Genomic DNA, 57,671 nt, shown 5'->3' with positions numbered 1-57,671 from the left:
ATTTGATTGTTTTTGAGGTACAGATTAGTCAGTTTAGTCAAAGATTGCAAGGGTTGAATGTCGCTGATTTTATTGTTGTTGAGATTGAGCCAAGTCAGTCTAGTCAAAGATTGCAAGGGTTGGATATCGCTGACTTTATTGTTTTCGAGTTTGAGTACCGAAAGTCTAGTCAAAAATTGCAACGGTTTGATGTCACTGATTTGATTATCGCTAAGGGAGAGATTATACAGATTAGGCCAAAATTGCAAGGGTTGAATATCACTGATTTGATTGTTGCTGAGGGAGAGATCAATCAGTTTAGTCAAAGATTGCAAGGGTTGAATGTCACTGATTAGATTGTTGCTGAGGGAAAGATTATCCTCCAGGTTAGTCAAAGATTGCAAGGGTTTGATGTCGCTGATTTGATTGTTGCTGAGGGAGAGATTAGTCAGTTTAGTCAAAGATTGCAAGGGTTTGATGTCGCTGATTTGATTGTTGCTGAGGGAGAGGTTAGTCAGTTTAGTCAAAGATTCCAAGGGTTGAATATCACTGATTTGATTACCGCTGAGTAAGAGAGTATTCAGTTCAGGCAAAGATTGTAAGGGCTTGATGTCGTTGATTTGATTACCGCTGAGCGTGAGTTGAGTCAATTTAGTCAAAGATTGCAAGGGCTTGATATCGCTGATTTGACTATTTCGGAGTTCGAGAGTAGACAGGTTAGTCAAGAATTGCAAGGGTTCGATATCCCTGATTTCATTTAGGCTGAGGTCGAGTTCCGTGATACTCGAAAGTTTCCGAGCGGCTGCATCACAATCAGTAGTCTCAGCTTCCTTTAAGAGCACCTCAACAGTATGTCTAGCTTCTGGACTCAAAGAAGATTTTTTGCGACACCAATCACCAAATGTTTTGTTTGCGGGTTGCGTTTCGGTCGCGATCGCAGACAGTCCATTTCCCGATAATGCTAGGAGCGTAAAACAAGTAATGGCGATCGACTGGGGTAAATTCATGTATTTCTGTCTAACCATAAACGTCATAATTTTGCACATTTAATTCTCTGAACAGTAAAATCTTAGACAAAAAGCTTTCAGAGAGGACAGTCGTCCTCTCTACAAATTGCACTCAACTCAAATATCTAACAATTCACCAAATGCCGAATCAATATCAATCTCAGCAACAGCCACAGACTGAGAAACTGGTGAATGATTAGGAGACTCCGGCGACTTCACCGAATGCACTTTGGCTACTGGTGATTCGGCCACAGGTTCCACAACAACAGACTTAGATTTTTTGACATTAATTACAGGTGATTGTGCTCCATTTTCTCCATTTTTACTGGTTTCATTCCGCAGCAACATTGCCATCAAACCGTCCAACAAACCCCCACTACCGCCGTTACCATTCACTGTCACATCGGGAACAACGCGAACGCTACCATCCGAAACCGCTTGCATCAGTTGCAACAGCGTGTAACTCTGCGTACCCAAAGCGTTGACACCAACTTGATAAGCATCCGCTTTTGCTTGTCCCATCAGCCGAATCCCTTCTGCTTCACCACTTGCGTGTTCGATCGCAGCAGTTGCACTCAGTTGGGCAATTTTCACCCCTTGTTCTGCCGCCACCACCTGATTTTGAATGTTTGCGATCGCAGTTGCACGCACCAATTCTTGACGTTGCGACTCTGAAATGCGCTGCACTTCGTAAGTTTTTTCTTGTTCCTGAGCAATTTTGCGATCGGTCAATGTTTGCATTAACTCTCCTGGCGGCGAAATCAAACCGATCAGCGTGTCAACAGCCTGCACATCATAGGCCCGCAGGGCTTGACGAACGTGTTCTGCCGCCTCTGCTTGGCGTTCGCTGCGCGCGATTAGAAAATCGAGTATTGTATATTCTTGAGAAGAATTGCGAAAATAATTGCCCACAATTGGACGCAGCACTTGGTCGATTAGATTTTGCATCGAACCTTGGCGCGAAATGACTCTCGGTGCATCCAAAGTACCGACATGAATAATTTGAAAAACTTCTAACTCAAAGGTGAATCCGTCAAAAGAAAGCAATTTCAAAGCACTTAACTTGGAGTCGTAGCCGTGTTCTCCGCTGAACCGCGATGTGAAGTTTAAAACAACATCGGTAGTGGGAACAAGTTCTACTTTCATCACTTTTGTATTGATGGGATGTTTGCCGGGGTAAAGCGGTTCGACCCACACACCTTTATCGCCTTTATTGACAAGATTGCCGTGGGTAAAAGCGGCGCCACTTACATCTTGGTGCGATTTTCCCACATAGGAAATTACTACCCCTACATAGCCGATCGGCACTTCCGTCATTTTTACCTGTTCTACTTGCACAAACCAGGGATTGAGGTTCCAAGAACCGGATAAAATCACCTGTTCTTGCAAGCCCCTGCGCCCGCCACCTTTGATGAAAGATTGCGCTTTTTGGAAATTGTCGTGACCGGGAATTATCGGTCCGGCAATTTCACCTTCATCAATCGGAATCCCGTCTAGCACGTTCGCAATTCCCACGCGATCTGGAGCAAGTTTGTATAGTTGAAATTCCGACGGCTGCATACCCTTTGCAGTGGCATTAGCTGAAGTAATGACTTCAAATACAGCCGTATTAATCCGATAAGTGCCAGTTGTGATTATGGCTAGTTGCCGTCCTTTTTCTCCACCGTCGGTGAGGAATTTGCGGGCATTTTGGAAATTGTCGCAATCGACGACTTTGCCTAAAATGCGATCGGGAGGAATGGTGGCTCCGTCATTGGCAATAATTAAACCGATTTCATCTTGAGGAACGACAACAACTGGTTCTTTGCGAATGCTATATTGCCAGGGGAAATAACCAAAATGCCAGCCGGGAGGAAGGGTATCTGCTTGCAAACCTCCTTCGCCATCGAGAGCAATCAATCTACTGGATGGCAAATTTTTGCGGGAAAATTTCTTGACAACAATTCCCACTTCTCGTTCGCCGATCGCAATTAATCCCAAAGTCCAGCCAATCTTCGGTATAAAGATGAAAATTAGGAAAATTGCTCCTACGGGATAGATCCAAATCGGAATGCTAAATCCTTCTGCTTGGGCTGGTTGAACTTCTTGGGCTTGCGGCGGCGGATTGCTTTGAGCGGAAGTTGGTGGGGCAAAAGCGCCTGCTGCTGCGATCGCGGTTGCGAAAGATACTGTTAATGGTAAAAGTTTGCGAAGCCAACGTGATTTAGTCATAGTTTTTAACCTGTTTTAAGCTCAAATGTACTGAAAAGTTGTTAACTACAATCAGTATTCAATAAATTTTTGTTGAAGTCAATTCATTAAAGTCATTAATTATATTCATAAAAGTCATATTTGGAATATGATTGTGCATGAAATGCGATCGGTTGTACCCAAAAATGAGGCAATAAAAGTTTTACCAAATGTTAAAAAGAGGACACCGCAATGCCGTTTCCCTACTCTAAAATAATCATGAGCACTTCATGAAAAATGTAACCACCGCCCGATTATTTGTAGGGAAACGGCACTGCCGTGTCCTGAATTTGGGTAAGATCAATATATCAACGGGTGCTCAGAAACCGGGTTTTTTGCGACAATACTTCTTTACAGCCCACAGATTCGGTAAAAACCCGGTTTCTTTGGTTGTGATGCCTAACTCCCGTTGATATTAACCGCCACCACCGCCACCACCGCCGCCACCGCCACCGCCGCCACCGCCGCCACCGCCACCGCCACCGCCACCGCCACCACCGCCACTGTTATGGCTAATGACTGGAATTACTTCTTCGTACTCGCGATGGTAAGAGCAGCTTCCGCAGTGATGGGTAACTTGCTGCTTTCCTGAACGGCTAGTAGTTGCAGGAATCAAAACTTTATAAGTTCGTTTGAGATTGAACTTTGTACACTCAGGGCAGCGTCGATTTGCAATGGATGTGATAATTGCTAAAGCTGGAAAAAGTCCGAACAACATTAGAAAAAAAAGGGTCCAGGGGTCTATAAAAAAGCCTTCTTCTCCAGCAGAAGTTTGAGGGTTTCCAGTTTGTTGCCAACCAGGTTGAGGTATATTCAGAATTTGCTGGGGAAATGCAATTTGCACTTCTAATTCTTGTTGGGGTTGAATAGGCTGAGTTGCCACAAACTCAAATGTTTTAGGATCTACTTGACGCGGAACTGCGGCTGTACCAAAATTCGTAAACGATAGAACTTTCCCTGACAAAGCTTCTGGTAATTGCACCGTAACTTTTCCCGTCTTAATCGGAGCTTTGCGACCCGCTGCAATGGCTTTCCAATAAACTAGAGTATTCTCACCATCTACCTGCAATCCGCCTACCACACGATATTTGATGACAAAAGTATGTGATTCTGGCGCTTTTAATTGATGTTGCCAACGAATCCAAAGTTCATTGTTTTCAATCCCCGTGCTACTCGGAATTATTTGATTATTTTCTTGAACGGTGACATCTTTAATTTCATCTACCTTGCCTAAAGGAATATAGCGATATCGTTCAGTGTTGTAGTCGGCTGTGAACACATATTTTTGATTTTCCGTAACTAACATATCTCCGTTGGTCTGAACGTCGATTGTGACGTTGATGTTATCCCAGTAAAACGGTAGTTGTTGGGCCCGTGCCTGAGTGACTGTGACCAGAAAGACGGTCAAGGAGGTCATTAAGAAACAAAGTATTTTTTTGAACTGACCTTTTTTCATAATATAATTCCTACTAGAAATCTCTTGATTACAATCATTCAATAGATTTCTTGTAAGGTCAATTCATAAAAGTCATTACTTTAGTTCATAAAAGTCATTATTTTAGTTCATAAAAGTCATTATTTTAGTGCGGCAGGGGTTGAAACCCGTACCCCTAAATAGTAACGGAGGACGCGGCAGTGCCATTTCCCTACCCCAAAATAATCGATCGCTCCCCTCGGGTATAACCATCACCCGATTAATTGTCGGAGGACACGGCAGTGCCGTTTCCCTACCTCAAAATCATCGCTCATCCCCGCGAAAGATGTAACCATCGCCCGATTAATGGTAGCGACACGGCACTGCCGTGTCCTAACTGTGGGTTATATCAATATTCCTAATAAATTTAGCGTTGAAATACGACACTTAACAAACTTAAAACCGTGCAACCAAACACGGCTTCAAATGCATATCTTCGCGAAGGTTTGTAAGGGTAAGAATTCCACACGCGCAGTTCTCCATTAAAGCCCCGTGACGCTAAACTCAGCGAAACTTGACGGTAGTTTTCCAAAGTTCGCTGAAGCAATTGCCCGATTAAAATGCTTAAACTGTGCATTCCCCGCTTCCAAGTGCGATAGCCACAGCGCGAGTTTTGGGCGATCCAAAGTTCATCGGCGATCGCCAATAAGCTAAAAATAAACCGATACATTAGTAATAGCAGTTCTGTGACTAACTCTGGACAGCGTAATTGTCTGAGAATCTGCAAGACTTCGGTAAATGGCACCGTCAAGAGAATGAAATACATACAGCTTGTCGATGCGAAGGCGCGGGCAAATAGCAAGCTCACTTGGTATATGCCGGTGCGGCTCACATACAGATAAAAAGTGCCGATGCTAATGCCCCAACCTTGCCAAATATCCCACTGAATCGCGGGGATACGATCGCCCGCAACCGCACCCATCGCCAAAGCAGGCACACTTGTCAGCAAAAACATCAACGGTAGCGACAGCAACCGCAAATACAGTTTCCCCGGAATACCCGCATAAAAGACGATCCAGACAGCCAACCAAAGGGCGATCGACAATTGGACGATCGCCCCAGAAACGAGAGACAGAATTAAAAGGGCGATCGCAAAGGATAACTTGTGAGATGGCGGCAACCCCCGCAAGCGATTTGTATAAGCCAGACTATCAATCTGATGGTTCATTCCGACGATTTATTATCAGACTGCTGCCGAGATTGCGATCGGCCTTTATACAACCCAATGACGTACCCAACTACGCCAGCCCCCATCGCCGCTTGAGACGCAAACAATAGACTTGAAATTTCTCCGCTAGCCGGCTCAAACAAGTGATTGAACCAAGGTTTATAACCCGGTTGAATTTCGGTAATTGCTTTCTTAGCTTGGTCATCGGAACCTCCATATTCACCCCGCACAAAAACGAGAGGCAACGCTGCCAGAACAATCACAGCACCAGCCAAAAGCCAATTTTGCCGCGAAGTAGATTGGTAATTTTTTGTAGGTTTTTGATTCACGGCTTATGACTCCTGTCTCAATAATTTCAAAGTTTCAAGCTCCGGCTTCCCGTAAGAATGCAGCCAATTCCAGACCAATAGAGTCAGCAATCCCTCACTTATAGCCAGGGGTACTTGAGTGATAGCAAAGATGCCCGCAAACTTGAGAAACGAAGCTATAAAACCGCCACTTGCTGCGGGGAAAGCTAACGCTAATTGAATCGAAGTCGCCACATAAGTCAGTAAATCTGCCAAAGCCGCAGCACAAAAAATTGCCGCCCGCTGGCTACCTGTTCGCAACAGCAATCGATAGATAAAATACGCAGCGAAAGGGCCGACAATCGCCATCGAAAACATATTCGCTCCCAGCGTTGTCAACCCACCATGCGCTAACAGTAACGTTTGAAACAACAGGACTAAAGCCCCCAGTACAGCCATCACCGAAGGGCCGAACAAAATTGCGCCCAAACCCGTACCCGTCGGGTGAGAACAACTGCCCGTTACCGAGGGAATTTTTAAAGCAGAAAGCACAAAAGTAAACGCACCCGCCAAAGCAAGCAATAGTTTAAGTTCCGGGTGTTCTTTTGTAATGCGAGTAATCGATCGCAACCCAAAGGCAAAAAAAGGCAACGCCACAATCCACCAAAATGCAGCCCATTGCACCGGCAAAAAACCTTCCGAAATGTGCATAGCTGCGGCGGGCGTTGCCGAACCCAGGACAATATAACAACTCAAGCCAGCCATCAATCCCAAGCTGACCAATTTCCGATTTCTGGTCTTCACGCTGAACCTCGCAGATGAGACTATGTAAACTAACACATCGGCGGGCATCCTGACTCAGAAAGCGACATGACTCTCATTACAGTTGCGGGACAGCACCGGACTTGCACCGAACTTTCCCCGTTTCCTCTAACGGCTGCTCCCCATTAGAACCGACTGGTTAGACATAGTTTAGTCGATCGTGTAAGTCTCAGCAAATCTTTTACAAAAATTACTTCCGATTAACTAAGTCAAAATTACCTATCATCTTCTCTTCTCTTCCTTCGCTTCTTCGCGGTTCGTTCAATAAATACTATCGCTCAACAAATCAACGGTATAATATTAGTGAGTTTTGAGGAAAGCCGCAATGTTACAGTACAACTTGCCGAGGAACTTGCCCTCCGCCGATGAACTACCAGACTCGGATGAAACGCCTGTGGATAACGAACTCCAAGAGCTAATACCAGGGTTGTTAAAAGCAATATTCCTCATACTTTGGTCAGAACGCATGGACTGGTTTTTTGGCATAGATATGGGTATTTATCATCACCCTGACGAACCGCCCATTGTCCCAGATGCTTTCTTAAGTTTAGGAGTAGAACGATATTACGACGAAGAATTGCGTCCGAGTTACGTGCTGTGGGATGAAAATGTTCTGCCGAGTTTTGTGCTGGAAGTAGTTTCCCCAACTTATCGCAAGGAATACAGCACAAAGTTGGAGGAATATCAAGCTTTAGGTGTACTTTATTACGTCATTTATTCTTCCCGCCGCCGTCGTAAACCTCGTTTAGAAGTACACAAGTTAGTCAATGGAAAGTATGAATTACAGCCAGGAAATCCAGTTTGGATGCCAGAAATTGGTTTGGGGATTGGTTGTGAAAGGGGAAGTTATTCGGGGGTGACAAGGGAGTGGTTGTATTGGTATGATGCCGATGGAAAACGTTATCTGACTCCTGAAGAACAGGTGAAAGAATCCACGCAGCGCGCTCAAGAGGAATCGCAGCGCGCCCAACAGGAATCGCAGCGCGCCCAACAGGAATCGCAGCGCGCCCAACAGGAAGCCCAGCGCGCCGATCGACTGGCTGAACGTTCCGATCGACTAGCTCAGCGATTGCGGGAGTTGGGGATAGATCCTGATAATCTGACCTGATGGCAATCAAGAGTACAACACAGAGATACTCTTGAGGCTCAGAAACCGGGTTTTGCAACCGAGATCGATCGTCAACGAAAGATTTTCAGGAAAAACCCGGTTGCTGCCTCCAGAAATGTGTGAATATTTATCGCAAAAATCAGGAAATATCGAGCTAGATTTGGGAAAAACAGAGAGTTTGACGGCAAACATTGAGATGCAGCTCGAAAAAATGAAAATCAACAGAGGTTATTAAATAATGGTCATGGATCTGCGTTCTTACGATATCATCTGTTTTGGTGATGAAGTTCCAGGAGTTCTAGCTGTTATCTCTGCCTCCAGAGAATATCTTCGCCGAACAAAGCGTTATCCGCGAATTCTACTGATGTCGAAAGCAAGCTTGCAAGAAGGAATTGGCGGGCATTTGGTAAGAGGCGGTCTTGCTTATTTAGATAGAAGTCAGATTAGTGAAGAACTTCAACAATCTTTAAAGTTAGATACCTTTGGTTCACCGGCGACAATCTATAAAGAATTTTTACAAAAATCCGGCGTTAAGGCAATTGCACTTGACCCCCGCAAAGCCAGTGCAGCGCTGAAAGAAATGCTAGTACAAGCTGGGGCAGATCTCCTCAGCAAAGTAGAAATTAAATCAGTTCGTAAAGAAGGTCAAAAAATTGCCAGTATAACCACCTCTCAAGGCGTAGTTTATGCCGGCAAGCAATTTATTGATGCCACTGTCAATGGCGAATTAGCTCAAGCTGCAGGTGTGAGAAAGCTGAATGGATTTGAAACATTGGGTCTGCCTAACTCAGAACTTCCAGTCACCCTCGTTTTTGAAACCCAAGGACTCAGTGCAAGAACCCTAAAAGAATTCGATTATATTTATCTAAAACGCTTCACCAACCTGGCCGATTCAGAGAGTCAAAAATTTGTGCTGTACGCTGCCGACAAAGATGCCCTACTAGCAGAAGAACTCCGGCGGGAAATGAAGGACACTAAAGGCAATCTCAAAACTCTGTGGGCGGGTAACGATTACATCGATGTTCGCTCGCCGGCTCTGTCTGTAGCTTACCACTCTTTTAGAGGAAGAAAACTATCTTTTTCTGAAACTGGCGTAATTTTAGATGAGGGAAATATAGCCATACTTCCAAATGACAGACTTTCGTGGAATGCGCTTTTATTCGCAGTCACCGCCAGCGAAGCGGAAGCCTTAGCCAGAAGCGGGAGCAAACCCACGGCTAATATGCAAAGAGAGATCTTATTTATTACCACTTGGCTGAAGAGTTTGGGGGCTACTTCTGTTACTTCTGCGTCAGAACTTTATATCAGACACGCTGGCAATGTGACGGGAGTTGTAGAACCTTTAACTGGCGCACAAATGCTGTTAGGTGGCGTACCTGCTAATGAAGCCCTGGCAACATTTAGCTATCATTTTGATGTACGGGGAGGTATCCAGGGTATTCGCGATAAAGCAACTCGTCTAGGATGGTTTAAAAGTCTGAGTTTTAAACACCCTATCTTTAATATTGGCATCCGCCACGCATTAATTAAAAACGTTCCTAACCTGGCAGTGGTAAGTCCCTGTTCTGGATTTGAAGGGTTTGCCTGTTCTGTCGGCAGAATTGTTGAATTCAACGCCGCAGTTGGTCAAGGTGTGGGTATCGCTGCGGTTAATGCTATTCTAAATAACAAAAATCTAGCCGATGTATCTAACCGAGAAGTGAGACAAGTTCTCGCTGAAACAGGTCAGTTACCTAAAATTTTTGGAACTCCAAATAATGGTGAGGCAATGCTATTGGCGCAATTCGAGACTCTTGCCAATTCGGATGCTATTGCGTAATATAAATTCCGGTTGCAGTCCTCCGGAATTGTTGACTGTTGACTGTTGACTGTTGACTAAAATTATGCTTTCGCGACAACGGACTGTTTGAACCTTTGAAAAATACCGATACAACCGGAAACGATATAATAGCAATTTCAATAAACAATGCAGTAGTAAATTGGGCAGGTGGAACGAAAATCAAGCCAAAAAAATTTAGCAAAAAATGAGTGAAATTGCTATTAGTATTATGCTACCTCGAACGACAACAATCACGTTGGTTTGTAGTGAGGAATTTAATCCTCATAAAATTCTGAGCACTTCCGTCGTCACTACAAACCTATAACGGTGATTTTACCGGAAATTATATAATACCTCCCTCGCCTGCACCGAATTATTGTGCTGCGTGGCACTAACCGGGGAAACAATTTTTCAACTTGAGACTTCGCTTGATTTTTCCAGCTTGGTTTCCCGCACAAACAAGAAAAGCGGGAAAGCACATGAAAACGAAACAAGCACACCCAGAAGTATGTACAGCCCTACAAAACTTATATCCAATCGTTTCGACTCAGCGTACATCCAAGTGCTTCCTGCTACAGTTGCGATAAACAAATCTAAACTTACCGATTTCGCAGCAAGATTAGCCGAACTCTCGTTTACAAAGTCGAGCAAGCCAGCATTGCTAAAAAACTGCAAGTTATAGTACCAAGGCAGCACAAGCCCCAGAATGGCTAGGATGAGATAAATGATTCGCTTAACGCTCATAATTACCCTACCTGTTCGCCATCAACTGTATTAGCCTACTCGGTAACAACCAATCCTTACTTCTTCTGCGGGCACTTCGGATGAATCCCCCCCTGCAAACAAATGTAAGCAATTTGACTTTTATCTAAATTCTTAGCCTCCGCAAAATCAACTCCTAGGAATCGACCGGATTTATTACCAGTCGGATTTTGAATAAATTGATCCGAAGCGGTTTTCCCCAGAAACACAGCGCCTTTAAAATTCGCTCCCGCTAAATTCGCCCCCCTAAAATCAACCGAACTCACCTCCGCATTCCGAAAATTCGCATCTTGCAACCGAGCATCTTTTAAATTCACGTTGGCGAGTTTAGTCGAAGTCAAATCTGCCTTTTGTAGGTTTGCGCCGCCCAAATCAGCACCGGACAAATCAGCACCTTGCCATTCCGATTTAGACAAATTTGTCAAGGACAACTGAGCGCCTTGAGCCTTCACTTTGGCCAAACGCGAGCCAGACAAATCTGCTCCCGACAAATTCGCGCTTCCTATATCTGCCCCGGTAAAACTGGCATTTTTTAACTGCGCTTCCTGTAAATTTGCTCCTATTAAAATAGCACTGCTGAAATTAGCTGAATTCAAATTGCCGTTTGACAAATTAGCTTTGTTCATGACAGCGCGCACAAAAGTAGTCCGGTTCATGACAGCACTGTTCAAAGACGCCCCGGTCAAATTTACTCCTTCCAAATTAGCGCCGCTCAAGTCAGAAATCCAATCGTCAAATGTACCCGGACGCCTGTCTTCGCCGGTGCCGTAAAAGCGAGCTCCCTGCAAGCTGGCATTGGTTAAATTGGCATTTTTCAGCTTAATTCCTGACAAGTCAACTTTGTTTAAAACTAAAGTAAACTGAGATGGGCCGGCAGGACTTTGAGCTAAATCCGTGCGGCTCAGATCCGTGCCGTTGAGTTGGCTGCTATACACTGTGAGAATTTTGCCGATCGCCCTTTGTACTGTTCGCTGGCGGGCGGCCGCTAACTCGCGTTCCGGGGCCTTGCCGCCAAAGCGCAGGGAATCGAGGTCGTTGCTGAGGGCTTGATTCAACCGCTGCAACTCAGGCAAAGCTTTCGGCCCGCTACTGACTAAAGCTTGCTGGATGGCGTCCAACATGGCGCGGTTGTCTTCTTGAGCTAGCAAATCCGCTAGCAGGGGTACGGCGCGGGAGTCTTCCACCGCCCCCAAAGCCAAAATTGCCGATCGCCTGCCCGATGCCCCGCTAGCCGATGTGGGAGACAATTTGCTAACTAAAGCTACAAATAATTCGTCGTTCCGCTGCCGGGAATCCCGCATATTTGCTTGACTTTGAGTGTAGATGAGAGTGCCGACAAACAAAGTTAAAATCAATCCCGCGCAGCCGACGGTAACTATCACTAAAGTTGTGCCTGGGTGTTGGCGCATCCAATTCCACAAACTGGCATTTGTTTTCAGGCTGCTTTGTGGAGTCACTACCAAAGCCGCAATTTGCGCGTCTTCCTCAGTCCAATCTTGAGTCGGGACAGGATCGGCAGACAGTTGATTCGATCGAGCATTGACAACCAAAGTATTCGCGAGGCGATCGTGTCCGGATTGGCGTTTGTAGCGCAATGCAAAAGCGCCGTCTGCGAGCACTGCCAAGCCGCTGAGTCCCCCTAAAATCAGCAAATCAGGAAACGCACCGCTCAAGCGCCAAATGCCGTAAGCGACGCCCAGAGGCACTCCCCAGCGCCCCAAACTTTCGCGAATTAGCACTGGCCCAAAACCCGGAGGAGTACCCGACGCTGTGACAACTTTGACGCCGAACCAGCGTTTGGGGATAGTTTGACCGGTTCTGGCGAGCAAAAACAGTTGCCACCCCGCTAAAACTGCCGGTGCCAGCAGCGCCGCTGACCATAATAGATTAGTTAGGGGTGCGACTCTGGGGCTGCGATCGCGCACGGGTATGCCCAAGGTACGGGCGACGGTTTCGGATGCTGCTGCTACTGAGGAATTGAGCGGCACGGTTTGAGATTCCTGGTTGACCAATGCCCCGATACTGAAGGGAACGAGGGCGCTGGCCGCAATTAACGAAATTTCCACTGCCCAAGCGCCGCACCTGCGAACCAGCAGTGGCATTTGCTTGGATTGTGTTTGCCAAGACGGATCGGGTTGATTGATGCCGCTGGGCGCGGTGGGGTTAGCCATATTTAGAAATTCCTATTATTTGTCGTTAGTATTTGAGGACTGGGGGGAAATTGCCAATTTATACGCTATGTAGATTAGCACTCCGAGAACGGCAAGAGTCATCAGCGCTGAAATTAGCTGTACGATGCTATTGAAGACTGTCAGGACAATTATCGCTCCGACGGCAAAGGCTGCCACCTGCCCGGGTTTGGGGAGTCTTTGAAACTTGTCCAATAATTGATTGTAGAAGGTTCCGACAGCTTGATAGCTGTCTGAATTTTGTGTGATCAGTGGCGATCGTTCTACTTTAGCTTTTAGTTCTCCGAACGCTTGCTGCCAATTGAAGTTATTTTGAGGATTCATAAAAAAATTCCGAAGTTATTTTAGATTAATGTGTTTGGAACAGCCGTTATCCCCTACCGTCAAAGAACTAGAACCAAATGTCATTGTGTGAGGAAACATGAAGAGCCATTATCCGGGCGATCGCGGCAAACTGTGGTTTAGCCCGATCGTGACCCTAGCCTTGGCAATGATTTTAGCGGATGCCGGTGCCCTTCGGAGCCAACCGCTACAAATTGCTCCGGGATTTCCCGAACCGCTGCGAGTTTCTGGAGTTTCCGGCGGCCCGAACAATAGCGGGGACTGCGGTTTTGTCTCCCAAGGGCCGAACCACGTCATTGAAGTAACGCAGGATTTGCCTTACTGGCGGATTGCAGTACAAACCGCTGGAGCTCCAAGTTTAATGATTCAAGGGCCGAGGGGGCGTTTCTGCGTGCTGCCGGCGAATGCTGCTGCGGGGAATGTAGAATTTTCCGGTTATGGGGACAAGGGGACTTATGTTATTTTTGTGGGCGATCGATCTCAAGGTCAACACCCTTACTCTCTCTCTATTTCCCAAAAGCGAAATTAAAAATACAACGGAATTAGGAGGCTGGCTGTTAGAAAATGGCTTTTTTGCGATCGTCAAGAAGCCTGCTTTTTAACAGCAAGTGCGTTAACTAGGGATTTCCTATCAATTTTGTATTTGGTTTTTAACCCATTGCCGAAACAATCTGAGAGTTTGACTCGTCCCCACTGTTTGGCTTTGTTCGCAATATTGAGAAATAGCTTCAATAATTGGCAGATTGGGAAAAGTCGGACTAATTTCAGATTCAACATATTTCCCATCTTGAAGCACATTAATCAGAAGCTTCTTATTTTCATAGCGCCATATTTCAGGTACCCCCAGAGCTTCGTAAGCGTCCAGTTGAGTCTTGGAAGTTAAATCGACTTCAATTGCTAAGTCAGGCGGCGGATCGATTGTTAAGTCGATCCGCTTTTTGCCAATCATTAGAGCGTAATTCTGAATGTAAAAGCAGTTGTCAGGTTCAATTCCTTGTAACATACTTTTTCGCTTAAAAGTCGTCGAACCAAAACATTCTCGCTCAATTTCAAGTTCTTCGAGTAAGATTTTCACCATATCGCCAATGATTTCCTTATTGAATTCATGTTCTGGTAGTGGCATCCTAATCTCCAAAGTTCCTTGACTGTAAGCTATTCTAGAGCCACGGTGTTCTCCCAACTCTTCTAAAATTGCTTCAAATTCCTGCCACTTGACATCATCTAACAGCACTCTATGTCCAGGTGGTACAATGATTTGTCTTAATTGCAGCGTTACCATTTGAATCTCCGATTTATTTAAGTTTATGATAACTTGTCTGTATCGGTAATTGGGCATTGGGAAACAGTCAGGTTTGTAGTGAGGACTTCAGTCATCAAAGCCTGATTTGTTCTCTAACCCATTGCCGAAACAATCTGAGAGTTTGACTCGTCCCCACTGTTTGGCTTTGTTCGCAATATTGAGAAATAGCTTCAATAATTTGCAAATTGGGAAAAATTGCACTAATTTCCGATTCAACATATTGCCCGTCTTGAAGCACATTAATCAGAAGCTTCTTATTTTCATAGCGCCATATTTCAGGTACTCCCAGAGCTTCGTAAGCGTCCAGTTGAGTCTTGGAAGTTAAATCGACTTCAATTGCTAAGTCTGGCGGCGGATCGATTGTTAAGTCTATCCGCTTTTTACCAATCATTAGAGCGTAATTGTGAATGTAAAAACATTCATCAGGTTCAATTCCTTGTAACATACTTTTTCGATTGAAAGTCGTCGAACCAAATGGTTCAAAATCTATTTCTAGTTCCTCAAACAAAATTTTCACTAAATAGCCAATAATGATTTTAGCTTTCTCGTGTTCTGGTAGTGGCATCCTAATCTCTAAAGTTCCTTGACTGTAAGCTATTCTAGAGGCACGGTGTTCTCCCAACTCTTCTAAAATTGCTTCAAATTCCTGCCACTTGACATCATGGAACAGCACTCTATGTCCTGGGGGTACACTGATTTGTTTTAATTGCAGAGCTACCATTTCAACCTCCGATTTATTTAAGTTTATTCTAACTGATACAATCTTTTAATTTGAGTGGGTACACGGCGCAGCCTCAACTTAATTTACTGGTAACTGTCGCCAAAAATCGAGAAGTCTAATCTGCGTTTTTTTGCTGGTTATAAAGTTCCTTAAACTTGCGCTGCTGCTGGTTGTGATCTACGATCGGAGAGGGATAATGAAGAAGTCGGCGTTCTAAAGGTGAAAGATTTCCTGTTAGCAAAACTTTAGTATCAACGCGGCGCAATTCTGGAACCCAGTGCCGAATATATTCGCCCTCCGGGTCAAATTTTTGAGCTTGAGTCGCAGGATTGAATATTCGCAAAGGTTTTGGGTCCATGCCGCTCGATGCACTCCACTGCCAGCCGCCATTGTTAGCAGAAAGGTCGGCATCTATCAATTTTTGCATGAAGTATTTTTCACCCCACTGCCAGTTAATAATTAAATCTTTGGTGAGGAAACTGGCGACTATCATGCGGCAGCGATTGTGCATCCAACCTGTCTGATTTAACTGCCGCATTGCTGCATCGATAATAGGATAGCCAGTTTTGCCTTTACACCAAGCTTGAAAGAGTTTTTCATCGTTCTCCCAAGGAAAGTCTTTGAATGCTTGACGGTAGGGGCCGTCTGCTAATTCTGGGAAGTTATACATGGCGTGTTGGTAAAATTCCCGCCACGCTATTTCCTGTTGCCAAGTTTGGATGCTTGTACACGCTTCTTCGCTGCGGCAAGTGTCCATTACTATCTGGGTAGCTTGCCAAACAGTGCGGATGCCAATTGCGCCAAATTTGAGGGCGGCACTGAGTTGGGATGTGCCGTTAGTTGCGGGGAAATTGCGCTGTTCTTGATATTCGTAAATTGCCCGATCGCAAAATTCTTCTAACTTTTGTTGCGCTGCATCTTCTCCGGGTTCTATTACTAATGGATTTTCCCAAATAAATCCCAAACTAGAGGCTGTTGGGACTGTTTCCATTGCACCTGCTTGGTTGGCAATTGCTTGTTCTTCGGCGGTTAATCCGGTCATTAATTCCAGATAAGTTATCGGCAGTGTCTCTACAGGTTGGGCTTTGGGTTTACTGTTCCATTTTTTCCAAAATGGTGTATAAACTGTGTAGGGAGTCCCTGTACCGCTGCGAATTTCATCTGGGGCGTGCAGGAGTTGATCCCAGAAATTTTGAACTTGAATTCCTGCTTGTTGGAGGGCGTTTGATACGGACTGATCGCGCTGTTTTGCGTAGGGTTCAACATCCCAGTTCCAAAATACTGCTTGAGCATTTATAGCTGTTGCTAATCTCGGTATTCCTAGACTCGGGTCATCTTGAATTATCAGCAATTGGCTGCCGGCTTCCCTGTAACGCGCGGAGAGTTTTTGCAAGCAGCCGATCATGTAGGTGACTCTAGCTGGCGCTACGTCATCCCGATTTAGGATATTGCGATCGAGACAAAAAATCCCGACTACTTTCGGGCTTTGCTGGCGCGCTGCTGCCAGTCCGATGTTGTCAGAAATACGCAAGTCGCGGCGGTGCCAAAATAAAATTAGATTGGATATATCGGACATTCGATTTTAGATTTTAGATTTTAGACTTTAGATTTTACAGTCCTGGACACACGCGAGGTCAAAAAGCCGGTTTCTAAGTTAAAATTTATCGGCTTGAGGCACGATTTTTATAAGAAACCGGCTTTTTTTGTCAGTCCTATTTACATCAAAAAGGGACGTGCCAAGAAAAAGCTAGAAATAGATTTTGCATCAATGGGTTCCCCAGCTAAGATAGCTTTATCTAATTCTTCCGGGGTGAATAAAACTGTCTCCATGTCTTCGTCATCGTCTTGTGCTGGTGGCTTGTCCAGTTTTTCCAAATCTTGGGCTAAGAAAGCATAAATGATTTCGTCGGAATAACCGGGGGCGAGAAAAAATTGCCCTAATTTCTGCCATTTTCCGGCGCGATATCCGGTTTCTTCTTCGATTTCGCGTTTGATAGTTTCGGCGGGATTTTCATTGATTTCTACCGTACCAGCGGGAAATTCTAAAATTCGCCCTTTTGTGGCAAAGCGATATTGGCGTACCAAGACGAGTTTACCTTCGGGTGTGACGGGAACTGCAAGTGCTCCGCCCGGGTGGCGAATACATTCCCACTCGCCTTCGGAACCGTTGGGAAGACGGAGGGTGGCTACGTCAAAGTTGAATTTGCGCCCTTGGTAAAATAGGCGTTGTTTGAGGAGTTGGGGTAGTTCTTGACCGATCGACATAAGCGACAAGCGAATAATGTTTGAGTGCACCGATTTAAGACATCATAGGCGATCTCATACGGTTTTAGATTTTAGATTTTAGATTTTACATTGGGAATGACTGATAACTCTCACATTTTGGAGCTTACCTACGGTTGCATTTTTTGTGAAACTGCTACGATCCGTGAATTGTACTCAATTTTTACAGTTGCAATTTTTGCACTCCGGAACAGTCTGCGGTTTGCAGCAGTTGGGCGATCGCACTTTTCGTCACCGGATGCACCCAATCCGGAGCAATTTCTGCTAAAGGTACTAATACAAAAGCTCTTTCGCTCATCCGGGGATGAGGTAGAGTCAGTGTCGGAGTTTCTCGGATTAAATTGTCGTACAGCAGCAAATCTAGGTCGAGGGTTCTTGGCCCCCATTTTTCTCTGCGAATTCGATTAAATTTTATTTCAATTTTTAATAAAGTTGCTAGCAATTGTTCGGGTTCTAGTGCCACTTCGAGGATGGCACAGGCGTTGATGTAATCGGGTTGCGGCGGCCCTACGGGGGCGGTTTGATACCAGCTTGAATGAGATTTTACGGCTATTCCTGGGGTGTTGTTGAGGGTTACGATCGCGCTTTTGAGTGTGGCGAGGGAGTCGCCTAAGTTGCTACCAAGGGCGATCGCACATTTTGTTGATTTCATAAAGAAGAAGGTTCGGCAACGGATTGTGTAACGGATGTAACGGATGTCAGGAAGAAGGAAGAGGGAAGAAGAGTAACGCGGGGGCGGGTTGATCGATCTCCTTTACTACCGACAAATATTTCGAGTAAAACCCGCCCCTAAAAGCCTAATTTTTGGTAGTAAATTGATCCTACAGGACACTTTTTTAGGAAAATATGGTGACACAAAACTTTATTTTAATCAAATATTAACATCTTGTTAATTTTTATTAATTATCATTGACAAGTGTTAGTATTTAGTTTCAAAAATAATGAATTTGTACCTACGCTTATTGTCGGCTATCATTCTAGCAATTATCAGTTTAGCAGCAAGTATATCAATAGGTTTGGCTGAAACAAAAGAGCGCTACATTACCCTAGATTCGGACGGCAGTCAATCTTTTGCGAGTTTAGTGCAGCAGGCGGAAGATTTAGCGAAAGAGTCGATCGCCCGCGAGTTTCAAGAAAATTCGGCATTAACAGAAGTTACAATCATCATTACAGCCGATCGCAGCCGGCAAAGAGTTCCGGTTTTGCGATCGAGAGTATCCCGCCGCGACTGGCAGAAAGATGCGAGAATTGAACAGTGGACTAGATATTTTGCCGATGCTCAATTGCTGCTGGGATTCAGAAACGGCAATATTTCGCCCGCCAATTCTGGGTATTCGCAAGTGATTAATGTACCTGCGCCTAGTCGATTGACATCCAGAGAAAATGATCCGGGTTTTCGAGATGATTGAAATCGGGCATGGGGCATTGGGGATCGGGCATTGGTAACAAATAACAAACAACCAATAACCAATTATTAACCCAAATATAATTCCACTTTTATTAACCTTCAGGTTAACTTCCCTTAATTGAACAGTGATAAAGTTTCATACGGAATCATCAGATTAGGGAAGTTGGGTTGAATAATGAATTTATGTCTAAAATAACTCGCCGACAACTGCTAATTTTCTTCGGCAGCAGTGCGGCTACCACTGTGCTTGCCCCTCAACTAACTAAAACACTATTCGGCATCAATTCCACCTCGGCCGAAGCTGTAGTTCCGCTATCTTTCACTGCGTTAAGACTTCCCCACCCGCTGCCGATTTATCGAGAACTGCCCAGCTTTATGCCGACGGGCTTAAACGGACAGGGAACCGTGATGGCTGCCTCACAGGATACTAAATTAACGAGTTACAGCATTGTTGACGATGTGGTTGTGCCGCCGGAATACGAACGGTATGTGATTCTCCGCTGGGGCGATCGAGTTTTTCCCAATCCGGCAGACTATTTCGGCTACAACAACGACTACACCGCCTTCCTACCCCTTGGTGGCAGCAGTGACGACGGCTATCTCTGGGTGAACCACGAGTATGTAGGTTTCCCGATGTCGAAAGTGACGCCGGAAGTGCCGTCTGATCTGGCACCATTTCCAACAACCGATCGCGCCGTCCTCGGTATAGACTTATCGGTAAAAAATCAGGCTACCCTCGGCGAATTTCTGTACAATCTCGGTGGTTCGATCGTCCGCATCACCAAACAAGCCAACGGACGCTTTGGGGCGATCGCCCGGGATCCACTCAACCGACGCATTCACGGACTTTCCGGCCTCGGCATCAACAGCCAGCGTGCCGACAAATACAAAGATGTCACCTCCTGGGGAACCAGACAAGGGGATAACGAGTACCTCACAGGCACGGGCCCTGCAGCCACCCAAGTCTTCGCGCAAGTCAACACCGACGGACTCGGCAACCGCATCATCGGCACAGCTTACAACTGTTCCGGTGGCACAACTCCTTGGGGCACAATCCTCTCCGCCGAAGAAAACTTCCAAGGTAGCGAACTATTCTTCGTGGGAGTTCAGGAAAACGTCAAACCTAACGGCGGTCAAACCGGCTACGCCAAGGGCACTACGGGCGAGGAATTCGGCTTAGTCGGCGAAAAATACGGCTGGATGGTAGAAGTCGATCCCCAAGATCCGAGTTTCCGCCCCCGGAAGCACACATGGTTGGGCCGTTTCCGCCACGAAAATGTCGGGATGCGCGCTGAAGCAGGCCGCAAGTTAATAGGGTACATGGGGGACGATCGGCGCGGCGGACACACCTGGAAATTTGTCAGCAACGGTACTGTCACAAATCCTGCAGATAAAAACAACAGCCGATTGTTTGAAGATGGGGTTTTGTACGTTGCCCAATATAACCGCAACGGTACTGGAAGATGGCTGCCACTGACATTAAATACCCCGACAAATCCGGTGCGTCCTTCTAAAATTGGCGAGGCAGAATTAGCAACTTTTGGCAAAGCTCAAAGAGATGCAAATACTCGCTTGCCCAAACGCGCCGGAATTGCTGCTCAAACCGAAGACGGCGGTTCTTTTGTAGTAGATACAACCAATGAAGCAACAGCACTCCCTGGCTATAGCAATAAAACTCTTGCTAATTTTTACAGCAGCCAAGGTGCGGTTTTAGTTGATGCTTTTTTAGCTGCTAATTTGATTGGTGGCACTCCGACGGCGCGCCCGGAAGATTTGGAAGTTAATCCTATTACTAAGGAAGTTTTTATTGCTTATACTGACGCCGCACCCGGAAGCGACGGCTATCCAGATTCTCGCATTTTTACTGTTGCTAAATACAGTAGCACAGTCAACAGCACTCAGCAGTCTGGAGGACTGTACAAAATAATTGAAGACAGTCCCGATGGTGCAGGTTTGACGTTCCGCTGGCAGCGTTTGGCTCAAGGTGGAGAAGCGGGTTCGGTAGCTGGGGCGGGATTTGCTAGTGTAGACAATTTGGCTTTTGACACTCAAGGTAATGTTTGGGGTGTCACTGATATGTCTACTAGCACGCACAACGGTTTTGAGGTGGGTGCGGCTGCAAAGCCAACGACGATTGACCACAAGAAAACTGGAAATGTGGCAGAGTTTACTGGAGTTTTTGGCAACAATTTTCTGTTTTACATTCCGACTTCTGGCCCGAATGCAGGAACAGTAATTCCGTTTGCTTACGGGCCCAACCGATGCGAACTGACGGGGCCGACTTTTATCGGAGATACGCTGTTGCTTGCGGTGCAGCATCCGGGGGAAGATTGTCCGATCGATGATGGCACTGTACTAAGTCGGCAAATTGAAATGTTGGATTTGAACGGTGCGGTTTTCAATCAAACTCGTAGTGTTGCTCGCGGCAGTTTGTGGCCGAGTAATATTGAGAACGATCGGCGTCGTTCGCCGATGCCATCGGTGATTGGAATTCGTCGCGTGCGATCGACTCCAACGGGTCAGTTTGTTTAAATCTCACATCTTGCACCATACTCAAGAACAGGCCGGAAAGCCTGTTCCACAAAGAGTAAATTTTCTTGTGGAACATGCCGGAAAGCCTGTTCCTAAAAAGCTTATTGAGAATGGTGCAACATCTAAGTTTAAATAGGACTTACGCATCCGGGCCCAGGAACCTGGTTTTTACGAATCTGGAGTAAGATTGAATGAACCGCCAGGCACGCGGACGCGAAGAAAGAGAAGGAAGAAGATACTGTTCTTTATTCGCGCTCTTCTCGTCTTCGCCGTTCGTTCAAATAATTTAAAAAAGCCTAGGAAAATTAATATCAAATCCCTTGAGCGCGAAATTTTTAAGAAAATTGTACTTGGCGATATAAATCGGCGATCGCAATTTATAGATTCACAGATTCAAGTTGCAAGGAATCGCCCAAACCATACTCGGAGAGAACCCATTGCCCTTTTCTATCGCGCCGAAACATCCGGAAGTGCTGTAATTCATTATCTCAAGTTCTTGGATGTCCCTGTTCCCACCTGATTCATACCTGAATTCAGCAACATCGATATGTGGTATTCGGAACATTATTCTATTATAAGTCTTGTCTGAGCTTCACAGATTTTAAGTAGGATTCCGCTACGTCTAAAAACGGTTTTATCTAAGATCGTAAGTATTGCCAACCCTAATTTTGGCAACTAATTTTTGTTAGTTAAAGGAATAGCGATCGCGAATTCCGTTCCCTTTCCTGGTTCGGAGACGCATTCGATTTTTCCGCCGTGTCTCTCTACTATAATTTGGTAAGTTATTGATAAGCCGATTCCCGTACCTTTGCCTACTTGTTTAGTAGTATAAAATGGATCGAATATTTTCCGTCGGACTTCTTCTTTCATTCCCGATCCATTATCTGAAATCCGAATTTCGACCATTTTGCCCTCAATTTTAGTAGCAATCTGAATCGTCGGAATGAAATATAGATCCTTAGAATTCGGCAACGACAGCTTCTCTTCCAAAGTATCGATCGCGTTGTTAATTAAATTCATAAAAGCCTGGTTTAATTGTCCTGCATAACACTCGATAGCTGGTAAATCTCCATATTCTTTCACAATTCTAATTTCCGAGTGATGCGAGTTAGCTTTTAAGCGATTTTGCAAAATTAATAGCGTACTATCAATGCCTTCATGGAGATTTACTTTTTTGCGATCTGACTCATCTAAACGCGAAAAATTACGTAATGACAGGACGATCTGCTGGATGCGTTCGGTTCCAAATTTCATCGAATTGATAGTTTTTGGTAAGTCTTTAACTAAAAATTCTAAGTCTATATTATCAGCTTCTAGTTTAATTTCTTTGGCTGGTTCGGGATAGTATTTTTGATACAAATCCAACAAACGAATTAAATCAGCTACATACTCGCTGGAATAACTAATATTACCGTGGATAAAGTTTACTGGATTATTAATTTCATGCGCGACACCTGCTACCATCTGACCTAAACTCGACATTTTTTCAGCTTGAATCATCATTGTTTGGGTACGTCGTAGTTCCTCCAAAAGAGATTCTAACTGTAAAGCTCTTTCTCTTAATTTTGCTGGCGTACTTACCAAAACAAATATTGCACCTCCAGCTAATATAGCACTGAAACTAGCAGCGATCCACAACCATTTAAAAATAGGTGACTTCTCAATCCAGCCATCTTTTGGAATAGCTGCTAACTGCCAGGAGCCATTAGGTAAAGTTACTTCTAAAGTAACAGGCGAGCGCTGGAAAACCTTAGCATCTCCAAAAAATACTTCTCCCGCAGCGCCTAATCCATCTTTCCCCCGAATCGCATATTTAAGCTTGGCAGATGAGTCTAATAGTCCCGCTTCTTTTAATAAAATATTCCAATCAATACCAATGCTTACCATTCCCCAATAGCGACCGCTTTCAGGAGGTTGGCCGACAGGAGTCAGAAAAATTGGGGTACGAGTAATCAAAGCCATATTACCCTGTTCGATTAATTTAACTGGTCCCGAAACTACAGTGTTTCTAGTATCAATTGCTCTTTGAAATGGCTTTTTTTCTTCTGGTATTTTCAGGGGTGCAAATCCTAAAGCACCTTCTTGACCTGCTAAAGGATAAAGATGGGTTGCAATTGAATTTTTGAACAATGCAGCGCTAGGAATACCGGGTTGCTTGGCTAAGATAACTCTAGTCAAATTTTCAAACTCTGCTTGGCTAATATTTGGATTGCTTACTGAAATATAAGCTACCAAACCTTGCATTACAAATAATCGCTGGTTTAAAGAACCTTCAAGCTTAGCTCTCACGGTGCTAAGTTGGTCTAGTACAGCAACGCGGTTTTCCTGCTGGAAATGTTCGTTTTCTAAACGAATGAATAGCTCGGCGATCGCTAAAACGAGCGTCGCTGTTAAAAAGGCTGCTAGATAGGGTAAGTACCTGATTTTCACGTTCTTATTATATTAGACCTAATTTGTAAACAAAAGATTAAGCAGACAGCCTGCGGGTCATCAAACGGATGAGCGACCCGTAAATCATCGCTTCACTGGTCTGGGTGTATAGTTCATAGTCCTTACTCAAGTGTCGAAACTGATTGAGCCAGCCAAAAGTACGCTCGACAATCCAGCGCTTAGGCAAAATCTCAAATTCCTTTGATGTCCGCTCAATCACCTCCACTCGTACCCCACTCTATCGTTGCTACCGAAAAAAATTCCCCCAAAGTTTCCGACTCTGGCTTTAGATCGGGAAATAGAGATATTTCGATTTTGCCATGACTCAACATAGAGAGACTGGCCACAGCTCCTCTGACCTGTTCCGGCTTGACTTCCAGATACCTTTGCAACTGCTCTAAATTCCTGTGTCCGCTCACTTCCTGCACGATTCTTAAGGGGATGCCAGCATTCGACATCTGGGTAAGGGCAGTCCTGCAGAAGCTGTGAGAACTGGCTCCCTCGATGCCAACTCGCTTAAAAGCCTGTCGCAAGATTAAGCCGGCCGCGTCGCTGGTGATGTGTCCCAAGCGAGTGTTACAGCACTTCCGGATGTTATGAGGTACAGTAGCAGCAATTAGTAAACCAGTTCTTGAGATGTTTCGGGTTAATTAAATCAAGAGCCAGAGCAATTATCGTATCAACCCTTTTAGTGGTGGTTGGCGAAAACTGTCGTAATAAAGATTTAAGTTGCGACCACCATAATTCAATCGGATTAAAATAGGCGTGAGTATGGGGACCAACATAAAATAGAAGCACCCACAGATTCAATCATCGATGTAATTGAATCTACTTTATGCGCGGGTAAATTATCGATCACTACTACTGCTCCCGACCACAATTGTGGCACTAAACATTGCTCAATAAATACCTCAAATGCTTTGCCATCCATTGAGTTATCCATTGTCATGAGTGCCACTACTCGCTTCAAACTAATTGCACCAATTACTGTGACTTTTTTCCCGGGCGTAAAAAGGTTTAACCGCATAGGCTCTCGTTCCTCGTTGAGAACGTGCATCAGTTCTGGTTAAACAAGCGTAATACTCCAGTCTCATCTAAAAAAACTAGATATTTTTGGTCGATCTGCTTGACTTTTTCCCAATACTCTAACCTTAACTTCATGACTTTTTCTGTTCCGGCTTGGCTACTTCTCACTGTTTTTTTTTAGGATTGAATCCCAACTTTTGTAAGGCGTTACACATGGCTGTTCTACCCAATTTCCAGTCTTCTGGCCAAATAACTCACACAATTCTAGTAAGGTTGCATCAGGATGTGCTGCCACTATTTCTCTCAACTCTGCTGTGGAATTATTCAAATGACTGTATCTCCGTTTCCCCCTGGGTTTCGGCTCTAAATTTCCCTCGATTTTTTGTTGCTTGACCAGTTTTTGAACCGAGCTTTTACTGACGGAAAATATCGCTGCTGTTTTTCTGATCGACAGCTTCTGCTCGATATGGGCTGCTACTATGAAAGGAGCGCAAATCTATTGAGTATGCTTTCATTGGTATATTATTTTTAGTAGATTCTATTGTACCTCATAACATCCGGAAGTGCTGTATTCTTCTGCACTCATCGATGGGCGATCGGGTAAGGCAACCATCATGCGATAGAAAATGAAGTATGTTTCTAGAATAGCTTGAAGAAAAAGCGATTAAAAGGGCGGGTTTTTGAGATTGTCAATTATTGGCAGATATTTTTCGTGAACCCGCCCTTACCGTATTAGGGTAATCGACCGGACATGATATCAGAGGTTTTGATTCCTCTGATTTAGATATTCCTCAAGCCTGCTGGGTGTGACGGGTTGTCAGCCCGTCAGGGACTAAATTCCTCATGTAAGTCACTGTAATTGATTAAGTGCGATCGTACCAACTTTGCAGCCCCAAGCGGTGAACTTCCCGCCAGCTAATATTTTTAAGTCGGGCAATTTCCGCGCAATCTTCGTATTCCGGCTGTACATTAACAATCGTTTCTCCAGACTTCGCAACTTTTATCTTGACTTCGCCGTATTCTGTTTTAACGGTCTGGATTTCTCGGTGTAAAATAGTTCTTTGTTGAGTCGATCGCCTAATTCCCAGAGTAGTAGTTTCGCGAAAGATCACAGCTTCACAAGCATCCTGAAATTCGGGATGACAAATCGCAGTTAACAAAACCCCCAGCCGCGACTTTTTCATCACAATTGGGGCAGTAAAAACATCCAGAGCTCCGGCGGCAAACAAAGCATCAAAAACATAGCCGATCGCCTGCGGACTCAAATCATCAATCTGCGTTTCCAATACCGTAATAGTTTCTATGGAATTGGGCATTGGGAATTGGGAATCGGGCATTGGGAATTGGGAATTAGTAGCCGTCTTTCTCCCACTCTCCCACTCTCCCACTCTCCCCCTCTCCCCTTCTGACTTCTCCCCAATCCAGAGGCGCAAAATATTAGGAATTGCCAGCATTCGAGAACCTGCACCCAAACCGATCGCCTGAATTTGCATCGCTGGTGGCGGACCGAAAGCAGACGCGAGAGTACAGGCGATCGCAGTTCCCGTAGGAGTGCACAATTCGCGATCGATCCCATTGCTGTAAACCGGCACTCGGTGCGTTTCCCACAACCGCATCACCGCCGGCGTCGGCACCGCTAACTTACCGTGGGCCGCCTTCACCGTACCTGCACCAGTCGGCATCGCCGAAAAGTAAAACTCCTGAATATCCAACCAATCCAAACCCAAACAAGTACCGACAATATCAATAATTGCATCCGTCGCCCCCACCTCGTGAAAGTGAACCTCGCTTGGGGGGATACCGTGTACGGCACCTTCTGCCTCTGCTAATTTGCCGAATACGGCCAAACTCCAAGATTCCACGCGCGGAGGCAATTTTGCGGAGACGATGATTTGCTCAATTTCTGGCAAATTGCGGTGATGAGTGTGGCTAATTTCGGCATCTGCTTCGCCGTGACTGTGAGAAGGTTCTTCCCCGTGATGATGGTGGTGGCGGGCGTCAAAAGTCGGGGATTCCGTTTCCGAGGGATCGAGTTCGGTAGCGGAATTTTTTGGTTTTAACCCCAAATCCGCAGCTAAATCGACATAAAATTTAGTTGCTTGTTGAGTATTCCGGTGGACTAATTCCGTCCGCAACTGGTACTCTGTCGAAATGCCGAGCAAATTTAGTTTTTCGATTAGGTAGTCTAAAGGAACGCCAGCGTGGACAAGAGCTCCGATACACATATCGCCAGCAATGCCTGTTGGACAGTCAAAATAAGCTATTTTATTCATTATTAACAATTAATTTTCAGCATTGATTGTTTCACTGGATATTTCGATCGCCCACTTAGCCTGCAGTATCTTAACATGGCAACTATTTACGAAGTGCATCCAGTTGCACCCCAAAGAGACCGGATCGAGAAGATTACAAAAGCTCTAAAAGATGGGGCCGTGATGCTTTATCCGACAGATACAGTTTATGCGATCGGCTGCGATCTCAACTCCAAGTCTGCAGTAGAACGAGTCAGGCAGATCAAGCAACTATCCAATGATAAGCCTTTAACGTTCCTGTGTTCCTCTCTCTCAAATATCACCGACTATGCTACAGTCAGCGATGAAGCATACAGAATTATCAAGCGGTTAATACCTGGGCCTTATACATTTCTGCTGCCAGCTACCAAGTTAGTGCCACGGTTGGTAATGAACCCAAAACGGAAAACCACTGGAATTCGCGTTCCCGACCAGCGGCTTTGTTTTACACTGTTGGAAGCCTTGGGAAATCCAATTATTTCAACATCCGCTCACATTACAACGGATGATGAAGGTGCAGCACCAGTGCCTGCATCTAAAGCAGAAAGCTTTGGCAAAGCTGAGCTGTTTGACTGTTTTTCAAAGCTAGTGGATGTCATTGTCGATGACGGTTCCGATCCGGGATATCAAGTTTCTACCATTCTCGATTTGACACAAAGCGAACCGATTGTTGTTCGCCGTGGTTTGGGTTCGGAAGCTGTCGCCGTTTGGGAAAAAGATTAAATTTTTAAGGGGCAGGTTAAGCGCCAAATTCGCCCACAACCAGCCCCATTTTTTATTTCAAAACTGCTTTAAGCCTCTACCTTAACTCCTTTCCAAAAAGCAATATATCCGGCAATATTTTTAGCAGCATCTTTTGGAGTGGGATAGTACCAAGCAGCATCTTTATTAACTTGTCCGCCGACTTCGACACTGTAGTAACTAGCCACACCTTTCCAACCGCAAGTAGTGTGAGTGCTGCTGTCTTTGAAATACTCACGGTTGATGGCATCGGCGGGGAAATAATAGTTGTTGTCTACAATTTCGCACTTGTCGCTCTCGGCCAAAACGGCACCATTCCAAATTGCTTTCGGCATCTGTTTTTCTGCTTAACTTGAGATTCTCAATTATTGTAACTGTATTTGTGCTCAAAAGGCATAGAATAGTTGAGAAGCCAACAACCAACTACTGCAAATGCCAGCGTCGAATCCGCCAATATCTTCTGTGCCGCTGTCCCTGGAACAAGCACTCAAACATTTTTTTGGCTATGACTCTTTCCGTCCGGGACAGCAGGAAATTGTCGAAGCTGCTTTACAAAAACGGGATATGATGATTGTCATGCCGACGGGCGGTGGCAAGTCTTTGTGTTTTCAATTACCGGCACTGTTGAAACCGGGATTGACGGTGGTTGTTTCGCCGTTAATTGCTCTGATGCAAGACCAGGTGGAAGCTTTGCAGGATAATGGAATTGGGGCGACTTTTCTCAACAGCACTTTGAGCAGTCAGGAAACCCGATCGCGCGAAACTGCGATTCTCGAAGGTAAGATTAAATTGCTTTATGTTGCACCCGAACGCTTGCTGGGTGAGAGATTTTTACCATTTTTAGATATAGTAGCAAATAAGTTAGGAATTTCGGCATTTGCGATCGACGAAGCCCACTGCGTTTCGGAATGGGGGCACGACTTTCGACCAGAATACAGGCAAATGCAACGAGTGCGCGATCGATATCCCGACATTCCCATTATGGCACTAACCGCCACCGCCACCGAGCGCGTCCGCCAAGACATCATCCAGCAGCTAACTCTGCGAAATCCATACATCCACGTCGCCAGCTTCAACCGCCCCAATTTATACTACGAAGTTCGCCCCAAAACCAAACACAGTTTTGCCGAAGTTTTGCAAATCATCCAAAAAAAAGGCGGTTCGGGAATTATCTATTGCCTCAGCCGCAAAAAAGTTGACGAAGTTGCCTATAAATTGCAACAAAGCGGCATCCAAGCCTTACCCTACCACGCCGGCATGAACGATGTCGATCGCGCAACCAATCAAACCCGCTTCATTCGCGACGACGTGCAAGTAATGGTAGCCACAATAGCCTTCGGTATGGGCATTAACAAACCCGACGTGCGGTTTGTAATTCACTACGACTTACCCAAGAATCTCGAAGGATACTATCAAGAATCAGGCCGCGCAGGCCGAGACAACGAACCCGCCCATTGCAGCTTATTTTTCGGCTACGGCGATGTCAAAATGATCGACTACATCATCGAGCAAAAACCTGACCCACAAGAACAACGAATTGCCCGCCAACAGTTGCGTCGAGTCATCAACTATGCAGAATCCACCGATTGCCGTCGCACAATCCAGTTAAGTTATTTTGGCGATTCATTCCCCGGAAACTGCGGTACTTGCGATAACTGTTGCAACCAAAAACCCGTAGAAGATTGGACGATTGAGGCAATGAAATTTCTTTCTTGTGTCGCCCGCTGCCAAGAAAAATTCGGCATGAATCACATTATTGACGTGCTGCGCGGTTCAAAAAATCAAAAAATATTGCAATACCAGCACCACCAACTTTCTACTTACGGAATTGGCAAAGATAGAAGTGCTGATGAATGGAAAAAATTGAGTCGTTCGCTGTTAAATCAAGGTTTTTTAGACGAAAAAACAGACGGTTTCCCCATTTTGAAACTGAATGAAAAAAGTTGGGAAATTATGAAACGTCAGCGCACCGTTGAAATCGCCATTGAACCCCAGCGGGAAGTACAGGGAAAAGTTCGTTCTTTGGCAGTAGAAGTAGAAGGTTTATTTACCATACTGCGGACGCTACGCAAGCAAATTGCCGACGAACAATTTGTGCCACCTTACGTAGTTTTTGCGGATAAAAGCTTGCGAGACATGGCAGAAAAACGCCCGCAAAATCTCACCGAATTCGAGGAAGTTTACGGCGTTGGCAGCAACAAGCGAGATAAGTACGGCAAAGTTTTCTTGGAGGCAATACGCACTTTTTGCCAAGAACAAGGATTGCCAAGTGGTGCGGCATCTTCTGATGTCGCTAATCTTCCCAATCTTGCTAACGTTGCGTCTTATTCGCAGATGCAAACCTGGGAATTATACCGACAAGGTTTGACAGTTCAAGGAATAGCTAATGCGCGGGGTATGAGCCCTAATACTATTTCTGGGCATCTGATAGAATTGATGGAAATGGGCAGGGAAGTTGATATAAATTTGTTGGTGGAACCGGAACGCCAGCAGGCGATAGTGTACGCAATTGAAGTTATGGGGGATGAAAAACTGAGAGCAATTTATGATTTTTTAGAAGAACGTTATACGTTTGAAGAGATTAAGTTTGTGCGCGCTTGGTGGCGGCAAAATTATGTAGGTTTTTAACCGCCGATGTAGGCTGATGAACACTGGTGGACGCAGATAATTAATAGAGAGGAGGGGTAAATGAGAATTAAAAAAGTAGCTTTTTGGGATAATTTACGAGAGTGGCGTTTTGAACCGATATATTTTTCCAACTTGGCTTTATTAGTTGGTGTCTCTGGTGTCGGCAAAACACAAATTTTAAAAGGAATTTTTAATTTACAGCGAATAGCTAATGGTGCTTCGTTAAACGGTTTAGCATGGGACGTTACATTCTCGACAGTAAACAATGTAGAATATCGCTGGCAAGGCGAATTTGAAACAAAAAAAAATCTGCCTATCATTTTTGAGGAACAAGACGAAACTAATGAATTTAAAATTGTTCGAGAACATTTATTAAGAGAGAAAAATGTAATTATAGAAAGAACACCTCATAAAATTATATTTCACGGAAATAAAACTCCGAAATTATCGCCATTTCAAAGCGTAGTAGAAATTTTAAACCAAGAGGAAGATATTTCACCTGTTCAACAGGGTTTTAATAAAATAGTTAGCTATGATTTAAGTTCATTTGATTTCTTTTACAATATGAGTGTAATGATGTCAACAACCTCAGTAAGCGATGTTTTCTTATTAGATTATATTAAAGCAAGTGACTTGCAAATCCAGATGAAACTGGTTCTTGTTTACCGCCATCATCCAGAAATTTTCAATAATATTAAGCGCATATTTATACAGGCATTCCCTCAAGTGGAAGATATTAAAATAGAAGCGATACAATATGATAATTCATCCCCCAAATTTCCCATTCAGATAAAAGAGAAAGGTGTCAAGGAGTGGATTTTTCAAGACAATATCTCGTCAGGGATGCTGAAAACCTTAATTCACATTAGCCAACTGTATTTGTCGCCAGAAGGCACTGTAATCTTGATCGATGAGTTTGAAAACAGCTTGGGAATTAACTGTATAGATGTTGTGACAGATTTGATTGTAGAAAATAGAAATATCCAATTCATTCTCACCAGCCACCATCCCTACATAATCAATAATATTGGGATGGAACACTGGAAAATAGTCACTCGCAAAGGTGGGGTTGTAACTGTTATAGATGCTAAAGATTTGAATTTGGGAAAATCTAGGCATCAAGCTTTTATGCAACTGATTAATCTTGAAGAATATAGCGAAGGAATCAAAGTTGAATGAATCTGTATTTTTTGGTTGAAGGAACACAATCGGAAAGCAAAGTTTATCCTGCTTGGCTGGCTTATCTTTTACCGGAATTGCAGCGAGTTGACAATTGCGATGATGTGAAGGAAAAAAATTATTACTTGATTAGCGGTGAAGGATATCCTTCGTTATACAATTTTATCCCGCCTGCGATAGCGGAAATCAACTCAAACGGAAAATACAGCTATTTTGTAGTGTGTCTGGATGCCGAGGAAAATACTGTTGCCGAACTTACAACTGAAATTGATGATTTTTTAAGTCAGCAAAAATTGAAATTAAACAATGCAGAACTTGTACTGATATTTCAGAATCGCTGCTTGGAAAGTTGGCTGCTGGGCAATCGCAAGATTTATTCTAGAAATCCTCAAAACAAACCTTTATTAGATTATACTAAATATTATGATGTTTCAGTTAACTGTCCTGAAAACATGGGAAAATATCGAGATTTTAATACTCACGCTCAGTTTCACGGAGCTTATTTGAGATTGTTATTTGAAGCTAAAAATATTACCTATTCTAAGAAACGACCTGGAGATGTACTCAAGCAATTTTATTTAGAACAGCTATTGGCAAGAATTCAAGTTCACCCAGAACAACTTACTACTTTTCGACATTTCATGGATTTTTGTAATATAGTTAAATCCAAATTACAAAATTAAATGGCAACAATTATACGACTTATGTAGAACCTCTATATGTAGGGTTCCATGTACACCACACCTTAGCGCTATAAGTAGCGCGTCAAACCACTTATGCTTCTCTGTGCTCCGCGCGCTACCTACACTTTAGAACTGTACAATAAATAGTTGACTTCGTTCGCCAACCATTCGTTAAACAGATTGTGCAAGATTTCTTGATACCGTTCAGGGGTTAATTCCGCCGGGAGAAACTTTTCAACCAGGAACAAGTGATATCCTAGCTCTGTTTCAATTGGACGAATCACTTCTCCGGGTTTAGCGCTAAATACGGCGACGGCTATGTCTGGTTTTAAACCCCACCGATAAACCTTGCCTTCGCAACCGCATATATGCCGACGATTTTCGTCAATATCGTAAAGATGAGCAGCATCAAAAAAGCTGATTTCTCCTTCTTGAATTTGATAAAATAGTTCCTGAGCAAGCTGGCGGTTGGCAACAATTATTTGATAAAGAATTATTTGGTCGAATTGCAGTTTGTTTTGAACAAAAATCTTTTCTACTTCTTTGCTAAACAAGTGTTCGGCTAGTTTTTGGCTGAGGAGCCGATCGCAAATCCCGGCTTCTAAATCTTCTACAGAAATCATCTGATCGACCAGCCAAGCAATCGTGTCCGCCGCTTTCTCCAAACGCTTCTCGCGGCGGAGTTGGTCGCCCACAGCTTGAATTTCGTCGGGAGTCACAGTTAACCCCCGTTCCCGGGCGGCTTTCTCAATAACTTTTTTCTGCAAAACCTTTTGACTAAATGTTTTTAATTGCATCTCTTGTCTGAGTTGTTCGATGATTTCACTTGCTTCAATCAAGGGTCCGTAAAAGTCCTTCATGTTTCTCTCTCAACCTATATAACTTTATTAACTTCATCCCCCGACGCTTCCTGCGGGGTAGTTGGGGTTAAGGGTTAACGGTTAGCTACAAGATGTTATTTGGCAAACTAATAAAATCAGCATTGCTCAAAGTTGTTGCACCCGCGGCGTTAACTGTTCCCAAAACAACAGCTAAAATTCGATCGCCATTATTTGAACTAAACTTGAGCAGAGTCGCGTCTGTCGTACCGTCACCATCCGTATCAAACGCGACGAGTGTCAAGTCTGTTACCGAAATTCTCCCTATCAGCCCAATTCGATCGCCTTGAGCAGGATTAAAATCAACGACTCGATCGGCTAACAATGGATTAGCTGCTGCACTCGCTGTTTCGGGTTGAAATGCAAAGGTATCAGCGCCGCTACCTCCAATCAATGTATCGGTGCCGAAGTCGCCGCAAAGAAAATCGTCGCCGTTGCCGCCAATTAGCAAATCTTGACCTTTCCCTGCTCGCAAAGTGTCGTTTCCATCGCCTCCATCGATCGCATCATCACCTCTGTTAGCTTGGACAATATCGTCGCCGCTTCCTGCAAAAATTCGATCACTCCCGCTATCGCCAGTAATCACATCGCTGTCGTTGGTGCCCAGCCAATATCCGTCGCCGTTGCTGTCGATCGTACTCTCGTCGCCAGTACCCGTACTGTCTGGAGAGAAATTAGAAGGACTTGAATTGCTAGAAGTGCCACCAGTCACGGGGGTGAACGTTGAACCGTCATTATTTGACGGTGTGGGTGTTGGCGCTGTGGGTGTTGGCGCTGTGGCGTTAGTAGTTGGGGGCGCCACTGTAGAAGCACTCGCTATCGCGCTGCCACTGCTAGATGTAGCCCCCACAGCGTAAGCAGTCTCACTACTTGTACTGCTTCCCATCGGGGAACTTGCTGTCGCGCTGCTGGTACTGCCTGCACCGCTGTTATCTACAAAGGCACTAGATGTGCTGGAACTACTGCTGCTGCCCGCACCAGGGTTATTCGCCACCGAATTCAAGGTGTTTAAACTATTGCTGTTTCCAACAATATTATTTAAGGGCTCAGGAGCTAATGAATCGAATGGAGGCATCGCGATTTATCTCCTTTTACTTGTCTGTAAAGACGAAAATCACTTGCACGAGCGCCGACATTGCGAATCTCAATGAATGCCAATGTAGGATTTTAAAGAGTGTGAAACAATTGCTTTTGACTTCAGACTAAAGACTGAAATGTTTTTAATAAATGAACCTTGGTGCATCCAGAAAATAGGACAGGAAAAAATTGTTACCAATACCAATCTGGGCGATCGGTACTGATTGCCAATGGCATTTGATTTAGCCATCACCATCACTCTCAAAAGGCTTGTATAAATTTAAACTGCACCTTCCTTGCACTCGCCCGTACTCAAAAAGTATTAAGGCGGACTGCTAAAGATGAGCAAAAACCGTGTTTTATTGCGATTTACCTCAATATATCTGGACTAATTAGAGGTATGTTGCCAATTTGGCAGATTTGTTTGAAATTATAAGACTTACGCAAATTTTCAATTTTTACACTCTTTGTATCCGGGCGCAGGCTTGCTGGTGTTGAGGCCCGATCGACACACCGCTGCTCCCGTTCCTGAATTGTGATTAACAGAGCGGGGTTTGGCAGCAGTTTGAGGACTGTGGTTGAGCGGATGGGAGGGGACTTGGAACGGCAGTTGGAGGGGCTTGCATCAGCCGGGAAGGCGACGGATTTAGCCGATTTGAATACGATCGCGATCGAATGGATGCGGAGTCATGGCAGGTGCAGGGCGATCGCGATCGCCCTGCACCTGCCATGATGCGGAAGTAATTAGAATTGGCATTCAGCGAGTTGGGGCGATCGGCTCTTTCCTCGGCCAGAAACCGCTCGTACCCGTGATGCAGTGGTCAATCATTAAAAGCTAAAAAGGTCTTAAGCCTTTACTACAAGCCATCACAGTTAGTGTGGCAAGTCCATCGCCTTTACAGTAACCGTCTCAAAAGCATAGTTTGCTCCTGTTCCTGATTTACTTTTTACTTTCACTTTATCAAAGCCTGCGTAGTAAACATCAACACCAGCTAGAGGATCAGTGCCCATCGCTATAGCTGTTCCCGTACCCGTTGCTTTCGTAACTTTGCCTTGGTTTCTAAAAATAATGTCTATAGCAGTCAAAGTGTTTCCACTGTCTACTGATGAAAAGGCATCTAATCCCAATGCAGCACCACCTAAAATCAACTTGTTTTCTGCAACATTTTCGATGTAGGACAAATCATATATCAACATAAGGTTCCTCCTTTGTAAACTAATCAAAACTCATTTGTGGACTAAGCAGGTATGGGAGTTTTTCGCTCGCAGGTACTTGCAGTTTGATATTCACCTTGTTCTTGCAGCACCAGATCCAAATTATAGTGAGCCTCTGCTAAATCTGGTTTCATAGATATGGACTGGCGATAGTAGGCGATCGCTGTTTTTAAATCGCCTACTTGTTTACATTTCGAGCCTAAATCATTGTTCATTGCCGCGTAATGACCTTGTTTCTCTAAGGAGAGCTTTCCTTGAGCATGAAGTGCATTGGCTAAGTTAACCTCAGCTTCAACGCAATCAGGCTTTAGTTCTAGTGCTTTTTGATAGTAGGCGATCGCATCTTCCCATTTGCCTTGCTGCTGTAGAGCATAGCCAAGGTTATTGTATGCGGCGATCGCATCAGGCTGTAGAGCTAAGACTTGATGATAGGTTTCTATCGCCTCGGATAACCGATCTTGAGTTTGATATAAATTCCCCAAACCAAATAAAGCCTTGATAGAGTTTGGCTGCACCTGAAGCAGGTTTTTCAGTAAATTTTCTGCAGTTTGGTACTCGCCTTTTTGCCTCATCAACACCCCCAGTCCATAGAGTGCTTCTGGGTGATTTGATTGAGCTTTCAGAATCTCATGGTATCGCTGCTCAGCTTTGGTGAGTCGGTTCAATCGATGATCTCGAACAGCGAGCTGAAGTGCTAAAGAAATAAGATCCCTAACATCCTGTTGTCTTTTCTGACCATTCTTGTATGTGGCTACGATATGCTGAATGTGGCGATCTTTAGCTCCAAAAGAATACTTATATTCCTCATTCCCCGTTAAAAAGTCGTACACTTTAAATCCATTTTGAATCGCGTATCGGAGCGCATCAGCATGGAGGATAAGCCCAGGTGGAGGATTTTTAAAGGTTTGATCGCGACCTGTAATCACAAATAGCATGGATTTTTGCTGAAAATCCACAAAGTTGGCGATCGCCCCTAAAGGTCTGTCTCCTTTCCACAGAACCGAAAGATACAGACAGTTATTTTCAAAACAATGACGTAAAATAAGGCGATTGTAACCCAAAATTACCTCACAGGTATCTCCTTTTTGCTTTTTCCATCTGGACTCCCAGAATTTGAGTAGTATCTCAATATGAGATTCCAAATTGTCTGCGTCAACTTGGGTGATATAAAACTCGTTAGAGCTGTCAACTTGCCTTAAAAAGCGTCTTATTTTTTGGCGAGTATTGACACCGACGTAGTTTTGCAGATATTGCTCCCAGTCATCGGGTAATGAAACATAAGGAGCAAGATAAATATCGGGTTCTTCTTCATTCACACTTTGAATGCGGAGTTGACGGAGTTCAAAACTATCGGCAGAGAAATTACTCAAGAATAGAGACATCCGTGTATCTGTTTCTAGAATACTTTTTATATTGAAACTCGACCATACTAACTTTTGCTGGATGTAAGCAGCAAAAGCAGGAATTACTTCTGCTTCATAACCAGGCAGACAAATAAGTCCTGTGTAATCTGCCATGCTATTTCCGGCCATGCAGATTTCAGTTTCAAAGCCGCCTCCATCCTGGTGGGTTAATAAAATTTTTAGAGGAAAAAAAGCCACATAGGATGAATCATGGGTATCTGGTTTTGCAGCTAATATGAACCACGGCTCATACACCATCTGCAACCATCCAGATAACCAAATCCAGGATAGGAAGAACTGAGCCTGATGATCAGCAGCGTATACAGAATTCCAATTTTCTCTAATTTTATTAAATGTTTCAAAATTATCAATTTTCTCAATCTGCATATGATTTTTTCCCTCACCAATTATACTTCCCATATTTGTCGATTAAGACTAGATTCTTCTAATCCTCCTGAGAGGATGTCTAACAAGTATCTTGTGCAACATTAAAATCGCAGTATCGATCATCTTCCTATCGGGTGAGACTATTAACGCCCAAAAAATGAAATAGAAGTACTGCGAATTGTAGATGAAGCACTTTGGTTTCCAGTCCTTGCATAGGCTGTGGCTGTTGCATTGGCTTTACTATACTCAAGACTACCCAAGTCTTTAACCGTTGTGTTGGTTACAGTATTTGTATAAGTTTGATTACCCATGGCAAATCCACCTGCAACAGCGATCGCATATCCAGGCTCTGCTTTTGTTGTGGCAAATGTATCCGCGTAAACATTGCCACCACCTACTATAACTGTGCTTTCGTTAATGGGTTCTAAATAACTTAAGTCAGAGATAATTAAGCAATATTTCATGGCAGTATCACGATTTTTTTTTAAAAGACAAAATTCATTATTAAATTGAAGATATACTAGAGTAACTAGATGTTGATGAAGTGCTGCTAAAACTAGATGAAGAAGAACTACTAGAACTCGATTTGGCGTAACTGCTGGAGCTATTAGATGAAACCTTTACAGAAACGCTTTGACTAATTTCACCTCGATCATCGCCAGATGCTTCGACTACGCTTTTCGCCTCAGCAATAACTTTACCATCGGGTGAGACTAGGCGTTTGACAACAACTTTATAGTCAGTCATGAGTTTAACACCAATTTTTGTTGATTATAAAATTGGATAAATCCTAAATTTGTGAGTCGTAGATGGTAATTACCTACGGCTTCATTTAAAACAAGATTTTGTCAGTTAATTACTTGTCTAAAAGCCAATTAATCAACTACGTAAATCATCTAAGTAAGGCGGTCAGAATCAACCTGACTCTGTAATAAAACCTCAAGTCTCTGTATTAAGTTATTAGTAGGGCTTGAACTCTGAAGCCCTACTACAAACCACATAGTTAGAATTGTTTCTGCCCACCTACTTATTCCAATTACCAAGTGACTTGATGAATTGGAGTTATATGCTAGCTAGCAGCCGAAAATCCTGTGGAGGCAGAATACTTACCTTCTACAACAGTAGTAAAGATTTGGGTGGAGGTATCTTTCCCAAAAGCTTCAGATTGAGCGGTCGCTAGATTGCCCTTAACGTCAACATATTGCGTGTAAATCTTGTCAACGTCAAAGCGTTCCTTAACATTGAGGTTGGCATAAACATTGGAGTTGAGTTTGCCGAAAAAGATACCACCAACGACAGCAGAAGTTTCAGCAGTTTCCAAGTAATTCAGGTCGGAAATAATCATGGCTTTTTTCCTTGTTGTTTGTGATTTATTTGCTAGAAGCAACCTTTGGTTGTTCTGTATGAATTGGAGTTCTATGCTAGCTAGCAGCCGAAAATCCTGTGGAGGCAGAATACTTACCTTCTACAACAGTAGTAAAGATTTGGGTGGAGGTATTTTTCCCAAAAGCTTCAGATTGAGCTGTCGCTAGATTGCCCGTAACGTCAACATATTGCGTGTAAATCTTGTCAACGTCAAAGCGTTCCTTAACATTGAGTTTGGCGTTGACATTTGAGTTGAGTCTGCCGAAAAATATACCACCAACGACAGCCGAATTTTCAGCAGTTTCCAAGTAATTCAGGTCAGAAATAATCATGGCTTTTTTCCTTGTTGTTTGTGATTTATTTGCTAGAAGCAACCTTTGGTTGTTCTGTATGAATTGGAGTTATATGCTAGCTAGCAGCCGAAAATCCTGTGGAGGCAGAATACTTACCTTCTACAACAGTAGTAAAGATTTGGGTGGAGGTATTTTTCCCAAAAGCTTCAGATTGAGCTGTCGCTAGATTGCCCTTAACGTCAACATATTGTGTGTAAATCTTGTCAACGTCAAAGCGTTCCTTAACATTGAGGTTGGCATAAACATTGGAGTTGAGTTTGCCGAAAAAGATACCACCAACTACAGCAGAAGTTTCAGCAGTTTCCAAGTAATTCAAGTCGGAAATAATCATGGCTTTTTTCCTTGTTGTTTGTGATTTATTTGCTAGAAGCAACCTTTAGTTGTTCTGTATTTAATATAGCTAGGCTAATCAGAACTGTGTTGCCATTTTGGCAGATTAATTTTGACAGGCACTGAAAACGAAAAAGGGAGGCTACTCAATCAAATTGAGTAAGACTGGCATTGCCTAAACAGAGGGCTAACTGTATTAAAATCGATCGCAAAGAAGTATAAATCCACAATAGCTAAAATCGGGTTTCTGAGTATAAAGTAATTAATTTGGCTAAGGTTGCCATTTTGGCAGATTTATTGAAAGCGCGGATTTTCGATACTCAAAAACCCGATCGCCCGCGATGAGTCAACCAAAAAACAGGTACACCCAACGCCCGCAATCGGGTTTTGTTTTGAGCAACTAATTTACTCGCCCGCGAAATTCAACCAACGTGTCTTTAATGTCGCAAAAAAGCCCTGATGCGGAACATCAAGCGTCGGCGTCGAGAGACATGGCTCTTCCTTGACTTCAAGCCCAAAACCTCTGGTATCTGAGTGCAACTCGCTAAAAGCCTCAGTTACATAACCCCCTCGAACTCCGGCTCGTTTTTCCCTCACCACCTCCAGATGATCTAAATCAGCAATTTTGCCCAATGCAGACTTAGTTTCCGATTTACTCGACTTGCTGATTTGACTGTTTTCCTTAAGCAAGCGGTTGGAAGTACGGTAAGGGATATAGTCGAGAGGGTTGTAACCCGTGCACCGCAAAAGTAAAAAACAAGCCCAAGAATACTTTCCTGCCAGAATCGCTGAAATTATCTCATCCAATTGTTCGGGTTTGATTCCAACTTGGGAATGATTGGCAGAATGGTGGAATTGGGAAGTCATTATTTTATCCTGTTTTGTGTATAAAGAGTGACAAAGGACAACAACCACTTAACTAAGTTCTACAAACTCATGCCGCCCTTTTGTAGCTGCTTGAGAGGGTCAAGCAAAATGTCGGCTATGCTGCGCTGGCGAATGACAATTTCCGCAGTAGCTGTTTGGCCAGCTTTGAGTTTCCAGGTTTGATTTTTGGCTTTCACTGAGTCTCGATCGATACTCACTTCCACCCGGTAAAAAACACCCAATCGCTCGTCTGTTTTGGCATCGGGCGAAATAGATAAAACTTTTCCCGGAATGACGCCGTAATTTTGATAAGGAAAAGCATCGAATTTGACTTGCACCGGCATTCCGGTTTTGACAAATCCCGCTTCTCGGTTTGGCAAATTCACTTCCAGCACTAGCGGAGCCTGATTCGGAGTCATTTCTGCAATAGTTTGGCCCGGTTGAACTACTTCGCCAGTGTTGTGAATGTTGAGTGCGGAAATCACTCCGCTGACGGGTGCGTAAAGAAATCTTTGTTTGAGCTTATTTTTTGCTTGATCGAGCAGGGTTTGGGTTTCGGCAATTTTGGATTTGACTTGATTTAATTCCATTTCCAACTGCTGAATTTTTTGCTCTTTTTCTAACTGCGTTTGGCGCGCTGCGGCTTGTTTGCTGGCGGCTTCGGCTTGCAGTCGATCGACTTCTGCCAATTGTTGGGTTAATTCACCTTCGGCTTGAGAAATGGCGCTAGTTCGATCGCGCAAATTTTGCTCGACTTCAAACAACCTTTCCTTAACCCCAGTTGCATCAGACAGTTGACTCCTGATCGCAGCACTTTGCCTATCGCGAACGGTTTGCTCGACTTCAAAGGCGCGATCGTCAGCCTGAGTTGTCTCCCCCAACTGGCTTCTAATCACCGCATTTTCGCTTTCTCGCAGAGCTTCCTCAGCTTGAAACAATACGTCTTTTGACAGTGCACCTTCATCTACCAAAGGTTTGAGACGCGCGATCCGCTCTTTGTGAGCCGCTACTTTTGCTTGCAATTGCACCAGCAATTCTTGAGTCTTGCGTTGCAATGGTTTCACCTGATCGCGCCGCCCTTGCTGCGAGTTAATATCTGTTTTCAGTTGCGAGAGCAAGTCTTGCACATTCTTTTCCAGAGGTTTGAGCTGTTGCTTGCGCGCTTGCTGAGATACTAAATCTGCTTGCAATTGCTCGATTTGAGACTGCGTGGTGGCGGCTGAAGCGCGAGCACGGGCGATCGCAGCTTCAGCCCCCCGCTGGTCTGCAGCAGCAATAGCTTGGCTCGCTTCAACTTCCAGTCGAGTTCTCTCGATCGAACTCATCTCTTGCATCAATTGAATCCGATAAGCGTCCAGAATTTTCTCAAGACGCTCCACCTCGCTCTGGGCATTCGCCGGGTCTAATTCGGCCAATAATTGTCCAGCTTTGATTTTTTGGCCTTCTTTGATAGCGAGGTTAATAATTTTTCCCGTATCCGTCGGGTGAATTTTGTAAACAGCGCCTTTGGGAACTAATTTGCCCTGAGCATGACCAACCTCGTCAATTTTTCCCAAAGTTGCCCACGCTCCAAAAGCTACGGAAAAAACCATTCCTCCTAATATCAAACGCTGCGGAAAAGATACTGGTGGCTGGTCGAGTACCGAGTGCAAAGAAGTAGACCAATTATTCGCATCAGGCTGCCGTAACTGTAATTTGGCAATATTGATACCGTCATGAGTTTGAGAAGAGCGATTTTTAGATTCGACAACTTCTAAAGAGCGGTCTTTTTTTCTGGGTTCGTTTTCTTGCCTAGAAGCTACGCCTCCATAGACTTCACCTATTTCGTTAGGAGCGTGGCCTAATTCTTTCTCATCTTGTGAAAACATTGTATTTCCTCCCAGTTAGTCTGTATGCCTGTTGGCTGTTGGCAGTTGTTAGGAGCTATAAGTCAGGAGTCAGAAGTCAGGAGTAAGTGAAAATAATCTTTATTCTTGTGTAGGTTGCTAATGACTAATGACCAATGACTAATGACTAATAACTAATAACTAATGACTAATGACTTAAATATCGAGTTGTTGCTGAGCGAGGTGATAGTAAAGTCCGCGTTCAGCCATCAATTCCTCGTGGTTGCCTTGTTCGGCTAAAATGCCTTTGTCTAGAACCAAAATTCGATCGGCATTACGCACCGTAGACAACCGATGAGCGATAATAAACGCAGTGCGATCGCGACTAATGCGGGCGAGATTTTGCTGAAACCTGCGCTCAGATTCGGTATCCAGTGAAGAAGTTGCTTCATCCAGAACCAAAATCCGGGGATCGCCCAAAAGAGCGCGGGCGATCGCAATTCGCTGCCGCTGGCCTCCAGACAAACTCGTTCCCCTTTCCCCCACAGGAGTTTGATAACCCAGTGGCATATCTTGAATAAAAGCATGAGCTTCTGCTAGCTTCGCCACTTCTATCGCCTGTTCCAAGCTTGCAGAAGCCACATCGTTTCCGTTTTTATACAGCGTAATATTTTCCAAAATCGTTCCCGAAAACAAGAAACAATCTTGAGGAACAACACCCAACTGAACTCGCAGCGACTGCAAAGAAATATGCCGAATATCGTGGCCGTCAATTGTCAGCCGCCCCTTTTCTGGATAATAGAAACCTTGCAGCAGCTTTACCAAAGTGCTCTTACCGGAACCGCTGCGGCCGACAATTGCCACAGTTTCTCCAGCTTGCACCTCAAAGGAAAGATTTTGCAGCGTATTGCGTTCCTCATCCTGAGAATAACGGAAAGAAACATTGTCAAACTTGACGTTTCCCTGAAGGCGAGGCAGCACCAGCATTGGCTTGTAAGGGCTTTCTTCAGGTTGGGCAGAGAATACATCATCCAAACGCTCGATCGAAACGAGCACTTCTTGAAACTCATCCCAAAGTCCCACCACTGAAAGCACAGGAGAAATCACGCTCCCAATCATCATATTAAAAGCAACAAATTGACCGATTGTCAACTCGTCTTGAATCACCAGCATTGCCCCGTACCACAGCAAAGCCGTACTCCCCAAAGTATTAATCCCACCCCCAATCACCTGCAAAGAATTCGCCAACTTCTGCCCGCGAAATTTAGCATTAATCATGCAGGTTAATTGGTCTTCCCAGCGCCAGCGCATTTCTCGCTCAGCAGCAGTTGCCTTAACCGTCGCCACCCCAGTAATCATTTCCACCAAAGATGAATTTTGCTTGGCACTTTCGGTAAAAATCTCCCGGGACACTTTTCGCAGAAAGGGAGTTGCGACTAAAGTCAAAATCACGATCGGCGGAATCAACGCCAGCACCAACAACGCCAGACGCCAGTTATAGTAAACCATCAGTCCGATGTAAACTACAGCCATCAAAGCATCCAACCAAGCCGTAATAGCTTGGCGAGTCAAAAATGCCTGAATTTTTTGATTTTCCTGAACCCGCGTCAAGATATCGCCCACCTGACGAGATTCAAAAAACTTGATCGGCAAACTGAGAGTGTGACTGATAAAGCCGCTAATTAAAGTCAGGTCAATGCGGTTCGACAAATAATCCAGCAAATACTGTCTCGTTGCACCCAACAGCGTTCGCCAAACACTAAACAGCAGCAGTCCGAGCGCAAAAACGTGCAGAGTTACTATGCTTTTGCTGACAACCACTTGGTCTAGAATTATTTGGGTAAATAGGGGAGTAACTAGACCAAATATTTGGAGCAACAAGGAGAGGATGAGAATTTGGGCGATTGCAGCGCGGTAGGGCCAGACTATGCCAACAAAATCTTTAATTTTAATGCCTTGATGTTCGGCACTGTGATTGCGGTATAGTTCCGCTGTCGGGTCTAAAATTAGGGCGTACCCAGTCCAATTTTCGGTAAAATTTTTAATGCTCATCCACCGCTTGCCAGCCGCCGGATCTGCCACTAAAACCTGTTGATTTTTAAAGCGGTAAACTGCCACGTAGTGATTGCCTTGCCAGTGAGCAATCCAGGGATTTTGATTCCGCAGCGGAGTTAAAGAAGCTCGCACGGGACGGGTTTGAAATCCCATCCTTTCCGCTGCTTTTGCCAGACTTTTGAGCGACGCGCCACTGCGGCCGATTTCTGCCAATTCCCGCAAGTAATTTAGGCTGAATTTTTTACCCCAATATTCGCTAATCATGGCTAAGCAAGTAGCTCCACAATCTGCTGAGCTCTGTTGTTGAATGAATGGGTGTCTGCTGCTCAACCAGCGCCGCTGCTTGGGTTTGGGAAAGCTGATGATTCCGGTTGCGGGTTTTTGCTGAGCAACTGCGGTTAATTTTGATGGCTCGGTTGGTGAGGTAGAGCTGGCATCTTGGGGCGGCGTTACTAAGCTTAAAATTGGAGGTTTGCGGATGATTTTAGGGCGGGAATTGCTTTCGGAACTAATTGTGGCGTTGGCGATTTGCCACTGTTCGCTGCTAAGCTGGTAAATTAGCAGGTCTGTTAGCGCTATCCAGTCGCTCTTTACGTCTGAATGTTCCCACTTACTGCCGAGAATTAGCGGTGCTTGACCTTGAATTTGACCCCTGCGGAGCCAAAAATGATTGTGGGAGTTTTGGCAATGCTCAGCGAGGGAAACTCCGGCAGGAATTCGGCTTTCTTCTATATAAGGAAGTAAGTGCGGCCACAGAAGCTGTTGTTGATGGGGAGCGAGCGATCGCAAATCTGTTTGTGTTTTGAAAAATATTAACCGCTGTCGCTCTTGAAATTCTTGCTGCAAATGCTGTTGCAGTTGCGGGAATTCCTCTAAAATAACCTGCAAGGTGGTGGCCGCTATTCGACCGATTTGGCAAGTGTCGGCTGCAATTACCCTGTAAGGCAATCCGCTGTCTATAAATCGGTCATCTGTCCCAAATATTGCTCCGACTTCCAGTACAACCGCCGAAATCTCCTGCTGTTGAGAGGCTTCTACCGCTAGTAGCCTGACTCTTCCCTCGCAAACTAAATAAAAATTGCGATCGCTCTGTTCTTTTTCAATGAAATTGTTGCTATCTGATGTTTGATATTGAGTGATTTCATCTCCGAGCTGAAACTCACAAATTTCACAGGCTGTATTTAATTTCGTCATTAATGTCGGTTCTGCACCGACTTCCTCGAAAATTTTCTGAATAGCCGGAAAATTTTCCAAGGCTTCTCTGGTTTTAAAAATGTGATTTTCAACGCCTAATTTTTTTTTCATAACTTACCCTGTTAAAAAAAAGAAACATTTTTTTTGAATTACAACTAACCCGGTTATGAGCAATTTTTATTGGTTTAGTTGCAACCTAGTTGGCTTAAAAACTGTTTGTCGATATGTCCGACGACTACCCCTTAGTTACGACATCCCTTCAACGCCTTTAGGATATATAAAATTGCGTTTTTTCAGGATTGTGTGGTGATTACGTAAGTGTGGTTTTGGTTGGCTCCCAGTTTAACTTACAGAATCGTGATTTTGGCTACCTATAAGGGCAATCTTTACCGAATCTTTATAAACCTACCGTACTATTACGGATAATTATGAAGATTCTGTGAAGCTGGGGCAGGCAAATGTTGTGCCCGGTATACGTATATCTACGTAAAAATTTCCCTTCAGGATGCAAAAAACCATCAATTTTCGGCGCTTGTTTGTGAAGTCCAGGGCCCGATCGTGGTAAAGAAAAATTGATTGCTGTTAGTTTGTAGCAGCAATTCAAGCAATTAATTTACCATCTAATCTGGCTATGTGACCCAGGCTAAAAGCCGCTCAATCCTGCTTGACATAAGGACTCAGAGGAATCTAATGTAGAGTCAATGAAACAAGAAGGGAAAACTCTAATCATATAATTGTTGTCCACACCCGTCCGCTTCATTTTTGGTCCGAGACTACGTTTGTAAGCCGATTCGCGATTGAGGGCATTGAGAGCAATGCGCCGGAGGAGAGAAAAATTATGGGGACTGTGGAAAGAGCGAATGCCGCAAGAATCTTCTGCAAAAGTACAATAAACCTGTCCAGTGAGCCTGGTTTTCCATCCCCGAATCTTTTTGGATAGCTCGACCTAAAAGTTGAGCATCACTGTGTAAACAAATCAGATAAAACTGAACTTCACGGGTAGCTTGATTCCAAAGATGACGCATCCGGACAACCATAACAACACTCTGAAGTCCTGCCCATAGTCGAGGCTGGTAAAGAACTACAATGGCAGCAACTGGATCAGACCAGACTTGACGAATTTTCGTGCGATAATGTCTGTGAGTTGATGTTTCTTAGTCCGCTCTATTATTCGGTATTTGAACTCTCCAAAATACTCCACTAAGCTCTCTTGAAGAGATCCAATTAAGGCTACTTTGGTAGGCTTTTTCTGAGCAAGAAAACTTTTCTTGGTCTCGGCAGATTGAGTATCAAATCCTTCCGACATAAAACTTAATTTTTTGAGTTTTCCAACGGCCGTATTGGTGTTATCACACTTATCTTGCTCTGATGTCAAGTTCATATTATACCATATCACTTATGCTGATATTGTTTGATTTGTAAAGTTCATACTATACCAAATTAGATGACCTTACCCGGGGTATGTAACGAATTAAAGTAAAGTGGAAAATTCTGCTGTTGATAACGGCCTTTCATTTGGCGGTGACTTATGTGAGGGCCCCTACCCATCACTATCCCTACCCATCACTATGGGTCTAAACCCCGATTAAAAGTATCCGTTTCTCTGCTTAACGAATTTTGTGGGATGGCACTCAGTGTATTTGTTCTCCAAAAGCATGAAAGACTGTAGAATCCATCCAACAACCAACTACTGCAAATGTCAGCGTCTCATCCGCCAACATCTTCTGTGCCACTGTCCCTGGAACAAGTGCTAAAACATTTTTTTGGCTATGACTCTTTGAACTCGGGGCAGCAGGAAATTGTCGAAGCTGCTTTACAAAAACGGGATATGATGATTGTCATGCCGACGGGTAGTGGCAATTCTTTGTATTTTCAATTACCGACACTGTTGAAACCGGGATTGATAGAAATATTATTAACAACCATAGAAAGAGACCCTCAAGAATTAGGAGATGATTTTGTCAGATGGACAGCGCAGAGACGGGAGCATCTCAATGAAAGCAGCCCAGCTAGAAATTGGAGTTTTGAGGCTCTCTTGCTGCGAGGAAAGAGGAAGAAGGAAGGAGCCAGAAGAAGTGTTATTACAAATATGAGATGCTCTCGCAGAGACTAGCAACATACTTAGAGGAATCCACAGGAATAAAATTAAGTGGAGGACAAGTTCGGAGGATATTAAAGAAAAAAAAGTATGTTTACATTTGGGGAAAGTATAGCCTAGAGTCCCAGAGAAATCCCGAGATAAAAGCGTTTAAAATAAAAATAGCAGAATATTTTAAAATAGAAAAATTAACTACAGAACGATTACAGGTCGGGTTGGGGTAGGAGAGTGGATTTAGTTTAAGAGTCACCCGAAGAAAGAACAGGTTTAAAAAAGGCATCCGAAAAAATCTCATAGGAGACAGAAGAAAGGGAAGAGTTAATGTAATAAGAGGAGTGAGGTATTCAAATAAAAAAATGTGGGTAGAGTTTATAAATAAAGGTAATTCACATAATTTTTATTAAGTGCTAAAAGTTTTTCATAAAGATCTAATTAATGAATGGGTAGAAACAGGTAATCCAGCCTCACAATTGGCTAAAAACAAAACAAAAATAGTGAGTTTTTTTGATAATGCTAGTTTTCATAAGAAAGAAGACTACCTAAAAAAAATGAAACAGAAATGCGTGATTTTTGTTTATAATTTATTCCAAAATACAGCCGAGACTATAACTAAATTGAATTAGTATTGCCTTAGACCAAAGAATGTATTGCCCATAGGCTATTTACATCAATTGAAGAGCTAGATTATTTATGGCAGATCCTCTTAAAATAAGGACAATTAATAATTAAATGGTAGCGAAAAATCAAAAACAAGGGTAATGCTCGTATCACACTTTAAATGTGCAACAGCTTAGTTTCCAGCCTGACACCTTGTACTCTACAGAGCAACAGTGCTTTTTGAATTTAGGATAACCCTTCCTTTTCTCGCCTTTTTTACAGCGGCTATAGAAGCTAGATAGAGAAGCCCAAGCGCATTCGGCACTGGCTTGACGGGCGGCTGACTAGAGCTTTTTCGCGAAAGCGCTATGCAGGCAATATCTTTGCCGAGTACGTACAAGATGGCCTTACTAACATCTGCGTTGTCCATCCAAAATCTGACAGCTTTGTTTCTAATGAACTCGCCTGTTCGGATGGCTTCATCAAGTGCACAGTATTGGTCTCTCGTTCCATTTTTTAGCTTGGCTTTTCTTACTATCATGGTATGATTATATCAAACCTCAGCACTTTTTATTAAGGAAAGTCCTAGATAAAAGCCGCACTTAAGTGCGGGGCTTTAAACCCCATTTTTTGGTAAAAATTATCTAAAACCCTATGGGATCAAGGAGCAGTAAACCCCTCGCAGCAGCCGGCCCGACTCGTGAGCCGATCAAAATAGGTGTGTTGCATTCGCTGACGGGCACGATGTCCATCAGCGAAATTTCTGTTAAAGATGCGACGCTGTTGGCTGTTGAGGAAATTAATGTGGCAGGAGGGGTGCTCGGACGCCCCTTGGAAGCGGTTATAGAAGATGGAGCCAGCGATTTGCAAACTTTTGCTCAAAAAGCTAAGCAATTGCTCTTAGAAGCTCAGGTGGCGGTGGTATTTGGCTGTTGGACTTCGGCGAGCCGTAAAGCTGTACAGCCAGCTTTCGACCAGGGCAAAGGGTTGCTGTTCTATCCGTTGCAATATGAAGGGCTAGAACAGTGTCCGAATATTGTCTACACTGGTGCTGCCCCAAACCAACAGATTGTGCCTGGGGTGAATTACTTGCTGGCACAGGGGAAGCGGAAAATTTTCCTGTTGGGTTCGGACTATCTCTTTCCCCGCACGGCAAATCGGATTGTGAAAGCTCAACTGGCTGCACAGGGGGGAGAGTTAGCGGGGGAAGTGTATCTGCCGCTGGGATCGAGGGAAGTGGGCGAGGCGATCGCACATATCTTAGCAGTGAAACCAGATGCTATTCTCAACACTCTCAACGGGGACAGCAATGTGGCTTTTTTCCAAAAGTTGCGGGAAGCTGGCGTGAAACCCGATGATTTGCCAGTGATGTCGGTCAGCGTAGCAGAAGAAGAAGTGCGGGCGATCGGGCCGTCCAATATTGCCGGACATTTGGTGGTGTGGAACTATTTTCAAACGGTGGATACACCGGAAAATCGTAAATTTGTCAAGGCTTATAAAGCCCGATACGGGGAAAATCGAGTCACCGATGACCCCATCGAAGCGGCTTATTTGGGCGTTTACCTGTGGAAGCAAGCAGTAGAAAAAGCTGGTTCGACAGATGTGGTTAAAGTCAGGGCTGCTGCTAAAAATATTGAGTTTGCAGCGCCATCGGGCAAGGTAAAAATAGATGCCCAAACGCAGCATACCTGGAAAACAGTACGGATTGGTAAGGTGAGGTTGGACGGTCAAATTGAGGAGATTTGGAATTCCGGCGCACCGGTGCAGCCAGATCCTTTTCTCAAGGGCTATCCTTGGGCGGCTGCACTTGCTACGAGGGGGATTTCTCTCGGAACTCGGGCGTCTTTGAGCGGGCTGTTTGTCATCTTGGTACTGATAACTTGGATGGCGGTAGGAGTCGGGTGGATGGGTTCTGTGGAGATGAAGAACTATTTGCTGACAATAGAGGCTGCCTCAGATCCGGCGGCGGGGGTTCCCGAGGCAGCCATGGCGGTGCTGGTGCAGCAAACTCTCTGGGTGGCGAGCCGCACTCAGCACTGGCTGATGGGGGCTTTGGGTTTGAGTTTGATCGCCGGGATAGTGGCTTTTGTGTCGGTGTCGGCAATTATTCGGAATCTCGGCTTGCTGCGGGAAACGGCCGAACAGATGGCCAGCGGTGATTTGACGGCTCGATCGCCTGTGGTTTCTAATGACGCGATCGGGGTGCTATCTTCTACTCTCAATACAATGGCTCAGCAAATTAGCAGTTTGCTTAACGGTTTGGAAGTGCGGCAGCGGCAGCTAGAGGAACGATCGCGCGAATTAGAAGTCGCTAAGAACGCTGCCGAAGCTGCTAACCGGGCGAAAAGCACTTTTTTGGCAAATATGACTCACGAGTTGCGGACGCCCTTGAATGCGATTATTGGGTACAGCGAGCTGCTGCAAGAAGAGGCTCTGGAACTCGGCGAAGAAGAGTTTGTGATGGATTTGGCAAGCATTAATATGGCAGGCAAGCAGTTGCTCACCATTATTAGTGACATCCTGGATATTTCTAAAATTGAAGCAGGAAAGGTGACTCTTTTTTTGGAGACTTTTGAGGTGTGGAATTTGATCGAGGAGGTTGTCACTACTGTTCAACCCCAGCTAGGGAAAAATGGCAATACTTTGATGGTCAATTGCGATCGCAATATTGGCACGATATACTCCGATTTGTCAAAGCTGCGGCAAGCGCTGTTGAATTTGGTGACCAATGCTGCTAAGTTTACCGATCAAGGCAAAATTACGATTAATGTTTGGAAAGAAGAAGGGGAGGTTTTGCCGCTCGACAATTCCCAAGAACTCTCGGCAGCTTTTTCTCGGTGTCAACAGCCTGCGATCGTCTTTCAAGTAACCGATACCGGCATCGGCATGACTGAGGATCAGGTGTCGAGGCTGTTCGCAGCTTTCGCTCAAGCCGACGATTCTACTACCCGCAAATACGGCGGCACCGGTTTGGGGCTGACAATTAGCCGGAAGTTTTGCCAGATGATGGGCGGGGACATTACGGTTGATAGCGAGTTTGGCTGCGGTTCGAGTTTTACGATCCGGTTGCCGATTGCGGTTACAAGCCCGAAAGAAGCGCAGGACGATCGAGAAACCGCAGAAATGCAGCCGAAGTCTTCCGACGACGATTTAGAAACGAGTGCAGAATCGACTGAAGCGAAGCAAAAAGCAGTGCGATCGCAAGCGCTGGAGCTGCCCAATGCTGCTACTGTCCTAGTGATTGACGACGATCCGGACGCGCGGGATTTGATGACCCGCTGCTTGTCGAAACAGGGATTTCGGGTGCGATCGTCGGCTAGCGGTCAAGGGGGGCTGATGTTGGCTAAGGATTTGCTGCCGGACGCGATTATTCTGGACGTGATGATGCCAAGTATGGACGGCTGGGCGGTACTGTCGGCGTTGAAAGCCGATCAAGATTTGGTTGATATTCCAGTGATTATGATAACTTTTTTGGACGACCAAAATCAGGGTTTGGAATTGGGAGCGGCGGAGTATGTGAGGAAGCCTGTGGATTACAAGCGCTTTGCTGCTTTATTGAGCAAATATCAGGGTCTGGGGAAGTAGTTATTAGTCATATCTATTCTGCTTGCACGAGCAAGATATTGTTGACTGTTAACTGTTGGCTGTTGACTAAAATTATGATTTCGGAACAACTGACTGTTTAGATATTTAAACAATATCGATGCAACCGTAAACGATATCAGTAGTTATTAGCCCTTGAACTCTGAAATTTGAAATATCAACTGTTAAATGTTGTGAATTCTTAAGAGTTATAGCAGCAAAGACGCTGAGGACGTTATTAATTGTTGAAATTATTGCTGGGATAGTTTTCTGCCGAAGGTCTTCTGCTAGAACTGTTACCACTTACCAAAAATATTTTAATATTTAATCGCTCTCCTGCCAACAGATCGGACACTCTTGTTGTAACTAAAAAGTGAGATTTTGTGGATTGAGTAGTTCGCTTTGCCAGCGAACTCAAGTTCTTTGGCTAACCTGTGACCACATTAGGAATAGAGATTTGTAGCGCTTTTTCGCTCGTGCTTTTCATGACCCAGTTGAGCTATTTAACAATGGCGAAAGGATTGTTAGGCGTTGCTGAGTCACGGTATGAAAATAGATAAGTTGGAAATTCCGAAGATGTTCTGACGCGCTTGTTTCATTTTTTGCAGATTGAGTCGTTCATACCATAAATCAGCAACGCCACTCAGGCGTTAGTTGGGGCATTGTTCCAGTGAAGGTAGGTTACGAGGGTTGATCGCCTGCATCACTGGCCACAGTTGCATCAGGTGCTACCGATTCTAGCTCCCCTGGCAGATGATTGGTAATGAAGGAACTCCAATGAGGTATCCCACCTGAATCAAATTCCATCTGCAAAATTGACGCATTCGGTACTGGAAATCCTCGCGAAAATCCCAAAAGCCGATTCATCGCAACGGCATCAATTAACTTTGGGTTAGCCAACATCTGCCACAGCATTGCTTTGATAAAAAATCCATGTGAAAAGACAACTACAAAACCGGATTGTTGTTGTAACTGGTTCAGCGCAGTTCGGACTCGTTCCATCAGTTGAACCAAAGATTCGGCGTTGGCTCCATCGACATATTCAGGGTCGCAGCGGTCCCAGTAAGCTTTGCTCAAAGGTTTGCGATCCAGGATTGTGGTTGGTTGATCGAACTGTAGGCCCAGATAGGTAAATTCCTGAACTTGCCAAACCTCAACGGGTGTATGTGGAAATTTTTCAATCAATGGTTGAGCAGTGAGTTGTGTTCTGAGATAAGGTGAAGTCACAATCAAGTCGGGAGATTGTTTAACGGCGGTTGGAATACATCTTGATTGTCGATCGCCCAATTCACTTAAGGCATTTTCATGCGGTCCAATAGTTGCCAACCCTGCATTGGATTGACTTTGACCATGACGAATAATCCAAATGGACACGGTTTGATATTCCCTCTCATTTAGGGTAAAAATCACTTCTAGGGTGTTGCTAAATCACGGTATGAAAATAGATAAGTTGGAAATTCCGAAGATGTTCTGACGCGCTTGTTTCATTTTTTTCAGATTGAGTCGTTCTTATCATCAACCAGCACCGCCGATTGTTAAAATTGGCATGGTTAAATAAATCACTTTAGACGATTCAATTGCTCGATCGCGTTCCTCAAGAAGTTGTCTAAAAAAGTTTGATTAGTCATTAGTTAACAGCGAAAAACTAATAACTAATGACCAATGGCTAATTAGTCTAAGAAGCCCATTAATGTTGAGCTATCGTCAATTTCGTTTGAGGCAATTGGTCGATTTCCTCCCATTGTCGAGTAAACTTCATCAATGTGAAGAGTGCTGATTGCTATAGGGCGGGCACCGGACATACTGAACATTTCGCTGACTTGCATGGCGCTGGAGCCGATCGGGCGATTGCCGAGTGTGGCAACCACTTCAAAGTCGCTAGATTCGACTGGGCGATTGGCTACAATGCCGTAGGTTTCGCTGATGTGCAGGGTGCTAGTGCCGATCGGGCGGTTCCCCGAAATCGAGACGGTCTCGCTGATGGTAAAATCGTCCGGGCCGACGGGGCGATTGTCATGCAGGTGTTGGGGCTGATAAAGTTGAATTCCTGTTGCTTTGGTATCCGTGGGTTCTGTCGGTTGGCTTTTGGAACCTCCTTTGCCGCGGCGGGCGAGTGCTTTGCCTTTGCCTGTACCTGTGCTCCTCGTATCCATAATTCTTTTCCTCGCTTATTTTTGGGTGTTGATTGCTGGGTGCGGACAACTGCTTTTCTTGGCTTTCTGCTTTCTATTTCGGCCGATGATTAAAATAATATTACAAAGTCTAACTATTTTTTTAACCAAATTGCAGAATCTCTGCATTTTTGTTAAGATTTATGGGTAATAGCTACATTTTCCTATGGTAACTGCGGCAGCATCTTTTCAATTGCAAGCGCCCTTCCAGCCCACAGGCGACCAACCGCTAGCGATCGAGCAACTTGTCAAAGGCATCGAAGCCGGGGATCGATTTCAAACCTTACTCGGCGCCACAGGTACGGGTAAAACCTTCTCCATTGCCTCGGTGATTGAAAAAGTCGGCAGACCCACCTTAGTCTTAGCACACAACAAAACCCTGGCAGCTCAACTGTGCAACGAACTGCGAAATTTTTTCCCGAACAATGCAGTCGAATACTTTGTGAGTTATTACGACTACTACCAACCTGAAGCATACATCGCCGTCACCGATACTTTCATTGAGAAAACGGCAGCAATTAACGACGAGATCGATATGTTGCGGCACTCAGCCACGCGATCGCTCTTTGAACGCCGCGACGTAATTGTAGTTGCTTCAATTAGCTGCATCTATGGTTTGGGAATGCCCGCAGAATACCTGAAAGCGGCTATTCCTTTGCGAGTAGGAATGGAAGTCAACCAGCGGCAAGTTTTGCGCGATTTAGTTAACGTCCAATACAGCCGCAACGACATAGATTTAGGCAGAGGCAAATTTCGCGTCAAAGGCGATGTTTTGGAAATCGGCCCCGCTTACGAAGATAGAATTATTCGCGTTGAATTCTTCGGCGACGAAATTGATGCCATTCGCTACGTTGACCCCGTAACAGGTAAAATCCTGCAAAGTTCAACGGCTTTAAATATTTATCCAGCGCGCCACTTTGTCACGGCAGAAGATAAATTAGAGGCTGCTTGCCAAGGAATAGAACTCGAATTAGAAGACCGACTGGCAGAATTTGAAAAACAGGGTAAATTATTAGAAGCTCAGCGGTTGGAACAGCGCACGCGCTACGATTTGGAAATGCTGCGCGAGGTAGGTTACTGCAACGGTGTCGAGAATTATTCGCGGCATTTAGCAGGGAGAAATGCGGGGGAACCGCCAGAATGTTTGATTGATTATTTCCCGAAAGATTGGATGTTGGTGATAGATGAATCTCACGTCACAGTGCCGCAAATTCGGGGAATGTACAACGGCGACCAAGCGCGCAAAAAAGTATTGATCGAACACGGTTTCCGCTTGCCCAGCGCGGCAGATAACCGCCCTTTAAAAGCAGAGGAATTCTGGGCGAAAGAAAATCAGTGCATCTTTGTTTCTGCTACGCCTGGGGATTGGGAAATGGAAATATCGGAAGGCAGAGTTGCAGAGCAAGTAATTCGCCCTACCGGAGTAGTAGATCCGACAATTTTAGTGCGCCCGACGGAAGGACAAATTGATGATTTGTTGGGGGAAATCAAGGAGAGAGTAAGTCGGGACGAGCGAGTGTTGGTGACGACTTTAACGAAGCGCATGGCGGAAGATTTAACCGAATATTTGCAGGAGAGGGCTATTAAAGTCCGGTATTTGCACTCGGAAATTCAGTCGATTCAACGCATCGAAATTATCCAAGATTTGCAGGATGGTAAGTTTGATGTATTGATTGGTGTTAACTTGCTGCGGGAAGGTTTGGATTTGCCGGAAGTTTCGCTGGTGGTAATTTTGGATGCGGATAAAGAGGGGTTTTTGCGATCGGGACGTTCGTTGATTCAAACGATTGGAAGGGCGGCGCGGCACGTTCAGGGACAGGCTATTTTGTACGCGGATAATTTGACGGATAGTATGGTTAAGGCGATCGACGAAACGGATCGGCGCCGGGGGATTCAGCTAGCGTACAATAAGATGCACGGGATTACGCCGCAGCCGATCGCGAAAAAGCGATCGAGTAATGCGATTTTGGCATTTTTGGATGTGTCGCGCAAGCTGAATTCTCAGCAGTTGGAGGAGGTTTACGAACAGGTAAACGAGTTATCTTTGGATGAGATTCCTCAGTTAATCGGGCGGTTGGAAGGGCAGATGAAGGCGGCGGCTAAGAAGTTGGAGTTTGAAGAGGCGGGTAAATTGCGCGATCGGATTAAGCATTTGCGGGATAAGTTATTGGGACATTAGACTTCTGAGGAAAAGCAGAGTCTTGAGCAGGCAAGATGCCTGCTCCACAAGAATTAGGCGAGACATAAATGAGCAAATTTCAATTATTCGATGCAGTTAATTTAACCGAAGCATTCGCCCTCGCTGATGGGGAGATTGCACCGCCACAAACAGCCGGGGCAATTGTTGAGGTTTTCAAGAATGGTGAAGCTTATTTAGTAGAATTATTTGGCGGATGGGTGAAAGCAGAAGTTGGCGGGGATTTTGTGCCTGCAACTGAGGATGAACCGGGCGCATTTATGGAAACGATGGGTGTTGAAACAGTTTATCCGCATCAGTTACAATTAGTAAAATCTGCCAGCGAAATGATGGGAGTTCGAGAGCGTTTACAGTCTGTTTTGGATAATTTATCTGACGAGTTAGTGGCTGAAGTCTGCAATTTTGCGGAGTTTTTGCAGGAAAAACAGCAAAAAGTGCGATCGTATTAAGCATTTAGGTGAAGTGCGATCGCCCTTTACCATTATCCTATTTTTTGGATGGGAAGGGCGATCGTACTTTTTACCAGATTCCTAACCTTTGGGCTGATTCGTGATCGTGACAATCTGCATTTGATGAACCATCGTTATCCCAGTCATTTGGCTGCCAATCACGTTCGCGCCTCAAGTCATCTATTTCTTGTTGCTGTTCAAGGACTTTTTGCTCAAAGGATTGGATAGTTTTATCCTTAGCTTTGATAGTTTTATCCTTTGCTTCGTTTTCCTCAAGCAGACTGCGGTTCCACTCCGCCAAAGCGCGGTTCGACTTCGCTAAAGCGCGGTGCGACTCCGCCAAAACACAGAGGGTTTTCTTAGCCCGCCGAAGGTTCGTGTACAACGACTCGCATTGTGGAGTATAATTATGGGACATATATTTCAAAAGTTACGTTAACTTGTGGTGGTCTGAAGTTGAGATGTCAAACCACCGTGAGTTTGCTAGCTAAAGCAAGGCCTCTGTCTGAATCGTTACTTCAGGCGGGCCTTTTCCGTATCAGATATGATTTGCTATTGCAAAAACTACAAGACATTCAAGCGTTGTCTTTCTTACACTTGGGAATGTGAGGAAGTTTTGTTTGAGCTTGTATTTTAAGAATTTAACATTCGCCCGTTGAATTGTCAAGCGAGCAATAAGACCGTTTGTTTTCTTTATTACGGAGATTTAAACATCCGATTGTCTGCCTCCGATGTCGCTTTAATCTAATACGCTTGAATAACGCAGTCTACCGCGTTATGGGTAAAGTGGATGCCAACTCAACCTCAATTTGCCGACATCCGATGCCGCTTTAATCTAATAGGCTTGAATAGCGCGGTATACCGGGCTATGGATAAAATGGATGCCACAATTAACCTAAATCTCTATTAAGAATTGAAACCTGAGTGAATTGATTGCGGGCAGATAGGGCAAGGGTTTCAGAAATATAAAAAAATGTCGATCGCCCAAAACACCACCCAAACCAACTACTTGCTGAATACCGCAGCATCCGTACTGCTAGCAAAAGCCGGACGAATAAATTCCTCCTTCTCTTCCAGCGTGATGTAACCTTTATCTACAGCTAGCTGCATCACTTGCTGAAGAAAACCTCTGAGCACATCTAATACCAAATCCGGTTATCATAGAATACTAACAAATCAACGATAGTTAAACCAATGATAATTGGTCAGGTTTTTGATT

The 57,671-nt window shown here is 44.5% G+C and carries 52 protein-coding genes, 1 pseudogene and 1 riboswitch (1 of these 54 running past the window's edge); of the genes and pseudogenes, 17 read left to right on the top strand and 36 right to left on the bottom strand.

Annotated features, from left to right (window positions below; translation table 11 throughout):
• The 6 genes from QUB25_RS04800 to QUB25_RS04775 form a co-directional block, all read right to left on the bottom strand.
• Window positions 1–1,004: the 5' portion of a leucine-rich repeat domain-containing protein gene (locus QUB25_RS04800; RefSeq protein ID WP_333182201.1), read on the bottom strand. The gene continues 1,087 nt to the left of window position 1, outside the view; only the first 1,004 of its 2,091 coding nucleotides appear in the window; its start codon is at window positions 1,002–1,004; its stop codon lies off the left edge, out of view.
• A gap of 99 nt (window positions 1,005–1,103) precedes the next feature.
• Window positions 1,104–3,197, bottom strand: a complete 2,094-nt coding sequence (locus QUB25_RS04795; RefSeq protein WP_333182200.1) for an SPFH domain-containing protein — start codon at window positions 3,195–3,197, stop codon at window positions 1,104–1,106.
• A 433-nt stretch (window positions 3,198–3,630) separates the two neighbouring features.
• Window positions 3,631–4,671, bottom strand: a complete 1,041-nt coding sequence (locus QUB25_RS04790; RefSeq protein WP_333182199.1) for a DUF2207 domain-containing protein — start codon at window positions 4,669–4,671, stop codon at window positions 3,631–3,633.
• Between the two features lie 385 nt (window positions 4,672–5,056).
• Entirely contained in the window at window positions 5,057–5,857 is an 801-nt protein-coding gene (gene cbiQ / locus QUB25_RS04785) for a cobalt ECF transporter T component CbiQ (protein WP_333182198.1), read from the bottom strand.
• Window positions 5,854–6,186, bottom strand: coding sequence for an energy-coupling factor ABC transporter substrate-binding protein (locus QUB25_RS04780; protein ID WP_333182197.1), 333 nt, complete (start codon window positions 6,184–6,186; stop codon window positions 5,854–5,856). Before QUB25_RS04780 ends, cbiQ begins: the two co-directional genes overlap by 4 nt.
• Window positions 6,187–6,189: 3 nt before the next feature.
• Entirely contained in the window at window positions 6,190–6,909 is a 720-nt protein-coding gene (locus QUB25_RS04775) for an energy-coupling factor ABC transporter permease (RefSeq protein ID WP_333182306.1), read from the bottom strand.
• A gap of 61 nt (window positions 6,910–6,970) precedes the next feature.
• Window positions 6,971–7,117, bottom strand: a riboswitch (cobalamin riboswitch).
• 174 nt (window positions 7,118–7,291) lie between these two features.
• Between QUB25_RS04775 and QUB25_RS04770 the strand changes: the two genes are divergently transcribed.
• From QUB25_RS04770 to QUB25_RS04760, 3 genes are read left to right on the top strand one after another with little or no spacing between them, the layout of a single operon-like run.
• Window positions 7,292–8,074, top strand: coding sequence for a Uma2 family endonuclease (locus QUB25_RS04770; protein ID WP_333182196.1), 783 nt, complete (start codon window positions 7,292–7,294; stop codon window positions 8,072–8,074).
• 52 nt (window positions 8,075–8,126) lie between these two features.
• Window positions 8,127–8,309 (top strand): hypothetical protein, encoded by a 183-nt coding sequence (locus QUB25_RS04765; protein ID WP_333182195.1) that lies wholly within the window; start codon window positions 8,127–8,129, stop codon window positions 8,307–8,309.
• A gap of 9 nt (window positions 8,310–8,318) precedes the next feature.
• Window positions 8,319–9,893 carry an FAD-dependent oxidoreductase gene (locus QUB25_RS04760; RefSeq protein WP_333182194.1) on the top strand — a complete coding sequence of 525 codons (1,575 nt, stop codon included), beginning with the start codon at window positions 8,319–8,321 and terminating at the stop codon, window positions 9,891–9,893.
• Between the two features lie 411 nt (window positions 9,894–10,304).
• Here the strand turns inward: QUB25_RS04760 and QUB25_RS04755 are convergent, their stop codons facing one another.
• From QUB25_RS04755 to QUB25_RS04745, 3 genes are read right to left on the bottom strand one after another with little or no spacing between them, the layout of a single operon-like run.
• Window positions 10,305–10,637, bottom strand: a complete 333-nt coding sequence (locus QUB25_RS04755; protein ID WP_190656091.1) for a DUF2834 domain-containing protein — start codon at window positions 10,635–10,637, stop codon at window positions 10,305–10,307.
• Between the two features lie 56 nt (window positions 10,638–10,693).
• Complete coding sequence (locus QUB25_RS04750; RefSeq protein WP_333182193.1) at window positions 10,694–12,826, bottom strand: pentapeptide repeat-containing protein; 2,133 nt, start codon at window positions 12,824–12,826, stop codon at window positions 10,694–10,696.
• A 15-nt stretch (window positions 12,827–12,841) separates the two neighbouring features.
• Window positions 12,842–13,168: a hypothetical protein gene (locus tag QUB25_RS04745; RefSeq protein ID WP_333182192.1), complete on the bottom strand. Its 327-nt coding sequence runs from the start codon at window positions 13,166–13,168 to the stop codon at window positions 12,842–12,844.
• 97 nt (window positions 13,169–13,265) lie between these two features.
• Here QUB25_RS04745 and QUB25_RS04740 point away from each other — a divergent pair, with 97 nt between their 5' ends.
• On the top strand, window positions 13,266–13,715 hold the full coding sequence (locus tag QUB25_RS04740; RefSeq protein WP_333182191.1) for a hypothetical protein: 450 nt from the start codon (window positions 13,266–13,268) through the stop codon (window positions 13,713–13,715).
• Window positions 13,716–13,817: 102 nt separating this feature from the next.
• On the opposite strand, the gene QUB25_RS04735 is transcribed toward QUB25_RS04740, so the two are convergent.
• The 5 genes from QUB25_RS04735 to folK all read right to left on the bottom strand — a co-directional run bounded on the left by QUB25_RS04735 (window position 13,818) and on the right by folK (window position 18,142).
• On the bottom strand, window positions 13,818–14,465 hold the full coding sequence (locus QUB25_RS04735; protein WP_333182190.1) for a Uma2 family endonuclease: 648 nt from the start codon (window positions 14,463–14,465) through the stop codon (window positions 13,818–13,820).
• A 94-nt stretch (window positions 14,466–14,559) separates the two neighbouring features.
• Entirely contained in the window at window positions 14,560–15,207 is a 648-nt protein-coding gene (locus QUB25_RS04730; protein ID WP_333182189.1) for a Uma2 family endonuclease, read from the bottom strand.
• Between the two features lie 115 nt (window positions 15,208–15,322).
• Entirely contained in the window at window positions 15,323–16,774 is a 1,452-nt protein-coding gene (locus tag QUB25_RS04725) for an FAD-binding domain-containing protein (protein WP_333182305.1), read from the bottom strand.
• A 149-nt stretch (window positions 16,775–16,923) separates the two neighbouring features.
• The gene (locus QUB25_RS04720) at window positions 16,924–17,472 is read right to left on the bottom strand and encodes an NUDIX hydrolase (RefSeq protein ID WP_333064576.1); all 549 of its coding nucleotides are present in this window, start codon (window positions 17,470–17,472) and stop codon (window positions 16,924–16,926) included.
• Between the two features lie 181 nt (window positions 17,473–17,653).
• The gene (gene folK, locus QUB25_RS04715; RefSeq protein WP_333064563.1) at window positions 17,654–18,142 is read right to left on the bottom strand and encodes a 2-amino-4-hydroxy-6-hydroxymethyldihydropteridine diphosphokinase; all 489 of its coding nucleotides are present in this window, start codon (window positions 18,140–18,142) and stop codon (window positions 17,654–17,656) included.
• Between the two features lie 289 nt (window positions 18,143–18,431).
• On the opposite strand from folK, the gene QUB25_RS04710 reads away from it, so the two are divergent.
• Together QUB25_RS04710 and QUB25_RS04705 are read left to right on the top strand one after the other, a co-directional pair.
• Window positions 18,432–18,899, top strand: a complete 468-nt coding sequence (locus QUB25_RS04710) for a hypothetical protein (protein ID WP_333064562.1) — start codon at window positions 18,432–18,434, stop codon at window positions 18,897–18,899.
• 182 nt (window positions 18,900–19,081) lie between these two features.
• Window positions 19,082–21,430: a PhoX family phosphatase gene (locus QUB25_RS04705; protein ID WP_333182188.1), complete on the top strand. Its 2,349-nt coding sequence runs from the start codon at window positions 19,082–19,084 to the stop codon at window positions 21,428–21,430.
• 675 nt (window positions 21,431–22,105) lie between these two features.
• On the opposite strand, the gene QUB25_RS04700 is transcribed toward QUB25_RS04705, so the two are convergent.
• The 5 genes and pseudogenes from QUB25_RS04700 to larC all read right to left on the bottom strand — a co-directional run bounded on the left by QUB25_RS04700 (window position 22,106) and on the right by larC (window position 27,159).
• Window positions 22,106–23,860, bottom strand: a complete 1,755-nt coding sequence (locus tag QUB25_RS04700) for an ATP-binding protein (RefSeq protein WP_333182187.1) — start codon at window positions 23,858–23,860, stop codon at window positions 22,106–22,108.
• A gap of 37 nt (window positions 23,861–23,897) precedes the next feature.
• Window positions 23,898–24,086, bottom strand: a pseudogene (locus QUB25_RS04695) (transposase); the annotation flags it as partial.
• Window positions 24,073–24,429, bottom strand: coding sequence for a tyrosine-type recombinase/integrase (locus QUB25_RS04690; RefSeq protein ID WP_333182186.1), 357 nt, complete (start codon window positions 24,427–24,429; stop codon window positions 24,073–24,075). The gene QUB25_RS04690 and the pseudogene QUB25_RS04695, both read right to left, overlap by 14 nt.
• Before the next feature lie 185 nt (window positions 24,430–24,614).
• Window positions 24,615–24,917, bottom strand: a complete 303-nt coding sequence (locus QUB25_RS04685) for a transposase (RefSeq protein ID WP_333182185.1) — start codon at window positions 24,915–24,917, stop codon at window positions 24,615–24,617.
• A gap of 832 nt (window positions 24,918–25,749) precedes the next feature.
• Complete coding sequence (gene larC, locus QUB25_RS04680; RefSeq protein ID WP_333182184.1) at window positions 25,750–27,159, bottom strand: nickel pincer cofactor biosynthesis protein LarC; 1,410 nt, start codon at window positions 27,157–27,159, stop codon at window positions 25,750–25,752.
• Between the two features lie 75 nt (window positions 27,160–27,234).
• On the opposite strand from larC, the gene QUB25_RS04675 reads away from it, so the two are divergent.
• Entirely contained in the window at window positions 27,235–27,900 is a 666-nt protein-coding gene (locus tag QUB25_RS04675) for an L-threonylcarbamoyladenylate synthase (RefSeq protein WP_333037860.1), read from the top strand.
• Between the two features lie 68 nt (window positions 27,901–27,968).
• On the opposite strand, the gene QUB25_RS04670 is transcribed toward QUB25_RS04675, so the two are convergent.
• Entirely contained in the window at window positions 27,969–28,253 is a 285-nt protein-coding gene (locus tag QUB25_RS04670) for a DUF427 domain-containing protein (RefSeq protein WP_190738299.1), read from the bottom strand.
• A gap of 97 nt (window positions 28,254–28,350) precedes the next feature.
• Between QUB25_RS04670 and recQ the strand changes: the two genes are divergently transcribed.
• Genes recQ through QUB25_RS04655 form a run of 3 tightly spaced genes read left to right on the top strand, consistent with a single transcriptional unit; the run spans window position 28,351 to window position 32,408 of the window.
• Complete coding sequence (recQ, locus tag QUB25_RS04665; RefSeq protein WP_333182183.1) at window positions 28,351–30,546, top strand: DNA helicase RecQ; 2,196 nt, start codon at window positions 28,351–28,353, stop codon at window positions 30,544–30,546.
• 60 nt (window positions 30,547–30,606) lie between these two features.
• Window positions 30,607–31,725, top strand: coding sequence for an AAA family ATPase (locus QUB25_RS04660; protein ID WP_333182182.1), 1,119 nt, complete (start codon window positions 30,607–30,609; stop codon window positions 31,723–31,725).
• Window positions 31,722–32,408 (top strand): hypothetical protein, encoded by a 687-nt coding sequence (locus tag QUB25_RS04655; RefSeq protein ID WP_333182181.1) that lies wholly within the window; start codon window positions 31,722–31,724, stop codon window positions 32,406–32,408. Before QUB25_RS04660 ends, QUB25_RS04655 begins: the two co-directional genes overlap by 4 nt.
• 119 nt (window positions 32,409–32,527) lie before the next feature.
• Here QUB25_RS04655 and QUB25_RS04650 read toward each other — a convergent pair whose 3' ends face one another.
• Together QUB25_RS04650 and QUB25_RS04645 are read right to left on the bottom strand one after the other, a co-directional pair.
• Complete coding sequence (locus QUB25_RS04650; RefSeq protein WP_333037871.1) at window positions 32,528–33,268, bottom strand: peptidylprolyl isomerase; 741 nt, start codon at window positions 33,266–33,268, stop codon at window positions 32,528–32,530.
• 85 nt (window positions 33,269–33,353) lie between these two features.
• On the bottom strand, window positions 33,354–34,361 hold the full coding sequence (locus QUB25_RS04645; protein ID WP_333182180.1) for a hypothetical protein: 1,008 nt from the start codon (window positions 34,359–34,361) through the stop codon (window positions 33,354–33,356).
• 588 nt (window positions 34,362–34,949) lie between these two features.
• Between QUB25_RS04645 and QUB25_RS04640 the strand changes: the two genes are divergently transcribed.
• Together QUB25_RS04640 and QUB25_RS04635 are read left to right on the top strand one after the other, a co-directional pair.
• Window positions 34,950–35,096, top strand: a complete 147-nt coding sequence (locus tag QUB25_RS04640; protein ID WP_333182179.1) for a hypothetical protein — start codon at window positions 34,950–34,952, stop codon at window positions 35,094–35,096.
• The gene (locus tag QUB25_RS04635) at window positions 35,053–35,202 is read left to right on the top strand and encodes a hypothetical protein (protein ID WP_333182178.1); all 150 of its coding nucleotides are present in this window, start codon (window positions 35,053–35,055) and stop codon (window positions 35,200–35,202) included. Before QUB25_RS04640 ends, QUB25_RS04635 begins: the two co-directional genes overlap by 44 nt.
• Before the next feature lie 34 nt (window positions 35,203–35,236).
• Here QUB25_RS04635 and QUB25_RS04630 read toward each other — a convergent pair whose 3' ends face one another.
• The 10 genes from QUB25_RS04630 to QUB25_RS04585 form a co-directional block, all read right to left on the bottom strand.
• Window positions 35,237–35,560 (bottom strand): hypothetical protein, encoded by a 324-nt coding sequence (locus tag QUB25_RS04630; RefSeq protein WP_333064318.1) that lies wholly within the window; start codon window positions 35,558–35,560, stop codon window positions 35,237–35,239.
• 41 nt (window positions 35,561–35,601) lie between these two features.
• Window positions 35,602–37,368, bottom strand: a complete 1,767-nt coding sequence (locus QUB25_RS04625; protein ID WP_333064316.1) for a GNAT family N-acetyltransferase — start codon at window positions 37,366–37,368, stop codon at window positions 35,602–35,604.
• A 143-nt stretch (window positions 37,369–37,511) separates the two neighbouring features.
• Complete coding sequence (locus QUB25_RS04620) at window positions 37,512–37,832, bottom strand: TonB-dependent receptor (protein WP_333182177.1); 321 nt, start codon at window positions 37,830–37,832, stop codon at window positions 37,512–37,514.
• A 605-nt stretch (window positions 37,833–38,437) separates the two neighbouring features.
• Complete coding sequence (locus QUB25_RS04615; RefSeq protein ID WP_333037887.1) at window positions 38,438–38,713, bottom strand: hypothetical protein; 276 nt, start codon at window positions 38,711–38,713, stop codon at window positions 38,438–38,440.
• Between the two features lie 76 nt (window positions 38,714–38,789).
• Entirely contained in the window at window positions 38,790–39,065 is a 276-nt protein-coding gene (locus QUB25_RS04610; protein WP_333136201.1) for a hypothetical protein, read from the bottom strand.
• Between the two features lie 76 nt (window positions 39,066–39,141).
• Window positions 39,142–39,417 (bottom strand): hypothetical protein, encoded by a 276-nt coding sequence (locus tag QUB25_RS04605; protein WP_333037892.1) that lies wholly within the window; start codon window positions 39,415–39,417, stop codon window positions 39,142–39,144.
• A 404-nt stretch (window positions 39,418–39,821) separates the two neighbouring features.
• On the bottom strand, window positions 39,822–40,283 hold the full coding sequence (locus QUB25_RS04600; RefSeq protein WP_333182176.1) for a HetP family heterocyst commitment protein: 462 nt from the start codon (window positions 40,281–40,283) through the stop codon (window positions 39,822–39,824).
• A 59-nt stretch (window positions 40,284–40,342) separates the two neighbouring features.
• On the bottom strand, window positions 40,343–42,151 hold the full coding sequence (locus QUB25_RS04595) for an HlyD family efflux transporter periplasmic adaptor subunit (protein WP_333182175.1): 1,809 nt from the start codon (window positions 42,149–42,151) through the stop codon (window positions 40,343–40,345).
• 174 nt (window positions 42,152–42,325) lie between these two features.
• A complete protein-coding gene (locus QUB25_RS04590; RefSeq protein ID WP_333182174.1) occupies window positions 42,326–45,469 on the bottom strand; it encodes a peptidase domain-containing ABC transporter in 3,144 nt (1,047 codons plus the stop codon).
• Window positions 45,470–46,439: 970 nt separating this feature from the next.
• Window positions 46,440–46,739, bottom strand: coding sequence for a hypothetical protein (locus tag QUB25_RS04585; RefSeq protein WP_333182173.1), 300 nt, complete (start codon window positions 46,737–46,739; stop codon window positions 46,440–46,442).
• Window positions 46,740–47,054: 315 nt separating this feature from the next.
• On the opposite strand from QUB25_RS04585, the gene QUB25_RS04580 reads away from it, so the two are divergent.
• From QUB25_RS04580 to urtA, 3 genes are all read left to right on the top strand, one after another.
• Window positions 47,055–47,471, top strand: a complete 417-nt coding sequence (locus QUB25_RS04580) for a DEAD/DEAH box helicase (RefSeq protein ID WP_333182172.1) — start codon at window positions 47,055–47,057, stop codon at window positions 47,469–47,471.
• Complete coding sequence (locus QUB25_RS29735; RefSeq protein ID WP_445251929.1) at window positions 47,453–47,680, top strand: winged helix-turn-helix domain-containing protein; 228 nt, start codon at window positions 47,453–47,455, stop codon at window positions 47,678–47,680. Before QUB25_RS04580 ends, QUB25_RS29735 begins: the two co-directional genes overlap by 19 nt.
• A 1,027-nt stretch (window positions 47,681–48,707) precedes the next feature.
• A complete protein-coding gene (gene urtA, locus QUB25_RS04575) occupies window positions 48,708–51,638 on the top strand; it encodes an urea ABC transporter substrate-binding protein (RefSeq protein WP_333182171.1) in 2,931 nt (976 codons plus the stop codon).
• A gap of 678 nt (window positions 51,639–52,316) precedes the next feature.
• On the opposite strand, the gene QUB25_RS04570 is transcribed toward urtA, so the two are convergent.
• Entirely contained in the window at window positions 52,317–53,009 is a 693-nt protein-coding gene (locus tag QUB25_RS04570) for a histidine phosphatase family protein (RefSeq protein WP_333182170.1), read from the bottom strand.
• Window positions 53,010–53,305: 296 nt separating this feature from the next.
• Complete coding sequence (locus QUB25_RS04565) at window positions 53,306–53,788, bottom strand: hypothetical protein (protein WP_333060619.1); 483 nt, start codon at window positions 53,786–53,788, stop codon at window positions 53,306–53,308.
• Window positions 53,789–53,972: 184 nt separating this feature from the next.
• Between QUB25_RS04565 and uvrB the strand changes: the two genes are divergently transcribed.
• Window positions 53,973–55,985: an excinuclease ABC subunit UvrB gene (gene uvrB / locus QUB25_RS04560; RefSeq protein WP_333182169.1), complete on the top strand. Its 2,013-nt coding sequence runs from the start codon at window positions 53,973–53,975 to the stop codon at window positions 55,983–55,985.
• A 68-nt stretch (window positions 55,986–56,053) separates the two neighbouring features.
• Complete coding sequence (locus QUB25_RS04555; protein ID WP_333060615.1) at window positions 56,054–56,452, top strand: DUF2281 domain-containing protein; 399 nt, start codon at window positions 56,054–56,056, stop codon at window positions 56,450–56,452.
• Between the two features lie 70 nt (window positions 56,453–56,522).
• Here the strand turns inward: QUB25_RS04555 and QUB25_RS04550 are convergent, their stop codons facing one another.
• Window positions 56,523–56,870, bottom strand: coding sequence for a hypothetical protein (locus tag QUB25_RS04550; protein WP_333182168.1), 348 nt, complete (start codon window positions 56,868–56,870; stop codon window positions 56,523–56,525).
• Between the two features lie 587 nt (window positions 56,871–57,457).
• Window positions 57,458–57,601, bottom strand: a complete 144-nt coding sequence (locus QUB25_RS04545) for a hypothetical protein (RefSeq protein ID WP_333182167.1) — start codon at window positions 57,599–57,601, stop codon at window positions 57,458–57,460.
• Window positions 57,602–57,671: the final 70 nt, after the last annotated feature.

Source organism: Microcoleus sp. B3-D7, assembly GCF_036705305.1.
Taxonomy (GTDB): Bacteria; Cyanobacteriota; Cyanobacteriia; order Cyanobacteriales; family Microcoleaceae; genus Microcoleus.
The sequence above is the reverse complement of the archived record's forward strand: the minus strand, read 5'-3'. Positions and strand labels throughout refer to the sequence as shown.

What these genes read in the sequence shown, in the direction of transcription:
- QUB25_RS04625 (WP_333064316.1), bottom strand. Translation starts at nt 37,368, where the DNA reads ATGCAGATTGAGAAAATTGATAATTTTGAAACATTTAATAAAATTAGA.
- QUB25_RS04550 (WP_333182168.1), bottom strand. Translation starts at nt 56,870, where the DNA reads ATGTCCCATAATTATACTCCACAATGCGAGTCGTTGTACACGAACCTT.
- QUB25_RS04655 (WP_333182181.1), top strand. Translation starts at nt 31,722, where the DNA reads ATGAATCTGTATTTTTTGGTTGAAGGAACACAATCGGAAAGCAAAGTT.
- QUB25_RS04790 (WP_333182199.1), bottom strand. Translation starts at nt 4,671, where the DNA reads ATGAAAAAAGGTCAGTTCAAAAAAATACTTTGTTTCTTAATGACCTCC.
- cbiQ (WP_333182198.1), bottom strand. Translation starts at nt 5,857, where the DNA reads ATGAACCATCAGATTGATAGTCTGGCTTATACAAATCGCTTGCGGGGG.
- QUB25_RS04720 (WP_333064576.1), bottom strand. Translation starts at nt 17,472, where the DNA reads ATGTCGATCGGTCAAGAACTACCCCAACTCCTCAAACAACGCCTATTT.
- QUB25_RS04770 (WP_333182196.1), top strand. Translation starts at nt 7,292, where the DNA reads ATGTTACAGTACAACTTGCCGAGGAACTTGCCCTCCGCCGATGAACTA.
- QUB25_RS04730 (WP_333182189.1), bottom strand. Translation starts at nt 15,207, where the DNA reads ATGGTAGCTCTGCAATTAAAACAAATCAGTGTACCCCCAGGACATAGA.
- QUB25_RS04740 (WP_333182191.1), top strand. Translation starts at nt 13,266, where the DNA reads ATGAAGAGCCATTATCCGGGCGATCGCGGCAAACTGTGGTTTAGCCCG.
- larC (WP_333182184.1), bottom strand. Translation starts at nt 27,159, where the DNA reads ATGAATAAAATAGCTTATTTTGACTGTCCAACAGGCATTGCTGGCGAT.
- QUB25_RS04645 (WP_333182180.1), bottom strand. Translation starts at nt 34,361, where the DNA reads ATGCCTCCATTCGATTCATTAGCTCCTGAGCCCTTAAATAATATTGTT.
- QUB25_RS04670 (WP_190738299.1), bottom strand. Translation starts at nt 28,253, where the DNA reads ATGCCGAAAGCAATTTGGAATGGTGCCGTTTTGGCCGAGAGCGACAAG.
- QUB25_RS04660 (WP_333182182.1), top strand. Translation starts at nt 30,607, where the DNA reads ATGAGAATTAAAAAAGTAGCTTTTTGGGATAATTTACGAGAGTGGCGT.
- QUB25_RS04615 (WP_333037887.1), bottom strand. Translation starts at nt 38,713, where the DNA reads ATGATTATTTCCGACCTGAATTACTTGGAAACTGCTGAAACTTCTGCT.
- QUB25_RS04580 (WP_333182172.1), top strand. Translation starts at nt 47,055, where the DNA reads ATGTCAGCGTCTCATCCGCCAACATCTTCTGTGCCACTGTCCCTGGAA.
- QUB25_RS04565 (WP_333060619.1), bottom strand. Translation starts at nt 53,788, where the DNA reads ATGGATACGAGGAGCACAGGTACAGGCAAAGGCAAAGCACTCGCCCGC.
- QUB25_RS04710 (WP_333064562.1), top strand. Translation starts at nt 18,432, where the DNA reads ATGAATTTGTACCTACGCTTATTGTCGGCTATCATTCTAGCAATTATC.
- QUB25_RS04630 (WP_333064318.1), bottom strand. Translation starts at nt 35,560, where the DNA reads ATGTTGATATATGATTTGTCCTACATCGAAAATGTTGCAGAAAACAAG.
- QUB25_RS29735 (WP_445251929.1), top strand. Translation starts at nt 47,453, where the DNA reads ATGCTCTCGCAGAGACTAGCAACATACTTAGAGGAATCCACAGGAATA.
- QUB25_RS04705 (WP_333182188.1), top strand. Translation starts at nt 19,082, where the DNA reads ATGTCTAAAATAACTCGCCGACAACTGCTAATTTTCTTCGGCAGCAGT.
- QUB25_RS04555 (WP_333060615.1), top strand. Translation starts at nt 56,054, where the DNA reads ATGAGCAAATTTCAATTATTCGATGCAGTTAATTTAACCGAAGCATTC.
- QUB25_RS04590 (WP_333182174.1), bottom strand. Translation starts at nt 45,469, where the DNA reads ATGAAAAAAAAATTAGGCGTTGAAAATCACATTTTTAAAACCAGAGAA.
- QUB25_RS04640 (WP_333182179.1), top strand. Translation starts at nt 34,950, where the DNA reads ATGGGAGGGGACTTGGAACGGCAGTTGGAGGGGCTTGCATCAGCCGGG.
- QUB25_RS04755 (WP_190656091.1), bottom strand. Translation starts at nt 10,637, where the DNA reads ATGAGCGTTAAGCGAATCATTTATCTCATCCTAGCCATTCTGGGGCTT.
- QUB25_RS04795 (WP_333182200.1), bottom strand. Translation starts at nt 3,197, where the DNA reads ATGACTAAATCACGTTGGCTTCGCAAACTTTTACCATTAACAGTATCT.
- urtA (WP_333182171.1), top strand. Translation starts at nt 48,708, where the DNA reads ATGGGATCAAGGAGCAGTAAACCCCTCGCAGCAGCCGGCCCGACTCGT.
- folK (WP_333064563.1), bottom strand. Translation starts at nt 18,142, where the DNA reads ATGAAATCAACAAAATGTGCGATCGCCCTTGGTAGCAACTTAGGCGAC.
- QUB25_RS04685 (WP_333182185.1), bottom strand. Translation starts at nt 24,917, where the DNA reads ATGCACGTTCTCAACGAGGAACGAGAGCCTATGCGGTTAAACCTTTTT.
- recQ (WP_333182183.1), top strand. Translation starts at nt 28,351, where the DNA reads ATGCCAGCGTCGAATCCGCCAATATCTTCTGTGCCGCTGTCCCTGGAA.
- QUB25_RS04675 (WP_333037860.1), top strand. Translation starts at nt 27,235, where the DNA reads ATGGCAACTATTTACGAAGTGCATCCAGTTGCACCCCAAAGAGACCGG.
- QUB25_RS04635 (WP_333182178.1), top strand. Translation starts at nt 35,053, where the DNA reads ATGGCAGGTGCAGGGCGATCGCGATCGCCCTGCACCTGCCATGATGCG.
- QUB25_RS04610 (WP_333136201.1), bottom strand. Translation starts at nt 39,065, where the DNA reads ATGATTATTTCTGACCTGAATTACTTGGAAACTGCTGAAAATTCGGCT.
- QUB25_RS04605 (WP_333037892.1), bottom strand. Translation starts at nt 39,417, where the DNA reads ATGATTATTTCCGACTTGAATTACTTGGAAACTGCTGAAACTTCTGCT.
- QUB25_RS04775 (WP_333182306.1), bottom strand. Translation starts at nt 6,909, where the DNA reads ATGGCTGGCTTGAGTTGTTATATTGTCCTGGGTTCGGCAACGCCCGCC.
- uvrB (WP_333182169.1), top strand. Translation starts at nt 53,973, where the DNA reads ATGGTAACTGCGGCAGCATCTTTTCAATTGCAAGCGCCCTTCCAGCCC.
- QUB25_RS04650 (WP_333037871.1), bottom strand. Translation starts at nt 33,268, where the DNA reads ATGAAGGACTTTTACGGACCCTTGATTGAAGCAAGTGAAATCATCGAA.
- QUB25_RS04620 (WP_333182177.1), bottom strand. Translation starts at nt 37,832, where the DNA reads ATGAAATATTGCTTAATTATCTCTGACTTAAGTTATTTAGAACCCATT.
- QUB25_RS04750 (WP_333182193.1), bottom strand. Translation starts at nt 12,826, where the DNA reads ATGGCTAACCCCACCGCGCCCAGCGGCATCAATCAACCCGATCCGTCT.
- QUB25_RS04735 (WP_333182190.1), bottom strand. Translation starts at nt 14,465, where the DNA reads ATGGTAACGCTGCAATTAAGACAAATCATTGTACCACCTGGACATAGA.
- QUB25_RS04745 (WP_333182192.1), bottom strand. Translation starts at nt 13,168, where the DNA reads ATGAATCCTCAAAATAACTTCAATTGGCAGCAAGCGTTCGGAGAACTA.
- QUB25_RS04595 (WP_333182175.1), bottom strand. Translation starts at nt 42,151, where the DNA reads ATGTTTTCACAAGATGAGAAAGAATTAGGCCACGCTCCTAACGAAATA.
- QUB25_RS04585 (WP_333182173.1), bottom strand. Translation starts at nt 46,739, where the DNA reads ATGAACTTGACATCAGAGCAAGATAAGTGTGATAACACCAATACGGCC.
- QUB25_RS04760 (WP_333182194.1), top strand. Translation starts at nt 8,319, where the DNA reads ATGGATCTGCGTTCTTACGATATCATCTGTTTTGGTGATGAAGTTCCA.
- QUB25_RS04600 (WP_333182176.1), bottom strand. Translation starts at nt 40,283, where the DNA reads ATGACTTCCCAATTCCACCATTCTGCCAATCATTCCCAAGTTGGAATC.